At 46.5% G+C, this 57,671-nt stretch carries 42 protein-coding genes, 1 pseudogene and 2 riboswitches (2 of these 45 only partly in view); of the genes and pseudogenes, 37 read left to right on the forward strand and 6 right to left on the reverse strand.

Features of this window, described 5'->3' with window-relative positions:
• From V8Q34_RS07670 to V8Q34_RS07710, 9 genes and pseudogenes are all read left to right on the forward strand, one after another.
• On the forward strand, nt 1–6,454 hold the 3' portion of the coding sequence (locus V8Q34_RS07670) for an Ig-like domain-containing protein (protein WP_335835177.1). The gene continues 440 nt to the left of window position 1, outside the view; the window shows 6,454 of its 6,894 coding nt (coding positions 441–6,894); the start codon falls outside the window, past its left edge; the stop codon is at nt 6,452–6,454.
• A gap of 210 nt (nt 6,455–6,664) precedes the next feature.
• On the forward strand, nt 6,665–7,597 hold the full coding sequence (locus V8Q34_RS07675; protein ID WP_033142894.1) for an ABC transporter permease: 933 nt from the start codon (nt 6,665–6,667) through the stop codon (nt 7,595–7,597).
• A 12-nt stretch (nt 7,598–7,609) separates the two neighbouring features.
• Nucleotides 7,610–8,533, forward strand: a complete 924-nt coding sequence (locus V8Q34_RS07680; protein ID WP_225305254.1) for a carbohydrate ABC transporter permease — start codon at nt 7,610–7,612, stop codon at nt 8,531–8,533.
• 34 nt (nt 8,534–8,567) lie between these two features.
• Nucleotides 8,568–10,139 carry an ABC transporter substrate-binding protein gene (locus tag V8Q34_RS07685; RefSeq protein WP_335835178.1) on the forward strand — a complete coding sequence of 524 codons (1,572 nt, stop codon included), beginning with the start codon at nt 8,568–8,570 and terminating at the stop codon, nt 10,137–10,139.
• Nucleotides 10,140–10,257: 118 nt separating this feature from the next.
• Entirely contained in the window at nt 10,258–12,324 is a 2,067-nt protein-coding gene (locus V8Q34_RS07690) for a beta-galactosidase (protein WP_335835179.1), read from the forward strand.
• Nucleotides 12,325–12,398: 74 nt separating this feature from the next.
• A complete protein-coding gene (locus tag V8Q34_RS07695) occupies nt 12,399–13,571 on the forward strand; it encodes a sensor histidine kinase (RefSeq protein ID WP_335835180.1) in 1,173 nt (390 codons plus the stop codon).
• A gap of 12 nt (nt 13,572–13,583) precedes the next feature.
• A pseudogene (locus tag V8Q34_RS07700) lies at nt 13,584–14,168 on the forward strand (sensor histidine kinase); the annotation flags it as partial.
• A 4-nt stretch (nt 14,169–14,172) separates the two neighbouring features.
• Entirely contained in the window at nt 14,173–15,828 is a 1,656-nt protein-coding gene (locus V8Q34_RS07705) for a response regulator (RefSeq protein WP_335835181.1), read from the forward strand.
• Complete coding sequence (locus V8Q34_RS07710; RefSeq protein ID WP_335835182.1) at nt 15,825–17,543, forward strand: extracellular solute-binding protein; 1,719 nt, start codon at nt 15,825–15,827, stop codon at nt 17,541–17,543. The genes V8Q34_RS07705 and V8Q34_RS07710 overlap by 4 nt, the downstream gene beginning before the upstream one ends.
• Nucleotides 17,544–17,720: 177 nt before the next feature.
• Here the strand turns inward: V8Q34_RS07710 and V8Q34_RS07715 are convergent, their stop codons facing one another.
• Nucleotides 17,721–18,263: a Uma2 family endonuclease gene (locus tag V8Q34_RS07715; protein ID WP_054350761.1), complete on the reverse strand. Its 543-nt coding sequence runs from the start codon at nt 18,261–18,263 to the stop codon at nt 17,721–17,723.
• 493 nt (nt 18,264–18,756) lie between these two features.
• Nucleotides 18,757–18,875: riboswitch (FMN riboswitch) on the forward strand.
• A 127-nt stretch (nt 18,876–19,002) separates the two neighbouring features.
• On the opposite strand from V8Q34_RS07715, the gene V8Q34_RS07720 reads away from it, so the two are divergent.
• The 8 genes from V8Q34_RS07720 to V8Q34_RS07755 all read left to right on the forward strand — a co-directional run bounded on the left by V8Q34_RS07720 (nt 19,003) and on the right by V8Q34_RS07755 (nt 27,321).
• On the forward strand, nt 19,003–19,641 hold the full coding sequence (locus tag V8Q34_RS07720) for an ECF transporter S component (protein WP_335835183.1): 639 nt from the start codon (nt 19,003–19,005) through the stop codon (nt 19,639–19,641).
• A 2-nt stretch (nt 19,642–19,643) separates the two neighbouring features.
• A complete protein-coding gene (locus V8Q34_RS07725) occupies nt 19,644–20,255 on the forward strand; it encodes an NUDIX hydrolase (protein WP_033142882.1) in 612 nt (203 codons plus the stop codon).
• 186 nt (nt 20,256–20,441) lie between these two features.
• A complete protein-coding gene (gene ytvI, locus V8Q34_RS07730) occupies nt 20,442–21,599 on the forward strand; it encodes a sporulation integral membrane protein YtvI (RefSeq protein WP_033142881.1) in 1,158 nt (385 codons plus the stop codon).
• Between the two features lie 147 nt (nt 21,600–21,746).
• Entirely contained in the window at nt 21,747–23,093 is a 1,347-nt protein-coding gene (locus tag V8Q34_RS07735; RefSeq protein ID WP_335835184.1) for a TrkH family potassium uptake protein, read from the forward strand.
• Nucleotides 23,094–23,113: 20 nt separating this feature from the next.
• The gene (locus tag V8Q34_RS07740; RefSeq protein ID WP_054350752.1) at nt 23,114–23,764 is read left to right on the forward strand and encodes a potassium channel family protein; all 651 of its coding nucleotides are present in this window, start codon (nt 23,114–23,116) and stop codon (nt 23,762–23,764) included.
• Nucleotides 23,765–23,856: 92 nt separating this feature from the next.
• Entirely contained in the window at nt 23,857–26,436 is a 2,580-nt protein-coding gene (locus V8Q34_RS07745; RefSeq protein WP_335835185.1) for a sensor histidine kinase KdpD, read from the forward strand.
• Nucleotides 26,429–27,130 carry a response regulator gene (locus V8Q34_RS07750; protein ID WP_103732523.1) on the forward strand — a complete coding sequence of 234 codons (702 nt, stop codon included), beginning with the start codon at nt 26,429–26,431 and terminating at the stop codon, nt 27,128–27,130. The genes V8Q34_RS07745 and V8Q34_RS07750 overlap by 8 nt, the downstream gene beginning before the upstream one ends.
• Nucleotides 27,131–27,135: 5 nt before the next feature.
• A complete protein-coding gene (locus tag V8Q34_RS07755) occupies nt 27,136–27,321 on the forward strand; it encodes a hypothetical protein (protein ID WP_033144195.1) in 186 nt (61 codons plus the stop codon).
• A gap of 74 nt (nt 27,322–27,395) precedes the next feature.
• On the opposite strand, the gene dltD is transcribed toward V8Q34_RS07755, so the two are convergent.
• From dltD to dltA, 4 genes are read right to left on the reverse strand one after another with little or no spacing between them, the layout of a single operon-like run.
• Nucleotides 27,396–28,550: a D-alanyl-lipoteichoic acid biosynthesis protein DltD gene (gene dltD, locus V8Q34_RS07760; RefSeq protein ID WP_335835186.1), complete on the reverse strand. Its 1,155-nt coding sequence runs from the start codon at nt 28,548–28,550 to the stop codon at nt 27,396–27,398.
• A 25-nt stretch (nt 28,551–28,575) separates the two neighbouring features.
• Nucleotides 28,576–28,806 carry a D-alanine--poly(phosphoribitol) ligase subunit DltC gene (gene dltC / locus V8Q34_RS07765; RefSeq protein WP_033144197.1) on the reverse strand — a complete coding sequence of 77 codons (231 nt, stop codon included), beginning with the start codon at nt 28,804–28,806 and terminating at the stop codon, nt 28,576–28,578.
• Between the two features lie 39 nt (nt 28,807–28,845).
• Nucleotides 28,846–30,018, reverse strand: a complete 1,173-nt coding sequence (gene dltB, locus V8Q34_RS07770) for a D-alanyl-lipoteichoic acid biosynthesis protein DltB (protein ID WP_033144198.1) — start codon at nt 30,016–30,018, stop codon at nt 28,846–28,848.
• Nucleotides 30,015–31,559 (reverse strand): D-alanine--poly(phosphoribitol) ligase subunit DltA, encoded by a 1,545-nt coding sequence (gene dltA, locus V8Q34_RS07775; RefSeq protein ID WP_335835187.1) that lies wholly within the window; start codon nt 31,557–31,559, stop codon nt 30,015–30,017. The genes dltB and dltA overlap by 4 nt, the downstream gene beginning before the upstream one ends.
• A 370-nt stretch (nt 31,560–31,929) precedes the next feature.
• Here dltA and V8Q34_RS07780 point away from each other — a divergent pair, with 370 nt between their 5' ends.
• The 8 genes from V8Q34_RS07780 (at nt 31,930) to V8Q34_RS07815 (ending at nt 42,092) form a co-directional block, all read left to right on the forward strand.
• The gene (locus tag V8Q34_RS07780; RefSeq protein WP_033144233.1) at nt 31,930–32,898 is read left to right on the forward strand and encodes a carbohydrate kinase family protein; all 969 of its coding nucleotides are present in this window, start codon (nt 31,930–31,932) and stop codon (nt 32,896–32,898) included.
• A gap of 92 nt (nt 32,899–32,990) precedes the next feature.
• Nucleotides 32,991–33,077: riboswitch (ZMP/ZTP riboswitch) on the forward strand.
• A 112-nt stretch (nt 33,078–33,189) separates the two neighbouring features.
• On the forward strand, nt 33,190–34,875 hold the full coding sequence (locus V8Q34_RS07785; protein WP_103732397.1) for a formate--tetrahydrofolate ligase: 1,686 nt from the start codon (nt 33,190–33,192) through the stop codon (nt 34,873–34,875).
• A gap of 102 nt (nt 34,876–34,977) precedes the next feature.
• Nucleotides 34,978–35,757, forward strand: a complete 780-nt coding sequence (locus V8Q34_RS07790; protein WP_033141881.1) for a formate/nitrite transporter family protein — start codon at nt 34,978–34,980, stop codon at nt 35,755–35,757.
• Nucleotides 35,758–35,887: 130 nt separating this feature from the next.
• A complete protein-coding gene (locus V8Q34_RS07795) occupies nt 35,888–37,630 on the forward strand; it encodes a S8 family peptidase (protein WP_335835188.1) in 1,743 nt (580 codons plus the stop codon).
• A 104-nt stretch (nt 37,631–37,734) separates the two neighbouring features.
• Nucleotides 37,735–39,468, forward strand: coding sequence for an ABC transporter ATP-binding protein (locus V8Q34_RS07800; protein WP_033141879.1), 1,734 nt, complete (start codon nt 37,735–37,737; stop codon nt 39,466–39,468).
• A 291-nt stretch (nt 39,469–39,759) separates the two neighbouring features.
• Nucleotides 39,760–40,950 carry a pyridoxal phosphate-dependent aminotransferase gene (locus V8Q34_RS07805; RefSeq protein WP_103732396.1) on the forward strand — a complete coding sequence of 397 codons (1,191 nt, stop codon included), beginning with the start codon at nt 39,760–39,762 and terminating at the stop codon, nt 40,948–40,950.
• Nucleotides 40,951–40,962: 12 nt separating this feature from the next.
• Nucleotides 40,963–41,463 (forward strand): COG2426 family protein, encoded by a 501-nt coding sequence (locus tag V8Q34_RS07810; protein WP_033141877.1) that lies wholly within the window; start codon nt 40,963–40,965, stop codon nt 41,461–41,463.
• 143 nt (nt 41,464–41,606) lie between these two features.
• Entirely contained in the window at nt 41,607–42,092 is a 486-nt protein-coding gene (locus V8Q34_RS07815) for a DUF1700 domain-containing protein (protein ID WP_033141876.1), read from the forward strand.
• An 80-nt stretch (nt 42,093–42,172) separates the two neighbouring features.
• Here V8Q34_RS07815 and V8Q34_RS07820 read toward each other — a convergent pair whose 3' ends face one another.
• Nucleotides 42,173–43,402 carry an ROK family transcriptional regulator gene (locus V8Q34_RS07820; protein WP_335835189.1) on the reverse strand — a complete coding sequence of 410 codons (1,230 nt, stop codon included), beginning with the start codon at nt 43,400–43,402 and terminating at the stop codon, nt 42,173–42,175.
• 309 nt (nt 43,403–43,711) lie between these two features.
• On the opposite strand from V8Q34_RS07820, the gene V8Q34_RS07825 reads away from it, so the two are divergent.
• The 12 genes from V8Q34_RS07825 to V8Q34_RS07880 all read left to right on the forward strand — a co-directional run.
• The gene (locus V8Q34_RS07825) at nt 43,712–45,103 is read left to right on the forward strand and encodes an extracellular solute-binding protein (RefSeq protein ID WP_052099525.1); all 1,392 of its coding nucleotides are present in this window, start codon (nt 43,712–43,714) and stop codon (nt 45,101–45,103) included.
• A 60-nt stretch (nt 45,104–45,163) separates the two neighbouring features.
• Nucleotides 45,164–46,057 carry a carbohydrate ABC transporter permease gene (locus V8Q34_RS07830; protein WP_033141874.1) on the forward strand — a complete coding sequence of 298 codons (894 nt, stop codon included), beginning with the start codon at nt 45,164–45,166 and terminating at the stop codon, nt 46,055–46,057.
• Nucleotides 46,058–46,069: 12 nt separating this feature from the next.
• Nucleotides 46,070–46,900, forward strand: a complete 831-nt coding sequence (locus V8Q34_RS07835) for a carbohydrate ABC transporter permease (RefSeq protein ID WP_033141873.1) — start codon at nt 46,070–46,072, stop codon at nt 46,898–46,900.
• 40 nt (nt 46,901–46,940) lie between these two features.
• On the forward strand, nt 46,941–49,373 hold the full coding sequence (locus tag V8Q34_RS07840; RefSeq protein WP_335835190.1) for an alpha-mannosidase: 2,433 nt from the start codon (nt 46,941–46,943) through the stop codon (nt 49,371–49,373).
• A gap of 32 nt (nt 49,374–49,405) precedes the next feature.
• Nucleotides 49,406–50,416 carry an ROK family protein gene (locus V8Q34_RS07845; RefSeq protein WP_033141871.1) on the forward strand — a complete coding sequence of 337 codons (1,011 nt, stop codon included), beginning with the start codon at nt 49,406–49,408 and terminating at the stop codon, nt 50,414–50,416.
• On the forward strand, nt 50,391–51,020 hold the full coding sequence (locus V8Q34_RS07850) for a D-sedoheptulose-7-phosphate isomerase (protein WP_033141870.1): 630 nt from the start codon (nt 50,391–50,393) through the stop codon (nt 51,018–51,020). The genes V8Q34_RS07845 and V8Q34_RS07850 overlap by 26 nt, the downstream gene beginning before the upstream one ends.
• 229 nt (nt 51,021–51,249) lie before the next feature.
• Complete coding sequence (locus V8Q34_RS07855; RefSeq protein ID WP_227211412.1) at nt 51,250–52,311, forward strand: Gfo/Idh/MocA family protein; 1,062 nt, start codon at nt 51,250–51,252, stop codon at nt 52,309–52,311.
• A 162-nt stretch (nt 52,312–52,473) separates the two neighbouring features.
• Entirely contained in the window at nt 52,474–53,259 is a 786-nt protein-coding gene (locus V8Q34_RS07860) for a MurR/RpiR family transcriptional regulator (RefSeq protein ID WP_227211410.1), read from the forward strand.
• Complete coding sequence (locus V8Q34_RS07865) at nt 53,246–55,054, forward strand: cache domain-containing sensor histidine kinase (protein ID WP_256129919.1); 1,809 nt, start codon at nt 53,246–53,248, stop codon at nt 55,052–55,054. The genes V8Q34_RS07860 and V8Q34_RS07865 overlap by 14 nt, the downstream gene beginning before the upstream one ends.
• 91 nt (nt 55,055–55,145) lie before the next feature.
• The gene (locus V8Q34_RS07870; protein ID WP_227211407.1) at nt 55,146–56,504 is read left to right on the forward strand and encodes an ABC transporter substrate-binding protein; all 1,359 of its coding nucleotides are present in this window, start codon (nt 55,146–55,148) and stop codon (nt 56,502–56,504) included.
• Between the two features lie 11 nt (nt 56,505–56,515).
• Nucleotides 56,516–57,421 (forward strand): carbohydrate ABC transporter permease, encoded by a 906-nt coding sequence (locus V8Q34_RS07875; RefSeq protein WP_335835191.1) that lies wholly within the window; start codon nt 56,516–56,518, stop codon nt 57,419–57,421.
• A gap of 15 nt (nt 57,422–57,436) precedes the next feature.
• Nucleotides 57,437–57,671 carry the 5' portion of a carbohydrate ABC transporter permease gene (locus V8Q34_RS07880; protein ID WP_227211403.1) on the forward strand. 599 nt of this gene lie beyond the right edge of the window, so the window shows 235 of its 834 coding nt (coding positions 1–235); it begins with the start codon at nt 57,437–57,439; its stop codon lies beyond the right edge, outside the window.

Raw genomic sequence — 57,671 nt, forward strand, 5'->3', positions numbered from 1 at the left:
TTTTGCAACTACAAAATATACGGATGAGATGGAACGTCCAATCGGTGAACTTGTGGATCGTACCTCACTTGGGGACAGGCTGAATCTGGGTGTAAAAGCTGCAGACGGCACGGTGCTCCGCCAGGTGCCGTCAGGGACAGAGGACTATTCACTTGTGACTCTGACTTTCACAACAGGAGCGAATGACAGTGAGGTGACAGTTTATGCGAATACCATCTGTGATGAGGCTTATAAGGAATCTGTTACAGTGTGGTCAGATTATGAGACACATTTGGCAGACGACTGGCAGGGAAACGGAGAGGATTTTGCCTATGTGGACAATTTTGATTTGTTTGCGTTCAAAGACCAGAATTACATACGGGGAGCAGATGTCTCTTTTCTGCCCCTGATTGAGGACAACGGAGGAAAATATTTTGCCAATGGAGTCCAGCAGGATTGTCTGAGAATCCTTTCCAATCATGGTGTCAATTCACTCATCAGCATGGTATTTGTACATGCAGGAAATAAAATCTATAACCCGGATGATGGGCTGAAGCAGATCTTCCAGGATTATAACATTGGACCTGACGGACAGCCATACCCGTACTTTATGCAGGAGGGTTACTTCGACAAAGAACATCTCGTGGCTGTGGGAAAACGAGGGGCGGATCTGGGGCTTAGCTATATGCCGGGCTTCCAGTACAGCGATGCGTGGATCAGCGCCGGAAAGGCAAATACGCCTCTGGAATGGCTGAATGTAGATTATGAGGGCAACTTAAGCAACTCTGATTTGGATCATATGAAAACCAATGTATACAATTATGTATATGACACACTGACAGCCATGAGAGACGGCGGTGTGGACATTATCGGTGTAAAACACGGAAATGAGCAGAACCAGGGAATCATCTGGCCGGTTGGAAAAGGCTCCAAGAGTAAAGGGCACGCAGAGCTTGTTGCAGCTTCCTATGAAGCTGCGGAGGATGTGCTGGGAGGAGTGCCCGGATTCATCCATACGAATAATGGATACAGCCCGGCAGATGCAAACAGTTTTTTCGGAAATCTGCTGGATATGGGAGCAAAGATGGATGGTGCGGCATTTTCTCTGTACGGCGGACGGGGAATAGATAATATCCTCAATATGGCATCTAACTCACTGACCAATGAGCGTTTGAAATACAGAGATTATGTGAATGTGGAGACAGGATTTTCCTTTACCAGGTACAGACCTACATGGAACGCGGAGGGGTCAGCCATGGGCCAATCCTCTTACTACAGGACAAGCGGAAATGGTCAGTATAACTGGCTGCTTGACTATATGCAGGCTCCCTTTGATATTCCCAATCCTCATAATCAGCTCAGAGGATTTTATTACTGGGAAACTGACTGGACACCCACGCCAGGGGCTGGAAGCAGTTATCATGAATCTGTCAGCGTAAGCGGCAGGACCATGTTCAACAACGGAGATACGGGCATCGTGGAGATGGGAAGCAGCCAGCCGGGAAAAGCCGGAGATATGATGGACAGCATGTATGCCTATCTGATGAGAGGCTGTGTGAAAGAAAAGGCGGCGTCAACCCTTTCTCCCCTGAGAGGATACGGAGAGTATACAGTGGAGGCTGGTCAGGTATCTGAAATCAGTCTGGAGCAAAGTGAGATTGATCTGATGCCGGGAGATACCCAGAGACTGAAAGTAAATCTGGCTCCTGCGGACAAGGTTCTGACAGACGGAGCGGTCAGCTATTCTACGTCTGACGCCTCGGTGGCTGAGGTCACAGAGAAGGGATTTGTCCGGGGCGTGGCGGCAGGCACAGCTACAGTTACCGCGGAGGTAAATGGACTGGCAGCATCTGTAAATGTGACAGTGGGAGAGCCAAAAGAAGCAGCCAAAGACGATCTGACTCTTAAATTGGGCAGAGATTCGACAATTGACAAAACGCCTGTAAGTGATGGAGAGGAGATAACTGTACAGGTCCTCTCTAAACTCCAGCTTGCCGCAAAACTGCCGGATGAGGTCACAGATAAAGTGGTCATCTACACATCATCAGACCCTGAAGTGGCATCCTTCTTCGGTGAGACATGGCAGACACCCAGGGGATATATGCGCCAGCAGTCAGATAAGACCGAGAATGTACAGCTAAATGTGAAGAAAAAAGGTACCACCACGATTACAGCAGCCACTCAGGACGGAAAGTCTTCCCTGAGTTTTACATTGAAAGCAGAGAAGGTGGATGCCGGCAAGATTACCCTGGATCAGACAGAAGTGACAATGAGCAATGGCAGAAAGCTGCAGCTTAAAGCGGCTCTGGAACCTGAAGATACCACACTTTCCAAAATTCTATGGGAGTCAGACAACCCGGAGACAGCAGCGGTGGATAAGAACGGCCTGGTGACTGCTGTAAGTGTAGGCGATGCAGAAATCAGGGCAGTATCTGATGACAACCCGGATGTTTCTGCTGTCTGCAAAGTACATGTGGTGCCGGTAATGGCAGAGGGAGTAGTGCTGGACAAAGAGACAGCCACACTTCAGATTGGGCATTCCAAGACACTGAAGGCACTTGTTATGCCTGAAGACACCTTTAACAAAAAGCTTACCTGGACTTCAGAAAACGAGTCTGTTGTGTCCGTAGATGAAAATGGTGTTATTACAGGTGAGCAGATTGGCGGTCCGGTCAAGGTTACAGTTACTACAGAAGACGGTGGATTCACTGCAGAGTGCCAGGTCACGGTACAGGAGGAAGCAGTCCCTGTTACAGGTGTCAGCCTGAATCAGGGGAGCTACCGTTTTGCATCTGATTATTTTTCGGACACCAAACCCTTAGAGGAGATTCCAACTGTCAGATTCAGCGCCTCCGTAGAGCCGGATATGGCTACAGAGGAAGATGTTGTCTGGAGCTCTGACACGCCAGAGGTGGCTGTGGTCAATGAATATGGAATCGTTACACCTGTGAGCAGCGGGGTGGCATCTATAACGGCAACAACTGTGGATGGAAACCATACTGCTTCTGCAATGGTCTATGTACCGGCAGTCAGCGAAAGCTTTGACAACAGGGAGACAGGCTCAGGCTGGGATATGACAGTTGGTTCTGTAGGCGGAGGCGCACTGGGTTCCGGTGTCAATGAGACGGATGACGGCAAGGTGCTTCAGATTGCCGGAGGCGGTTCTGGTGGAAGGAGTACACAGCACAGGTTCTCACCGGAGATCACAAGTGACAAGATAATCCTTGATTTTGAGTACAACGTAGGTACAAGCACAGCTTCCAACGGCAATTACCTGGCTGTCACAGACAGCAGCAATCATGTATATCTGGCGATTCAGACAAATAAGAATACAGAACTGGTTTACAGCGCCGGTGAAGAGCTTGTGAATAACCAGCCTTTAGTGAACGGCACTGTAATAGGACAGGGATTTGACAAAGAGAATACATGGTATCATATGGATATTGAACTTGATATGAAGGCAAACATGTCCCGGTTTACGGTCACAAGTCTGGATGATCCGTCTGTTACAGCTACACAGGAAGCTGCTTTCGGGGAGGGAATCCAGTACAACAATGATCTGGGGAGTATTCAGTTCATGGGAACCAGGAACAGGGATGCGGGAAATCCGGACTGGAATCCGGCTCTTGATAATTTCAATGTTTATGCTGCCGGAATATCTCCCAGGAGTGTGGTGGTGGATACAAAGTCTGTACGCCTGCTTCCTGTGAAAGACACACTGAAAATACAGCATCAGCTAAATGCCAAAGTGCTGCCGGAATCTGCAGACCAGGGAATCGTGTGGTCATCTTCTGACGAGACAGTGGCAACTGTGGACGAAAATGGATTGGTGAAAGCAGCTAAGATTTGCGATAACCTGAGTGACATTAAAAACGGAACCTGCGTCATCACGGCAGCCTCCACTGCAGATAAATCTATTCTGGCGGAAGTAGAGGTAGAAGTTACCAATACCCCGAACGCAGTTGAGCGTTGGAGTATCAGTGATGAAAAAGGAAATGAAATTCCCTTTGGCGATGAGGCCGATGCCATAAAACTTCAGACAGGAGATAAGAAAAAGCTGAATGTGATTGTCAGCGGCGGAGATGGCGAATCAGATATTGCCGGGATCAGCTGGACATCAGATGATGCAGATGTGGTCGCAGTAGATGCGGCAACGGGTGAGCTTCGTGCCAAAAAGGCGGGTACAGCAGCTCTGACTGTGGAAGTATCTTTCTATAGCGGAACTCCGCTGACACTGAAAGTAAACTGTCAGGTTGATGGTGAAGAACTAGCAGATACAGGAGCTCTGGAAGAGGCAGTCAAAGCAGGTGAAATGGCAATGGAGTATCCGGAGGACTGTTATACCGAGGAGAGCCTGAAAGCATACAAAGATGCCCTGAGTAAAGCAAGAGAGACTCTGGAGACTGCCCGGAGCGAGAGATGGCAGGCGGAGAAGCAGGGTGAGATAGACAAGATTACAGAGGATTTGGATCAGGCAGTTCAGGGGCTTGCCATAAGAGATAACATACCTGCAGAGAGTATTATACTTGGCGGAGGAGACAACCCGCTGTCCATTAACAAGAAAACAACCCTGAAAGCGGAACTTAAACCGGCTTATGCCACAGAGACGCTGACATGGACTTCGTCAGATCCCGAAGTTGCAGCGGTAGATGAAAGTGGTGTGGTCACCCCTCTCAGCGAAGGAACAGCAACAATCCGTGCAGAGGCATCAAGCGGTGCGTCGGCTGAAAAGAAAATTACAGTTACAAAAGACCTGACATCCTGGTTCCAGGATAACGGTGTCACCATAAGCAGTGTGGGAACCGGCAGTAAATATAAAGATACAACGCCGTTTATTAATGCACGGACTTCGTCAATTGTCGATGCATGGTCAACGGGCTCAAATACTAACATGGGAAGTCTGACTGTTGATTTCAAAACAAGGACATCCCTGGAGAGCCTCACCACGTCATTCTGGCAGCAGATGAAATATAAAGTAGAGACTTCTGATGACGGTATTACATGGAATATGACTATGGACCATTCCGGTGAGTTTGCCGGAGCCATAGGGAATGAGGTGTTTACCGAGGCATTTCCGGAAAACACCAGTGCGCGGTTTGTGCGTGTTACTACCCTTGGAGTAAAGACCAGTACTGATTGGGTCGGAATTTCAATCATGAGAGTGGACGGCGCCTTTGAGCCGGAAGCACAGCGTACCCTGGATTCTCTGGAGCTGACAAGCGGCCCGGATAAGACGGTCTATGATCACGGTGAAGAACTGGATCTGACAGGTCTGACTTTGACAGCAGGATATGATAACGGAGATTCAAGAGTGCTGGAGGCACAGGAGTACCGGATTGAGGGCTATGACAGCAGTCTTTTGGGCAGCCAGACTGTGACTGTGGCTTACACGGAGGGTGATGTCACTCTGAAATGTGAATTTGAGGTTACAGTGAGGATGCCTGTTACCACCACAAGACTTGAGAAGGCAATTGCCTTTGCGGAAGGTCTGAAAGCACAGCAGGAGGCAGAACAGGGCTTTACTGAGGCTAGCTGGGCAGACGTGGAGGCAGCACTTGCTGAAGCGTCAGCCGTACTTGCGGATGAGAATGCCAGCCAGGAAGAAATTGACGGGGCTGCATTGACTCTTATCGGCGTGTGCAGTGCACTGGTGGAAAAGATTCCTAAGGTTGGTCTGAAGACTGCTATAGATGAGGCGGAAAAAGTGCTTGCAGATGAAGAAACCCTTGCCGGCTATACAGAAGAGAGCGTGGAAAATGTCCGTCTGGCGCTTACCAATGCGCAGACCGTATACGAAGATGAAACAGCAGAACAGGAAGCTGTGAATACAGCGCTGAAATCTCTGATGGATGCAGTAACTTCCCTTCTGAGGATAGACAACAGCAGGCTGGATGCATTGATCCAGAAGGCAGAAGAGATTTTGACAGATGCCGATAGTTATACTTCCGGCAGCGTGGATGCACTTCAGAAAGCACTGGAAGAGGCAAAGGCAGTGGCCGGAAACAAAAATGCCACAGAAGAAGAAATCAATGCTGCATATGATAAGTTATTCGATGCCCTGATTTCCATGGCAAAACGTGGAAATAAGGCGGAACTGGAAGTGGCTTTGGCAAAAGCAAATGAAATTCTGGCTCAGCGAAACCGCTATGTGGCGTCCACAGTGTCAGATCTGGAGGCGGCGACAGCTGAAGCACAGACAGTCTATGATAACATTGACGCAACCCAGAAGGAAATCAATGGAGCTGTGGAAACTCTGGTTCCTGTTATCATGAAAGCACGTCTGCTTGGAGACGTGAACATGAATGGTATCGTCGAGTCTGATGATGCGGCGGAGATACTGAAGTATACTGCAGAGCTGCAGGAGCTTACAGAGGAGCAGGTAGAAACCGGAGATGTGAACAGAGACGGTGAGGCAGATGCAACAGATTCAGCAGTGATTCTCCAGTATACCGCGGAGAAGATCAGCGAATTTTGAGACAGACGCCCTGCAGAGGTTATTCCTCTGCAGGGCGTTTGTCGTGAAGATGGTGCAGAAGTGCGGGAATTGAAAAACAGCAAATAAGTAATTTCAGGTTACCGATGTAAAAACATGCACATAGAAAAAGAAAGCATCAGAACTTATAATAAAATCATACAAAGCAAGAAGATAACAGATAACACAAACAGGGGAGGAGAGAAAAGAAAGATGCAAAAAAAACAAGGAGTAAAAGGTTTTTTCAGTAAACTCTACAGATACCGGATTTTTCTGCTGATGCTTTTACCGGCAGTGGTCTATACGCTGATCTTCAGCTATTATCCTATGACCGGAATTGTGATGGCATTCAAAAAGTATAACTACGCGGACGGTATTCTGGGAAGTCCCTGGTGCGGACTGGATAATTTCAAGTTCTTTTTCAAGTCCGGCCAGGCAGGTCTGGTTACCAGGAACACGGTTTTATACAATCTGGTTTTTATTGCTTTTAACACGATTTTCCAGATTGCAGTGGCCATCTTCCTGACAGAGATCAATAACAAACATTTTCGTAAAACAGCCCAGTCACTGATGTTTCTTCCGTATTTTATCTCATGGGTAATCGTCGGTGTCATGGCCTTCAACATCTTCAGTTCCGATTACGGATTTCTGAATACACTGATCACCGGCCTGGGCGGGAAGAAGATTCCATTCTACACAAACCCGAAGGCATGGCCGTTTATCCTGATATTCTTCAATATATGGAAGAACATCGGGTATGGCTCGGTCATGTATTTGGCGGCAATCATGGGAATAGATACTTCAGTGTATGAAGCGGCGGCCATAGACGGGGCAAATGTATTCCAGAGAATCAGAAAAGTTACGATTCCCATGATTATGCCGACAACTATCATCCTGCTTTTGCTGGCAGTGGGAGGTATCTTTAAAGGCAACTTCGATATGTTCTACAACCTGGTGGGAAATAACGGTCTGCTGTTCAACTATACAGACGTAATTGACACACTGACATTCAGGGCATTGATCAGAAGTAATGACTTTGGAATGGCAGCGGCCATAGGTCTGTTCCAGTCGGTGCTCTGCTTTATAACCGTCATTGTGGTCAATAAACTGGTGGGCAAATATGACAAAGATTATACATTGTTCTAGGAGGGGATTAAGGTGAGAGATAACGCACGAGCGACAAAGAAAAAAATGAGTTCGGATGTGAGGAAGCTGAATATAATTGCTTACACATTCTGTATTGCAGTAGCGCTGATTTGTCTGATTCCCTTTCTGATGATAATATCAGGTTCTTTCTCATCAGAGGCTGCAATCACCAAAAACGGTTTCAGCCTTCTGCCCCAGGACTTCAGTCTTCAGGCATACAAGACGGTATTCAAAGAACCGATTGTGGTATTCCGTGCCTACGCGGTCACGATTTGCCTGACCATAGGCGGGACTATGATAGGCCTTCTGCTGCAGACTATGACAGCCTATGTGTTGTCCAGAAAAGATTTTGAGTGGAGAAATAAGTTTTCATTCTTTTTCTACTTCACCACATTGTTCAATGGAGGCCTGGTACCGTACTATGTACTGATGACACGGACGCTGAATTTAAAAGACAGCTATCTGGCGCTTTTATTGCCGCTGTTATTCAATGTGTATAACCTTCTGATTATGAAGAGTTATATCACTGCTTTGCCGGATTCCCTTATAGATGCAGCGAAGATAGACGGATGCGGGGAGGTAAGGACACTGTTCCAGATCGTTATGCCTCTTATCAAGCCGGCGCTGGCTACAGTGGGACTGTTCATTGCACTGGCATACTGGAATGACTGGTACAATGCCATGCTGTACATAAACACAGAGGACAAATACCCGCTTCAGTATTTTCTCTATCAGCAGGTCAATAACATCGAAGCTTATAAGAAACTGATAGCCAACAGCGCAGTCAGCAGTGCGGTGGTAACTGCGGTATCGCTGCCTACGCAGACTTTAAAAATGGCGCTGACGATTGTAGTAACCGGCCCTATCATTCTTGCCTATCCCATGGTACAGAAGTATTTTGTCCAGGGTATCACTATTGGAGCAGTGAAGGGCTGAGATGAAAAATATATTTCAAGGAGGACTTATTATCATGAAGAAGAAAACAAAACAGGTGTGTGCGCTGACACTCAGCGCAGCAATGGCGGCAGGAATGCTTGCAGGATGCGGTTCTGATTCTGACAAGGGAGGTTCTGACAGCAAAGAGAGCGCAAAAAATGTGGAAGGAAAGACCTATAACGGCGTTGATGTATCGGAGCATGTGGATCTGAAGATGTACCTTTTGGGAGAGCGTACCCCGGATTTCGATGCAGTCTATGATGAGATCAACAAAATCCTGGAGGACAAGTTAAACTGTTCTGTCAGTGTGGATTTCCTTTCCTGGGGTGAACATGAGAAAAAATATTCTCTCTTGTTTTCCTCACAGGAAGATTTCGATCTGATTTTCACAGCTACAAGCTGGGGACATTATGAGCAGACTGTAGCGCTGGGTGGATTCTATCCCATGGCGGAGGATTTTATACAGAAGTATGCCCCACAGACCTGGGAGACTGTTCCTGAGGTTGCCTGGGAGCAGGCAAAGATCAATGGGGAAATCTATATGGTTCCCAACAACCAGACAGAATTTGGGCAGGATGTGCTGGCAGTCCGCGGGGATCTCATGGAAGAGTACAATGTGAAGAGTATCAGCAACTGGAATGAGATGACAGAGTTCTTCAAGAGATGTGCTGAAAACGGAATCTATGCAGTACAGAACGGCCCCTGGTACCAGTATTTCCAGAGCCAGGGAATGGGTCTGGTAGGCGGAACGCCGAAAAGCGGCGAGCTGATCCTGTACAATGCAGAAGACCCGGAAGACCTGGATTTCAGATGTATTATTGACTGGGATGGATTTACTGATTACTGTAAGCAGGCAAAAGAGATGGCCGATGCAGGCTGCTGGTCTCCCGATGTCCTGAGCAATGAAGAGGACAGGCAGACGGGACTGCTCACTGGAAAAACAGCGGCAATGGTATGGAATATGGGCACTTGCCTTACTTACGCACGACAGGCTAATACTGAGAATCCGGACTGGAATACAACACTTGTTGACCCGGTATCTGACCATCCCAAGCATGCTAATCCCTACATCAACAATGGCGTTGCCATCAACAAAAACAGTAAGAATCCGGAACGTGCCATGATGGCCTTAAATGAGTTCTACACCAACCCTGAGATTCAGGATCTGACTATGCTGGGAATCGAAGGAAAACACTGGGAAGCAGTGGGAGAAGATCAGTATAAACTGCTTGACGAGAGTGGATATGGTCTGGATAATAACTGTAACTGGGGATGGAAAAATGAGAAAATCTACAGAACAGAATATGTAGAGAACAGAACAGCTCTGGATGATACCTATGATGCTGTGAAAGAAAGCTTCACCAATAATCAGAGAGAAGACCACCCCTATGACGGATTTAACTTTAACACAGAAAATGTAACCTCACAGGTTGCAGCAGTGGAAGCAGCAGTTGATACATACTATAAACCGCTGATCAATGGTCTGGTTGATGATGTGGATCAATCTGTTAAAGATATGAAATCGGCATTGGAGAGCGCAGGAATCCGTGATATACTGACTGAATTAGACAAACAGGCAGCAGATTACGTAGCTGGAAAACAGTAACATATTGAGTCGGAAGGGCTGCCACATTTTTGCGGCAGCCCTTTTAAGATACAGAGATAAGAATCAGAAGGCAGGTAAAGCACCATTAGGTGAAGGGACTGACAGGAGGAAGACAGAGATGAGACAATACGGTTACACAGAAAAATATCTTACCATGGACGGACAGCCGTGGTTTCCTGTGATGGGAGAGATGCATTACAGCAGATACAGGGAGGACTTGTGGGAGGAATCTTTACGAAAGATGAAAGCAGGAGGAGTTACTGTCCTGTCCACATATGTGATATGGATACATCATGAGGAAGAGAAGGATAGCTTTGATTTCACAGGCTGCCGTGACCTGGGAAGGTTTATCAGGATTTGTAAAAAAGTAGGACTTTCCATGTTTCTGCGCTTAGGACCCTGGATACATGGCGAGGTGAGAAACGGAGGCTTTCCCGACTGGCTGCAGCAAAAGGAGCGGGAGGGAGTCATATTGAGAAGCAATGATGAGAGATATCTGAGATATGTCCGGCGTTTCTGGGAGAAGGTGTATGAGCAGGCAGAGGGATATTTCCATAAAGATGGCGGCCCGATTATGGGAGTCCAGATAGAAAATGAGTATGGGCATGTTGGAGGACTGAAAGGAGAGGCGGGGGAAACACATATGCGTACACTGACATCGCTGGCAAAGGAACTGGGTTTTATTGTGCCTTATTACACAGCGACAGGATGGGGCGGGGCCTGTATCGGAGATTTACTTCCAGTCATGGGCGGATACTGCGAGGCTCCCTGGGACCAGAGGACTACAGAGCTGGAGGCCAATGCCAATTATGTGTTCAGCAGTGAACGAAATGACGCACTGATTGCCTGTGATCATCATGTAGGAGACCAGGTTACTTTTGACCAGACCAGGTTTCCGTTTCTGACAGCAGAGCTGGGAGGCGGCCTTCAGGTTACAAAACACAGAAGGCCGGTAGCTCACGGAAAAGATATCGGAGCTATGTCCCTGACGAAACTTGGAAGCGGGGTGGCGCTGCTGGGATATTATATGTATCACGGGGGAAGCAACCCGAAGGGAAAGCTTTCCACCCTGCAGGAGAGCCGTGAGACAGGGTATTTAAATGACCTTCCGGAGGTCAATTATGATTTTAATGCACCTGTTCGGCAGTATGGAGCAATTTCAGACAGTTATCGTGAAATTAAGCTGCTGGCTTATTTCCTGAAAGACTTCGGAGATGACATGGCTGCTCTGGAGACGGATATCCTTACCAGAGGGGTAAAACCGGAAGATACCAAGACCTTGCGTCTTTCCAGCAGGCATGACGATGAACATGGATATGTATTTTACAACAATTATCAGCGCCGTAGAGTGATGGACGCCCATCAAAGGACCATGCTGATTGGAAAGTGCCGTCAGCCTGTAAATTTTCCGCCTGTAGATATTGGAGAAGGTGCTTTCGGCTTTTTTCCGTACCGGATGAGGCTGGGAAATGCGGTGCTCAGGTCAGCGCTGGCTACCCCTCTGTGCTGCCTGCATACAAAGAAAGAAGATATCTTTGTATTTTACGGTGAACAGGAGCCAGAGTATCAGTGGGAGGGAGAGGAACAGGCCCGGGTGCTGTCTCTTAGCAGAGAGCAGGCTCTGAATGCCTGGAAGGTTACACTTGACCAGGACTATTTAATCCTTTCAGAGAACTATGTCTGGGAAGAGGATGGCGTGCTGAAGATAACAGGGGCAGAAGAGACAGAGATCCGTTGTTTTCCGGAGGCAGAAGAGGGAATTCCAGGATTTGTAAAATACCGGCAGGAAGCAGAATTTACTGTCTATAGACGGAAAGCGGAGTATATAAGTCCAAAAATAGAAGTGAATTTGACAGCAGAAGACCGGGAGAACAGAGTCTATGACATACAGATTGTTTACGGGGAAAGGGAGGACCGACGGAAAGGGCGCGATACGATCCTGTATCTGGAATATGCGGGCGAGAGTCTGGAGATATATGCAGATGGGGAGAAGCTCAATGATCATTTCTATACCGGACAGAAAGTACCTCTCAGCCTTGGGTATTTTGATTTTCCAAAACAGCTCAGAGTGATTGTACATTCCCTCTTCGCAGAGGATGATATTTTTCTTGAAAAATGTCCTGTATTCATAGAAGACAGGGCCTGCAGTCTTATTTCTGTGAAGACGGCAGAAGAATTCCGTTAAAAAAATCATACTTGTCTGTTATAATAAAGAGTATAAAAATACGGTGAAATATTTCCGAAAGAAGGAGCCGGAATATGGACAAAGAACAGCGCAAAAGGTGGAAGCGGTCCTCTCTGCAGACAAAGCAGATACTGGCATTTACGACGATTATTGTCAGTTTTATGGCAATTATGTTTTTCCTGCATATCAGGACTTTGAAGACTGTGCGTGAGATGACATATGATAAAATGCGCGCTCAGGCAGAATATTATCTGGAAAGTTTTGAGATGGAAGTAAGCCATGCTATCAATCTGCAGATTGAAATATTTAACGACAGAAAGCTGGCATTCCTGGCACAGCCGGAAGCAGGTTTGGATGATTTCGAGAAGAGGGATGCGCTGCTGTCTGTGAAGGAAAAACTCAGCAGTATAGCGGGAGTCAGCAACCTTGTGGAAAGTTGTACGATCTATATGCCGAAAAGTGAATATAAGATTACTGACAGCGCTGTCAGGAGAATGAACGCAGATGATTTTGAAGAGATGTGGAGCTTTGTGGATTATGAAAATGGTTCTATCAGCTATGATGGTGAAAAATTTTATTCTGTTGAGATGGGGCAGACCAGAGGAGATGAAGATGAGGCGTTTAATTTTATGTTTGTCCTTACATTTTCCGGCGGGCAGATTGAAAACAAATTATCCCTGCTGAATACCACAGCGAACAGCGGAGCCTTTATCTACAGCGACAAATATCATGCAATGGTACAGAGCAGCACAGCCCACTGTTCCAGCGCCAGAATCCTCAGTGAACTGAAGAAGGATGAACAGGGGGAGTATGTGAAGGTGCAGGAAGTGAAGGCAGGTGGGGAAAATTATCTGGTGTTTGTGGGGGGAAACGGCAGTATGGGTACATTTGTCCAATATACGGAAGAAGGGGCTGTCATGGGATATATCAAACAGTCCTGGATCTACCTGTCTATTGGCCTGTTGATTTTGCTGGGAATATCTATATTCTTTGTTATATATACCAACAGAACCATACATAAACCTATCGGTTTGCTTTTGGAGGCATTTGGAAGAGTGAAGGAGGGAAATCTGAATCAGCATATATACAGAAATACAGAGGATGAATTTTCTTATCTATATAGTGGTTTTAATGACATGGAGGACCGGTTGAAACATCTGATTGACGAAGTCTATATTCAGACTAATCTGGCGCAGAGAGCACAGCTAAAGCAGCTTCAGGCTCAGATAAATCCTCATTTTCTGTAGAACAGCTTTTTTACACTGAGCCGCAGGATCAAGAGGCAGGATTACGAGAATGCGGAGGAGTTTGCAAAGCATTTGGGAAATTATTTCAGATATCTGACCAGAAGCGGTTCAGACTATATTACCCTGGATCAGGAGGTCAGCCATGCAAAAAGCTATGCCGCTATACAGGGAGTACGGTTTGCCGGACGTCTCAGTATTGAATTTGAAGAACTGCCAAAACGGTTCGCGCCTGTGATAGTCCCCCGTCTTATCCTTCAGCCACTGCTTGAAAACGCCTTTGAACATGGGCTTGAGAACCGGGTGAAAGACGGTCTGCTGCGTATATCGTTTACGGAGACTCCTTCAGAAATACACATTACAGTAGAGGACAATGGAGAGGAGGCAGAGGATTCTGATATTGAGCAGATGCAGAGAAGTATAGAGGAGATGGAGTCAGATGAGGTGACAGGAATCATTAATATCCATAAGCGGCTGCAGTTTTACTTTGATAAAAAAGCAGGTATTTTTGTAAGGCGAAGTGAGCTTGGGGGAGTGTCTGTCACAATCTGGATTCTGACGGAGGCAGCCTTTAGAAGAGAGGACGGGAAGGAGGGGTGAAGATATGAATCAGAATTTACTGATAGTTGATGATGAATATGAAATTCTGCTGGGGCTGGAAGAAATGTTTCGGTATGAGTTTGACCTGGAGGTGGACGTATATACAGCCAATTCTGCTTATGAGGCGCTGGAACTTCTCGACCGTGTGAGATTTGATGTGGTGTTGACAGATATTAAAATGCCAGGGATGGATGGAATTACCCTGTTTGAACGGATTAAAGAAAACTGGCCCAGATGTAAAACAGTGTTTCTCACAGGGTACAGGAACTTTGACGATATGTACCGGGTGATCAATGACAGGGATGTGAGGTATGTTCTGAAAAGTGAGGAAGACGAAGCCATCATGGGGGCTGTGAAGGAACTGCTTGAACAAGGACAAAAAGAACTGGAGCAGGAGAAACTTCAGGAAAAGCAGAAGCAGCTTCTGGAAAAAGCAGAATTCTGGATCCGAAAATCCCTGCTGGACCAAATCGCGTCGGGAAATATACTGGAACCGGATATAGGGAAAAGTATGAATGAACTTGGAATCGGATTTCTGGCAAAGTCCCCGTCACTGCTGTTCTGGATCAGGATTGAAGGCGCCGGGGAGGACGAGCCGCTGCGTGACGGTTATTATATGGCAGAGTGCCTGTCACAGATATTTGAAGAAAATATGCCGAGTAAACTGAGATTTTATCTTCACATGACAGATATCCGTCAGGGGGTGCTTTTTCTCCAGCCTGCCAGCTTAGATGAGGTGAACTGGGAACAAGTCTTTGTCGTTGCCAGAGGTGCGGTGGAATACAGCCAGGAGATATTCGGCAATGCATGCGGCGGTTCATTCTCAGCGGTTTTGTGGAATGTTCCGGCGGTTCTTATGGAGTATCCGGAACGGATCCGCATTCTGCGTCAGCATATGATACAGTATTTGGGTGAAGACCAGGGGGCCTTGATCTATCTGGAAAAGCAGGAAGATGCGGACAGAGAGAGCGCTGTGCATAGTGTTATGGCCAGAATACCATCTCTGAAATCACTGTTGGAGCTTCGAAAGAAAAAGGAATATTTTGCTTGCCTTTGTGTCTGTCTGGAACAGATGACGAAAAAATGCAGTCTTCACGACGGAAGGGCACTAGAAATATATTACAGTGTTGCAGTCCTGTTGCTTCAGTTTATAAATGAAAACCATTTAAGCGGGCAGATGGCCTTCAAAACAGCACTGTACAAACTGACCAAGGCAGATGCCCATGACAACTGGAATGACGCGGCCAGGTATCTGTGGGATGTCTCGGAAGCTGTATTTTCCGTGATGGATATCAATGAAAATACTCTTACAGAGAGAGCGCTTAAGCGGGTCGTGACGTATATTGATGAACATCTTGCAGAGGAACTGTCACTTACTGCACTGGCGGAAGTGGGTGGATTTAATGCAAGCTATCTGTCACGCCTGTTTAAACAGGTGAAGAAAGAGACGCTCAGCGATTATATCCTGAATAAAAGGATGAATCTGGCAAAATACCTGCTGGCCCAAACCAATGAGAAGATACAGAATATCTCGGCAAAAACCGGATATATTTCCCCCCATTCTTTTACAAGGGCTTTTCGGAAGGAGACCGGGGTTTCACCGAAAGAATACAGGGAAATGAGGATGAATGAAACTGACCGGGGAGGAGAGAGTCCATGAAGAGGAAGATTATGGCAGCTGCTGTGTTTCTGATATCGGCTGCAGTTGCAGGAGGCTGCGGGAATAGTGGAGAAGAGCGGGAAACGGACAGCAGGGGGATGGCAAAAGAGGATGCGCCATCTACAGAAGACAGGGATCTGTATGGATTTGAATCGCCTGTCAGGGTTAAGGCAGGGGTGGTTTATGCCGGAGATTTTGAATGGGTGGGGAAAGAAAGCCTTACAGATAATTCCTGGATGGATTTATATAAAGAACATAATATATATCTGGAAATCATGTACAATGTGGACACATCACAGGCAGACAGTAAGCTCTCCTCAGCAATCATATCAGGGAACTATCCTGATATATTCCAGACCAGTACTCTTAATTATATGAATTACGTAAATGAGGGTGTACTGGCTGATATAACAGAAGCATATGAAACTTATGCCAGTGATGAACTGAAAGAATACTTGATGTCTGACGGTGGCGAGGCCCTGGATATGCTGACAGTTAATGGAAGGCTATACGGGCTGCCGAGGCTTGGAAATCCCTATGAAGAATATTCTATGATGTTTATACGCCAGGACTGGCTGGATCATCTGGGACTGAAAGTGCCGGAGACGACAGAAGAACTGAAGAGGACCGCACATGCTTTTACCTATGATGACCCGGATGGGAATGGTGTGGATGACACTTGCGGGCTGGTTCTGGATGGTGTTGAGCTATTCACTGATACGATCGGTAATGGCGACCCGATATTTAATGCGTTTGGGGCTTATTTTGGTTCGGATGGAATGGCTATGGTCGAGAATCAAGAGGGAGAGGTTGTGTGGGGAGGTTCTTACGCGGAAGGTATGAAAGCCGCCCTCTCATTTCTGCAGGAGCTTTACGCGGATGGTTCTCTGTGTAAAGATTTTCTGACAATGGATGGTGATGCCATTTTCGAGGCAGCAGGTTCAGGGAGGTGTGGTATTTGGTTTGGACCAAGGTGGGCTGGTATGGTTCCTGCTATTGATGCAGCCAGGAAGGATACCAATGCACATATTGTGGCAGCGCCCATACCGACAGCTCCGAACCAGGCCAGGGGAAAGGCGTATCTTCCGCCGTCTATACTGGAGGTACATTGCATCAGCAGTCAGTGTGAACGACCGGAAACTCTGATTAAGATGATGAATTTGAGTGTACAGAAAATATGTAATCCCCAGAATACGGAGGAGTTCCTGAAATATAGCGGGGACGGAACGAATTATTCAGGCTGGAAAGCATCTCTTCTTAGATTGCAGCCTGTAAACAGAGGATATGATGATTGGAAAGCAGAGAGTTATGCGTTGAAGACCGGTAAGACAGAGAGACTTACATACTCCCAGATAGACGATGTGGATTCTATGACATCCTATCTCCACGCAGTAGAAGAGGACAGATTTGATCCCTGGGATCAGAAGCAGGCAAGAGGAATATCCTTCTATACAGTGTACGGAGATCCGCAGTGTGCCTGGGTTACCATTGATAATATGATGAAGGCAAATGCTTTTGTAAAATCGGCCTATTCCTCTCTGCCATCCAGGGAGGTTACCAAAACTGCGGGAATCTTAAAAAACCTTACAGTGGAAAGCATCATAAAAATCATTACAGGAGATGCAGTGGAAGAGTGGGATACACTACTTGAAAACTGGTATGCACTAGGTGGACAGCATGCGGTTGATGAGGTGAAGGTATTGAATAAAAGTTAATTATAAGAGAGCTCTGAGAGAGCCTGTAGTTCAGCCGGATAGGCATGGATTACAGGCTTTTTTATAGTGCATTGTACGAAAAATAATAGAGAACCTTTTGGCACCCGATATTGTATAGTTGCCACCGAGTGCCAGAAGATAGAGGTTTCGGGAGAGTGCTCATATAATATGAAAGTATTATATCCTGAAGTGCGAAAAATCTATGGACAGGTCATCATAAATCTTGGCGCTGATTATATTTGAGAAGGAGTATTCATCGATATCTTCATTCTCTAAATCGTGAACCATTACCCTCTGTTTTTCTGGGTCTACAATCCAGTATTCCCGTACGCCGGAAGAACGGTATTTGAATAGTTTGACAGAGTAATCCATCCGTCTGCTACTGGGAGAGACGATTTCAATAATCCAGTCAGGAGAACCATTGCAGCCTTTATCATCCAGTTTATTTTTGTCACAGATAACAGAAATATCCGGTTCTACGTAGGTATGTGTGCTTTTGTCCAGGTATACGGCAAAGGGAGCAATATAAATTTCACATGGACCGCCCTTTCGGTCAATGTAATCTGCGATTTGTCTGCTTATGGAAAGCAAAAGTTGTTGGTGTGCCCGGGTAGAGGGAGTCATATAATAAATCTGACCGTCGATAAGCTCAGCCCTTGTGCCTTCGGGAAGGGCGTTAATATCGTTGATAGTATATATTTTTTCCTGTGCTGATGCCATAATGAACACTCCTTTCATTATATATTATAGGGAACATTTCGGGTGGTTATTCTGTTCTACGCTTAGACAAAAGGAGAATATGACTATGCATAAAGTATACTATATTTTTATTATCCTGTATTGCTGATTATGGTAAATTTTCAGAAAATGATTCATTCCGTTTTGGGACTTGCTGTGGAAGACCATGTCATAAACGTGAATCCATCAGACGGATGCTGCAGGGATTATCCGGAAGGTAAAAGCTCTAAGCGGGCTATGATTACAAGATGATATCCAGGATTTATGACGATGTGACCCAGGAAAGAGTAAGGGAATAACTGAAAAAGCTTGATTCTAATAGGTTCAGAGCTGGTTGAATTCACCAATTATTTACCAGAAATCTGTTGGTAAATACGGAAAGTTATGCGAATTTATGAAGAAAACAATTTTAAAAATCTTCAAAAACCCATTGAAATCAAGCCTTTAAAGGTTTATAATAATTCTCAGATAAAAGAAAATTCTTCGGGGCAGGGTGCAACTCCCTACCGGCGGTATAGTCCGCGACCCATGTAAATGGCTGAACCGGTGTGATTCCGGTACCGACAGTTAAAGTCTGGATGAGAGAAGAAAATGTATTTCATAATGCAGATTTCATCAATGCCCTGATTTTCAGGGCGTTTTTTCGTTTCAGCCGCGGAAGCGGCAGCGGAAAAAGAAGAATTTCCTTTTATGAAACCATCATAAAAAGGAGAGAATAAAAATGAGTAATGAAGCAATTGTAAACAAAAGACCTGCAGGTGCACAGAATCGTTCTAAAATCAGGACATTGGCACAGGTAGCCATGCTTGGAGCCGTGGCTACGGTATTGATGATGATTGAGTTTCCCATCCCGGTGATCGCACCGCCTTTCTATCAGATGGATTTCTCAGAAGTACCCGTGCTGGTTGGCGCGTTTGCTATGGGACCGGTGGCAGGTATTATGATCGAGCTTCTGAAGGTACTGCTGTATGCAGTCATCCACGGCTCCGCCACAGCGGGTGTGGGTGAAATCGCCAATTTCCTGATGGGATGCTCTTTTATCGTTCCGGCAGCATTTTTCTATAAATACCGCAGGAACAAAAAATTTGCAGTGATCGGAATGGTGATCGGAACCATTTGTATGGCTGTTGTGGGTTGTGTTGTGAATGCATTTATCCTGCTCCCCGCATACGGGGCAGCTTTCGGGATGCCGGTGAGCGCCTTTATTCAGATGGGCACATCTATCAATGCAGGAATCAATAACCTGTTTACCTTTGTGGTGCTGGCAGTGGCGCCGTTTAACCTGGTGAAGGGATGTATCATCTCTGTTGTAACACTGCTTATTTATAAGAGAATCAGAGTATTACTGCGAGGAGAATAAAAATGCCGGATATAAAAAAGGTGACGCCGCTCACAGAGAATCCCCATGTAAATCTCTACCACCTGGATGTGGAGAGTAAGACAGGAAGAAAGGGACATTACTATGTGGCGTCACGGGCAAAGACTGAGAATGAACTGAAGATCAAAACAAGGAAAAACACCCCGGATGGAGTTATTATCTACAGCCTCTATGGGGAGAAGAAAGACAGGGTCGTGCTGGTACGTCAGTACCGCTATGCTATTGACAGCTATATCTATGAGTTCCCGGCAGGCCTGGTAGAGCCCGGTGAGGACTACAGAGAAGCCGCGATCAGAGAGATGAAAGAGGAAACCGGCCTGACGCTTACTCCTCTTGATGTGGACCCGGCATATGAGAAACCGTATTTTACTACCATTGGCATGACCGATGAATCCTGCGCCAGTGTATACGGTTATGCTTCCGGCCAGGTGTCCGGGGATGGACTGGAGGATTCCGAGGAGCTGGAGATTGTGCTGGCTGACAGGGAAGAGGTCAGAAGAATCCTGAGGGAAGAGAAAGCGGCGATCATGACGGCTTATATGCTGATGCATTTTCTGCATGATGATGAGCCGTTTGCTTTTCTGAAGGAAATCTAAGACACAGAATCAATTATAGATCAGAAACCGTTCGCAAATTTTTCATAAAAAATTAACGGGATAGGCATTGTATCCCGGGCGGATGAGAGTATACTTAAGGTAGCCGGTGCAGGCAAAATCTGCCCCGGCTACTGTCAGATTGCGCAGACAGCAGTCAAAACAGGCAGGCATGGGAGATATTTATATATGAAGTGGAAGAAGTATGTAAAAGGTATTCTGGCGGCATTGTTTACAGTTTTAGGCGTTATACTGGTCATTGTTTTGGGACTTAAATTCCTCAGGTTTTTTATGCCTTTTGTCATCGGATGGATCATCGCCATGATCGCCAGCCCTCTGGTGCGCATGGTGGAAAAGAGGATGAAAATAGCCAGAAAGCACACATCCATGCTGATCATTATAGCAGTTTTAGCCGCCATAATCGGAGCAGGGTATTTTATAGGAACAAAAGCGGTGGAGGAGGCCAGTGACCTGATCAATCAGGCACCGGATATTTACAGTGGATTCCGGGAGGATTTTCGGGAGGTGGAGCACAATCTCAATAAATTCATGAAACAGCTTCCGGAAAATGTACAGACTTCCATCAATAATGTGCAGGACGATCTGGGAGAACGGATCGGGAAACTGGTGGGAAATATCAGCGAGTGGACCGTTGGCTACGCAGGTGATATGGCCAAGCATCTTCCGAGTGTGCTGATATCTATTATATTTACCATATTGTCCGCCTATTTTTTCATCGCGGACCGGGATGGAATCCTGGAGTTTGGGCGGAACAACACACCGCAGATCATCCAGGAAAAATGGAGACTGCTGGCAGACAGCTTTAAAAAGGTCTTCGGCGGTTATTTCAAAGCACAGTTTAAGATCATGGCTGTTATCTGGGCAATACTCTGTGTAGGGCTGCTGTTTCTGGAGGTGAGCTTTGCCGTGCTGGTGGCATTCCTCATTTCTTTTCTGGATATGCTTCCGTTCTTCGGAACAGGGACAGCCCTTATACCATGGGCTGTATTCAAGCTGTTGTCCGGTGATACAAAGTTTGCGGTTGGTCTGATCATCCTTTACCTGGTGACGCAGTTGGTGCGGAGGGTCATAGAGCCCAAGATGGTGGGGGATTCCATTGGCATGGACCCGCTCCTTACACTAATCTTTATGTATACAGGATACCGGGTCAGCAGTGTCATTGGCATGATACTTGCAGTGCCCATAGGGGCAGTTGTGATCAATTTCTATAAATCAGGTATGTTTGACAGACCGCTCCAGTCAGCAAAGGAAGCCATGGAGGATCTTTTGGAGTGGATCTGCCGCAACAATGGGGACGAAGAGCACATAGAGAATAAAGAATCATAGAACAGGACAAGATAGCATAAAGAGTAAAATCTTTATGCTATCTTAATGCGTCCTTAACATAGCTTTATGCCGTTTTAATATAAAAGAATTTAGAATATGTAGTTACAGGATAACACAGAAAGAGAATAAAAAGGGTGGAAGACTCTTATGTCAGGAATAAAAAAACATCACTGGACCACAACGAAACTTATTGTATTCGGTTATCTGGCAGTGATTACCACAGGTACGCTCCTGCTGATGCTGCCTGTGTCCAACCGGCAGATGACAGCAGCTCCGTTTATGGATGCCTGGTTTACCGCCACATCAGCAACGTGTGTCACCGGACTGGTGCTGCATGACACCTATACATTCTGGTCTGAATTTGGCCAGGGTGTCATCTTATTATTAATACAGATAGGCGGCATTGGATTTATGACGATCGCCATTTCCGCGCTCGCTATCACCAAGAGAAAGATTGGTTTGTCGCAGAGGCTTCTGATGCAGGAATCCGTGGCTGCACCCCAGGTGGGCGGAATTGTGCGCATGGCAAAGTTTGTGTTCGGCGGAACGGTATTATTCGAGGGGATCGGAGCCATTTTGCTGAGCTTTTATTTTGTTCCGAGACTGGGTACGGGAAAAGGTATATATTTTTCCGTATTTCACTCCATTTCTGCCTTTTGTAATGCGGGAATAGATCTGATGGGCTATTTTGATCCGGGAACTTCCCTCATGACCGCTTCAGACAGCCCTCTGGTGAGTATCACCATTATGCTGCTGATCATAGTGGGCGGCCTGGGATTTCTTGTATGGGCAGATGTCAGGAACCATAAATGGCATTATAAAAATTATAAGCTCCACACAAAGGTCGTGCTCATGGCAACAGCGATACTTATTCTCGGAGGGGCTGTCCTCATGTTTTTCTTTGAGCTGGGGAAACCTTCCATGGAGGGAAGAAGCTTTGGGGAACAGGTACTCTGCGCGTTCTTTCAGGCCGTAACGCCCAGAACAGCGGGGTTCAATACCGTGGATCTGACAACGCTATCGGGCTGCAGTAAAATCCTCATAGTAGGGCTTATGTTTATCGGCGGTTCTCCCGGTTCCACTGCGGGAGGTATTAAGACAACCACCATGTCCATCATGATTCTGAGTATATGGTCTGAATTCAGAAAACGGAAGGATATCGAGTGTTTCCGCAGAAGAATGGAGGAGAATGCCCTGCGCCACGCAAGCTGTGTAACCATGCTCTATGGGCTTCTGATCCTGGTGGGAACTGTGCTGATCGCCTCTGCAGATGGAACTGCGATCCAGGACGCTCTGTTTGAAGCGGCCTCCGCGATCGGAACCGTAGGACTGTCTCTGGGGATCACTGCGCAGCTTGGAACCGTTTCACATATTGTTCTGATACTGCTCATGTTTATCGGAAGGGTCGGAGGCATTACCATACTCATTGCTTTCGGCAACCGGATTGCCAACATACCATCAAAACTGCCTATGGAAAAGGTATCTGTAGGCTGATCAAGGAGGAAAAGTAGAAAATGAAATCGGTTCTTGTAGTGGGACTGGGCCGCTTTGGCCGCCATATGGCAGCGAAATTAATAGAGGAGGGCAATGAAGTCCTCGCAGTTGATATAAATGAGGAGCGTGTCAATGACGCGCTGGACCTAGTGACAAATGCGCAGATTGGAGATACCACCAATGAGCATTTCATTGCCTCTCTGGGAGTGGGTAATTTTGATCTCTGCGTTGTGGCCATCGGGGATAATTTTCAGAGCTCCCTGGAGACCACAGCGCTTCTCAAGGATTACGGGGCGCCTTTTGTCCTCTCAAGGGCAAACAGGGATGTGCACGCAAAGTTTCTTCTCAGAAACGGAGCGGACAAGATAGTCTACCCGGAACGGGAGATGGCAGAACGTCTGGCTGTCAAATTCGGCACAGATAATATTTTCGATTACATTGAATTAACCCCTGACTACTCCATTTATGAGATTCCGGTCCCGGCACCGTGGGTGGGCAAGTCCATTGTGGAAAAGGGGGTGCGGAATAAATATCATATCAGTATTCTGGCAGTCAAGGAACAGGAGGAAATCTATCCTCTTCCCCGCCCGGAGTATATCTTTCGGGGAAGTGAGACCCTGATCATCATGGGACATTACAAAGATGTAAGAGCGCTGGCAAAGGCGAGATAGCCGGCGCTCTTTGCCTTTCCCCGCATAATTTATTTGATTCCCGCGGGAAATAGGCTATAATAAACCAAACAGCGCAGAAAGGGGGAGCCGGGATGGAGACGGATAAAAGCGGCAGGCTGAAGATCTTTTTCAGCTATGCGGAAGGAACAGGAAAGATAGGACAGATGCTGCGGGATGCAGCGGAGATGAAAAAAGAGGGCTGCGATGTAGTGGTCGGATGTGTTCCCCTGGAGCTGGATTTGGGGGAGAAAATGGAAAAGCTTGCCCCCGTTTTTCATAATTATCAGGGGAATCTGTCCCCGGAGTTTGATCTGGACAGCGCGATCAGAAGAAGGCCCGGGCTTTTGGTCATAGACAGGCTGGCCCACGGGAATGCTCCGGGTTCCAGGCACAGAAAGCGTTATCAGGACATAGAGGAGCTTCTTCGGGCCGGGATTGATGTGTATACGACCCTGAATGTACAGCAGATAGAGAGTCTTTCGGATGTGATTTCCTCCCTGACCGGCAGACCGGCAGGGGAGCGCGTTCCGGATAAAGTATTCGATCAGGCAGACCAGGTGGAATTTGTGGACGCGGAACCGGAAAAGGTACGGGAGTGCCTTGGAAATAATGCTGCGGATACAGGTGTCCTCACTGCCCTGCGGGAGATGGCCCTCAGAAGAATGGCGGACAGGATCAATAAGATCGCGGAAAAGGGGGAGGATGTACAGGAGACCTCCTATCCGGGAGAACATATCCTGACCGGAATCTCCGCATCTCCCTCCAACGGCAGGGTGATCAGGACCGCGGCACGTATGGCGGATGCGTTCCACGGGGCGTTTACCGCTCTGTATGTGCAGACGTCCCACGATAAAAATCTGCCGGATGCAGATAAAAGGATATTAAAAGAGAATATGGAACTGGCGGAAAAACTGGGAGCCAGGGTCATCACCATGTACGGGGATGATGTGGTCCAGCAGATCGCAGAGTATGCCAGAATGGCAGGTGTATCAAAAATTGTGCTGGGCCGTACCAAATGGATCGGAGGCCTCTCTTTTTCCAGAGTCAGCTTTGCCGACAAACTGACAGCACTTGGCTCCAATCCTGATATTTATATTATCCCATCCATGGAGCAGAATACCGGTACTGCGGGATTTCGCATAAGGCACAGCAGAACCGGCTTCACCTTCAAGGATACCCTGAAGACAGTGGGCGTGCTGCTGGCCTCCACGGGGATTGGCGGATGGATGTACAGCCATGGGATTTCAGAGGTCAATATTATCATGCTGTATATTCTGGGGGTAGTTCTCACCGCCATGTGGACAGAGAGCAAGGCATACAGTCTGGTGAGCTCCTTTATCAGTGTATTTACCTTTAATTTTTTCTTTACACTCCCCAGATATTCGTTTAAAGCCTACGGGCCGGAATATCCTGTTACCTTTATCATTATGTTCCTGGTGGCATTCCTCATTTCCACCCTGACGACCAGAGTGAAGGAGCAGGCGCACCAGGCAGCGGAAAAGGCATACCGCACGGAAATCCTGCTGGAGACCAGCCAGAAGCTGCAGAAGGCCAGGGATGTGTCCCAGATCATCCGGGAGATCATGGTGCAGATGGAGAAAATGCTGGGCCGAACGGTTATCTTCTATATGCCCGATGAGAAGGGAAATCTGGTTCCCAGAATGGAAAAACAGGATATGTCGGATGCCGGGCAGTATCTCAATGAGAAGGAACAGGAAGTGGTATCCTGGGTGTATCAGAATAATAAGCATGCGGGTGCCACAACAGATACGCTGCCCGATGCAAAATGTCTGTACCTGGCTGTGAGAGGCAGGAAGGAAGCTCTGGCAGTGGCAGGTATTGTTATGGGGGCTGAGGAACTCACTGCTTTTGAGAGAAGCCTGCTGCTTGCCATGTTGAATGAATGTGCCCTGGCACTTGAAAAGCAGAAGCTGGATGAGGAGAAAAAGGAAGTGGAGATGAACGCCAGACAGGAGCGGCTGCGGGCTAATCTGCTGCGGGCCATTTCCCATGACCTGCGCACTCCGCTGACCGGTATTTCCGGAAATGCCAGTGTGCTTTTAAACGGCAGCGCCCAGATGGAGGAGAGCCAGAGGCATAAGATTTACGGGGATATTTATGACGATGCCATCTGGCTCATCAACCTGGTGGAGAATCTGCTCTCTGTCACAAGGATTGAGAATGGGACCATGAACCTGAAGCGGCAGACAGAACTTCTGGACGATGTGATCAACGAGGCCATGCACCACCTGGACAGAAAGAGCGGAGAACACAAGATCACAGTGAAGCAGGAGGACGAATTCCTGATGGCCAGGATGGATACCAGGCTGATCGTGCAGGTGTTTATCAATATCATAGACAATGCCATCAAATATACACCGGCCGGGTCAGAGATTAAGGTTCATGTGTTCCAGAAGGATGGATTTGTGTGGACGGAAATTGCGGACAACGGAAACGGGGTGGCGGATGCGGATAAAAATAAGCTGTTTCAGATGTTTTATACGGCAGAGAATCAGAAAGGGGATGGCAGGCGCGGGCTGGGACTTGGCCTTGCACTCTGTAAAGCCATTATAAATGCACACGGCGGAGAAATCGGGGTAAGGGACAACAGCCCCCGGGGAAGCGTTTTCTATTTCACATTGCCGGCAGAGGAGGTAGTGATACATGAATAAACCATTGATACTTATTGTGGAAGATGACAAGGCTGTCAGAAATCTGATGGGAACCACACTGGATATGCAGGAATACCGATACCATATGGCTAAAAACGGGGCACAGGCCCTGATGGAGGCGGTATCCCAGAGGCCGGATGTGATCATACTGGACCTGGGGCTGCCGGATATGGACGGTGTGGACCTGATAAAAAAAGTGCGGTCCTGGTCAAATGTACCGATCATCGTGGTAAGTGCCAGGAGCGAGGACGCGGATAAGGTAAGCGCACTGGATGCGGGGGCAGATGATTATCTGACGAAACCTTTCAGTGTGGAGGAGCTGCTGGCAAGGCTGCGGGCAAGCCTTCGCAGGGCTATGTATCAGAGCAGCGGGGGCGTGGAGGACAACGCGGTCTTCGTGAACGGGGATTTGAAGATCGATTATGCATCCGGTTGTGTGTTTATCAGGGATGAGGAGGTCCATCTGACGCCGATTGAGTATAAGCTGCTGTGTCTTCTGGCTAAAAATGTGGGGAGGGTGCTGACGCATAACTTTATACTGAATGAGGTATGGGGGAATGTGATGCAGAGTGATGTGCCTTCGCTGCGGGTGTTTATGGCGACGCTGAGGAAGAAGATTGAGGAGGAGCCATCGGAGCCCAAGTATATACAGACGCATATTGGGATTGGGTATCGGATGATTAAAAGGGAGTAGTGAGCATGAAAAACACCGCGGCCGGCAGTCCGGAGAGAAGACTGCCGGCCGCGGTGTTTTTCATGGGATTCAGGTTGTGGGGGAAAGAGGCTAGGGATGGCGTTGGAGAAAAAAGAAAAAAGAAGCCGCCCCGCGGCTTCAAAATTGGGAATATAGGAAGGGTGGGGCGGTGGAGAGGTTGGCGGTCATGAAATAGAGGTAGAGGAGCATGAGGAGGATGTAGAAGGAGAGCACCTGGAGGAGGAAACGGACTTTGCGGTTGGTTTTAAGGTTTTTTATAAAAGTTGTAAAGGCTTTCATTGATCAGAACCCATCCTTTCCGTCCTATGTGGACTTGATCTTCAAAGAAGTATTTGGTGTATTCATCTGTTGAGAAATCGGCAAGTTCGGCGTTGTAGGCGGAGGCAAGACTGCGGATGTTGGAGTAGTAGGTTTCCCGGGCAGTACGGGGAAAACCGGTGTAGTCGTAGTAATAGCCGTTAACAGGGAGAATGACCAGAAGAGGTTCGATGTCCATGTCGCGGCATACATCCAGGAAGCAGCGGAGGTCGTCGTATTCGGGGGAGGAGCCGTAGCCGTGTATCGCTTTTTTGTTGCGGCCTTTCTTTTTGGCCAGGTGGGGTTTCAGCTTTTTGTAGTTTTTGTCGTCTATGTAGAATTGGTTCTCCTGGTGGCGGGAGCCGTCTTCCTCGGCCTTGGCCAGCCATTTGGTCCAGTTTATGGATATGTCAGTGGCCGGCGGCGCTTTCTTTTTTGCGGTGAGGTCAAAGAGAAGAGGGACGGTGATCTTTTCTTTCTCGTTCAGAAAGTGCTGCCAGGCGCCGGCTATGAGGGTGTCCTCTGTGGTTGCGGTTTTGGTGACCCATACGCGCTCATATGTGCTTAAACGGTCTTTGGTTTTGGGGTCATCTTTCAGAAGCGTATGGGTGCGGTCTATGATGTATTGTTTTGTTTTCGGTGAGAGGTTTTCGTTCTGCAGCATGCCCAGATAGTTGTTCTCAGAGAAGCGGGAGGCAAAGGCCTGGGGCAGGATGCCGGGTTTTCTGAACCACTGGGGGGATAGGAAAAGGACGGCCTTTTTCTGGCCCTCCCCTACGGCGCTTAAAGCAATGGCATGGCTCAGGGACTGGTAATAGCCGGCACCTATGAGCATGGGCTCAAAGTCACTGTCCGCGAACATAGAGGAAGGATGGTACGGGGTGTCCTGCCCGTGCATAAACTCGGAGGAGCCGAATACCAGAAGGCTGTCAGGGCCAAGATTTTGTTTTATGGTTTCACGGGAACGTGTCTTTGTCTCGTTGGCCCAGGTGGAAAATGTCCGGGAGTCCGGAATCTTCCTGTCACGGACAGCCAGGTGGATGCCTGCCGCGGTGACAAGGAACAGCACGAAGGCCGTGAAAAATGCAGTCAGTCTCTTCATGTTTCTTACGCCTGCCTTTCTCTGGTCAGCATTTGGATTTTACAAGATTGAGGATTTTTTCCGGGGTATCCATTTCTTCCCTGGTGACCTCTGAGGGGGCTATGACGATGCTGCATTCCTCCTCAAGGCCGGCCAGAAATTCGGCAAATCCCAGGGAATCCAGAAGACCGGACTGGAAAAGCTCGGTTTTTAAGTCTTCTTTCACAATATCATCCTCACAGATCTCTGCTAATAAATCTAAAATTTTTTCTTCCATTTTGTTTTCTCCTTTTTCTGTTAAAGTTTATTGAGGATATCAGGCGGTTAAAAGCTCCAGGAATTTTCCGGAGAAGATAAAGAAGCCGAATATCACCAGGTTTATGGTAAGCAGCCAGGAGACTGCCTTGTATAGTTTCCGGTTTTTATATTTTTTGTAGAAGCCTGATTTTTTCTGGTAAACTTCTGTGGCCGACAGCAGAATGCCGTGGTAGAGTCCGTATAGTATGTAGGATGGCGTGACGCCGTGCCACAGTCCCATAACGCCCATGTTGACAATAAATCCGGCACAGGCTCTGTTTAAACGGGTGGAGAACCATTTCTTCTTAGAGCATTTCATAATGAAACGGGTAAAGAGGAAATCGCGGAACCAGTGGGACAGGGTAATGTGCCAGCGGTCCCAGAACTCTTTTATATCCAGGCTCCGAAATGGAGCGCGGAAGTTGTCCGGCAGCCTGACACCCAGAATATAGGCGGTTCCCACTGCCATGAGGGAATAGCCTGCAAAATCAAAGAACAGGTAGAAGCCGTACAGCCAGGCGTAGCCTGCGGCGAAATACCAGGGGGCGTCCCGGCGTCCCATGGACTGCTCACATATAGTGAGAAGGGTGTAGAGCTGGGTGCCCAGCGCCAGCTTGTAGACCAGGCCCAGCAGTAGTTTGAAGATACCTTCTGCCAGCATATCCAGATATTCTGCCCTTGGCAGGATGCGCATCCAGTCATCGTGAAACCGGCGGCTTCTGTCAATGGGACCGGAGCTGATGGAGGGAAAGAAAAGGAGGAATCCTGAAAATTCCAGGAGTGGGACCTCCAAAATGATTCCGTCGTAAATCTCTATGACCATCTGGATGCTGCGGAAGCTCATATAGGAAATGCCGGTGAATCCGAATATGTTCATATGGAACAGCGGCGATAGTTTACATAATATAAGGGGCAGCAGCATGGCTGCCAGGAACAGGTAGTATTGTTTTTCATTCCTGCCGTTTTTGGCGCGGACAGCAGCGTAGCCGCGCACCACCAGATAGGACCATCCGTAAAAGAGAAGCAGATAGAGGAACTGTCCGGGGCTGTGGCCGAAGACCAGTACTATGAAGACCAGGGATACGGCCAGGGTATAATGCCCCATCTTTTTTTCCATGATGCCCAGAATGACGGCAGGAATCAGGAATAAAAAGAGGCAGATAAAGAAGGAAAGCCCTTCATAAAAACTCAAAGAACTGCGCTCCCGAGGGCCTTTCTGTCAACCTTGCCATTTCCGGTCATGGGAAGCCTGTCCATGAAGATGAGTTTTTTCGGTATCATGTATTCCGGAAGGAAGGTGCGCAGACTCTCTTTCAGCATTTCCGCGTAAGTACGCTCCGGCGCCGTCATGCCGGGGCAGACCAGATAGGCACTGATGCTTTTGACACGCCCGTCTTTTATGTTGGGGAGTACGGCAGCTTTTTCTATCTGGGGGAGACGGAGAAGATTGTTTTCAATATCCTCCAGCTCGATTCTGTATCCGTGCAGCTTGATCTGCAGGTCTATGCGTCCGCAGTAATAGAGCATGCCGTCTTTCAGATATCCTTTGTCCCCTGTGCGGTATCCCTGTGCGGGGATTCCCTCTTCTGTGTATGTAAAAAAGTGCTTTTCTGTCTGCAGTGTGTTCTGATAATAGCCGGGGCTTACGGTATTGCCCAGTATGATGATCTCCCCTTTTTCTTCCTCAGGAAGTACGCGCCCGTCGGGACCGCAGATCTGCAGCGTGGTGCCGGGTTTTAGCCTGCCTACAGGCAGAGGGGAAGTGCCGGCAGCCAGCTCTGGCGTTATTTCCACCTGGGTGACTGCCACGGTGGACTCTGTGGGACCGTAGGTGTTCATGACTTTTGCAGAGGGGAAACGCTCCAGAAGCCTGCGGGCTGTCCGGTTGGTAAGGGTTTCCCCGCAGAACAGAAATAGTCCGAGGTTTGGCAGAGCCGTCTGTGCAAAAGCCGGGTCTGACAGGCACACATCGGCAAAGGATGGTGTGGAAACCATAATTGCGGCATCCGATCGTTTCAGGGATTCCAGCAGTTTCTGGTAATCCTTCTGCACATCCTTTGTCAGACACCAGAGAGTTCCGCCCACCGCAAGGCATGTATACAGATCCATTACGGACAGATCAAAGGAAAAGGGGGCCTGATTCAGGAATACCTTTCCCTTTTTGGCATTGGTGGAGGTTCCCAGGGTGATGGACCAGTCCAGGAAATTGCTGAGATTCCTTTCCGTGATCGTGACGCCCTTTGGGGTTCCTGTGCTTCCGGAAGTAAATATGATATAAAAGATATCATCCCCGGAAACCGGTTCGGGTACGGTATCGCCCATGCTGTTATCCATGCGGGACAAATCTGTATGTACGATGACATCAATATCCTGCAGGGAAAGGATTCGTTTATCCCTGCAGTCCGCATGGAGAGGAGAGAGGGAGAGAAGAATCGGGGAATCCAGGGCATCCAGAATCATTTCCACCCGGGAGTCCGGCACTGAGGTGTCAATGGGGCAGTAAGCCCTGCCTGATTTGACACAGGCCAGAAATGCCGCAGGCATCAGGGGATGTTTGTGGCCGTATACAGCTATGGGGGCATAGTTCTGTCCGCATTGCTGCTCAATATGACGGGCCAGACGCTCAGAATATAACTCCAGCTCTCCGTAAGTAACAGACTGTCCGTCGCAGCAGATGGCTGTTCTTTCCGGGCAGATGGAGGCATATTCCCATATTTGGTTCAATATATTCATAAAATTCACCTCAATTTCGACGTTTTTCTTACCTTCTTAATTACACCATAGAATTTAAAAGAATTAGCAGGCTCAATTTTAAAGAAATTCTAAAGAAAACCTTTCGATTCATTAAGAATAATTCGTAACTATTCAGCCAGCTGAATCGTTACGGGTATTCGCCCATTAAAAATCGCTTTGCGATGGGGCGAATACCTGCCGCCACTACTCTTTTGCACGGTCAGCGCAGTAAATGCGCAGACCTGACTGAACAGTTACAATAATTCTACATACAATGTATTTTTTATGAATAATTGTGCCGCGGTACTTGCGTAAAGCAGGCAAAACGAATATAATTCACAGTAGAATAAAACGGACAAGGAGAACATATATGAACAAGAATTTTGACGTTATCGCGCTTGGTGAGCTTTTGATCGACTTTACGGAAAACGGAGTGAGCGGACAGGGCAACCCCATTTTTGAGGCAAATCCCGGCGGAGCGCCGTGTAATGTGCTGGCTATGCTCAATAATCTTGGAAAAAAGACATCTTTTCTGGGAGTTGTGGGTAAAGACCAGTTCGGTACATCCCTGAGAAATACGCTGAACAGCCTGGGAATCGATACCAGTCATTTGTATGAGGATCAGGAAGTCCACACAACACTGGCGTTTGTCCATACTTTTGAGGATGGAGACAGGGACTTTGCGTTTTACAGAAATCCCGGTGCGGACATGATGCTGAGCGTTGACCAGATAGACGAAGAATACATAAAATCAGCCAGAGCCTTTCATTTCGGCACCCTGTCCATGACCCATGAGGGTGTGCGCCGGGCGACTGCAAAGGCTATTGATATTGCTAGAGAAGCGGGACTTCTCATCTCTTTTGACCCGAACCTGCGCCCTCCGCTGTGGAGCAGCATGGAGCTTGCAAAAGAACAGATCGCATACGGTCTTTCAAAATGTGACCTCCTGAAGATTTCCGAGGAAGAGCTGGAATTCATGACCGGGACGAAAGATGTGAAGGAAGGCGCCCATATGCTGCTGTCCCGGTATCCGAATCTGAAGCTGATGAACGTGACCATGGGAAAAGAGGGAAGCACAGCGTTCCATGAGGGCAGGGAAGTATTCCACGCACCGTTCCTGCAGGAGAATACTATTGAGACAACAGGAGCAGGCGATACCTTCGGTGCATGCGCACTGAATTATGTGCTGGAGCACGGAATTGAGGGTCTTACAGAGGACCAGCTCTATGAAATGCTGGAATTCTCCAACGGAGCTTCCTCTCTTATCACTACAAAGAAAGGGGCACTCCGTGTTATGCCCAAAAAAGAAGAAGTATTAACGTTTATCGCCGGAAAATAGAGTAAAATTGTCGAAATGTTGTTGTGAATTTTTAATATAATACAGCATTGACAGTAATCGGAAATTGTGATAAATTATAGACATAACAAAATAATAGTTTTGATTTCTGACGGATTACAATGTGGAGCACCACAGTGAAATCAAAATGTAAGTGAGAGCCGACCGTCTGGGCAACGTTTGTAATTGTGTAATTGACAAATGTTGCCCTTTTTTTTCAAAAGCATTCATATGCAGACAGCGGCGGAATCATGCAGAAAACAAGACTATTGCCATGAAAAGGAGGGTATTAACATGGGATTCAAAACAGACATCGAAATCGCACAGGAGTGCACAATGGAGCCAATTACCAAGATTGCAGAAAAAGCAGGTATTGATGATAAATATCTGGAGCAGTACGGTAAGTACAAAGCTAAAATTGACTACAATCTGTTAAAAGAATCTGATAAACCGAACGGAAAACTGGTTCTGGTTACAGCTATCAACCCGACACCTGCCGGAGAAGGAAAGACAACCACAACCGTAGGTCTGGCTGATGGCCTTCAGAAATTAGGTAAAAATGTAATGGTAGCGCTCCGTGAGCCATCCCTGGGACCGGTATTCGGTGTAAAGGGCGGTGCTGCAGGCGGCGGTTATGCACAGGTAGTTCCAATGGAAGATATCAACCTGCATTTTACAGGTGACTTCCACGCAATCGGTGCGGCAAACAATCTGCTGGCAGCAATGCTGGATAATCATATTTATCAGGGCAACGACCTGAACATTGACCCAAGAAAGATTACCTGGAGAAGATGTGTTGACATGAATGACCGCCAGCTTCGTTTCGTAGTTGATGGTCTGGGCGGAAAGACAAACGGCTGTCCGAGAGAAGACGGATACGATATCACAGTTGCTTCCGAGATCATGGCTGTTCTGTGTCTGGCAAAAGACATTACAGACCTGAAGGAAAGACTGGGAAGAATCATCGTTGGTTATACATATGGTAAGGTTTCCGAGCAGAAACCTGTTACAGCTCATGACTTACATGCAGAAGGTGCTATGTGCGCACTGCTGAAAGACGCTCTGAAACCGAACCTGGTTCAGACTCTGGAGCATGTACCAGCAATCGTTCACGGCGGACCATTCGCTAATATCGCTCACGGATGTAACTCTGTGATCGCTACCAAGATGGCACTGAAATTAGGCGATTATGCTATCACAGAAGCAGGATTCGGTGCTGACTTAGGCGCAGAGAAATTCCTGGATATCAAATGCCGTATGGCTGGCCTGACACCGAGCGCAGTTGTTATCGTAGCTACTGTACGTGCCCTGAAATACAACGGCGGCGTGCCGAAAGCAGAACTGAACAACGAGAACCTGGAAGCACTGGAAAAAGGTCTCCCGAACTTACTGAAACATGTAAGCAATATCACAAACGTTTACAAACTGCCGTGTGTTGTTGCAATCAACGCATTCCCCACAGATACCAAGGCAGAGCTTGACCTGGTAGAAGCAAAATGTAAAGAACTGGGCGTTAATGTTGCACTTTCCGAAGTTTGGGCAAAAGGCGGCGAAGGCGGCGTTGCACTGGCTAAAGAAGTGGTACGTCTTGTGGAAGAACCGAATGACTTTACTTTCTCCTATGAACTGGAAGGAAGCATTGAGGACAAGTTAAACCAGATCGTTCAGAAGATCTACGGCGGCAAGAAAGCTGTTCTGACTGCAAATGCGCAGAAACAGGCTGCTCAGTTAGAAGCTCTTGGATATGGAAACTGCCCGATCTGTGTGGCTAAGACACAGTACAGCCTGACAGATGACCAGACAAAACTGGGCGCACCGAAAGACTTTGAAGTAACAGTTCGTAACCTGAAGATTTCCGCAGGTGCCGGCTTCATTGTTGCTCTTACCGGAGAGATCATGACCATGCCCGGTCTGCCGAAAGTTCCGGCTGCAGAGAGAATCGATGTTGACGAGACAGGAAAGATTTCCGGTCTGTTCTAAGCAAAATTCATATTGAAAACTAAATATAGGACAATTCAGGTACGGTTAAGCCGTACCTGAATTTTGTATACATAATTTAGCTAAAGAAGCGGGGGAAAATGTATGTATTTTGATGAATTCAATGCAGTCTGCAACGCGGCAAAAGGAAAGATAAACTTCATGGAGAACAATACCTTCGGATATATGGTATCTTCCATCACCGCAGGGCTTTTCATTGCCTTTGGAAGTTTTGTGACATTTACGCTGGGAACACCTCTGAATGCAGCAGGGTCACCAATGCTGAAAGCAGTGCAGGCTTTTGCATTTGCCGCAGCTTTGAGCCTTGTTATCATGGCGGGTGCCGAGCTGTTTACAGGCAACAATATGGTTCTCGGAAGTGCATCTTTCAATGGATGTATTCCCTGGGGCAAGACGGTCAAAGCATGGATATTGTGTTATGTGGGGAATATTCTCGGCTCTTTGCTGGGTGTAGCAGGATTCCAGCTCACCGGAGTGCCGAAAGGTGATATAGGTGCTTATTTCGCACAGGTAGCAGCTGCAAAGATGTCACTGACACCGGTACAGCTTCTGGTAAGGGGTATTTTCTGTAATATCCTGGTTTGTCTGGCTGTATGGTGTGCATTAAAGATGAAATCTGAATCAGGAAAGCTGATCATGGTATTCTGGTGTATCTTCGTATTTATGATCTGCGGATTTGAGCACAGCGTTGCCAATATGAGTATTCTGGCAGTTGGGCTTTTGAACGCAGGTGATGCGGCAGTCAGCATAGGAGGTTATTTCTACAACCTGTTATTCGTGACGATCGGAAATATGATAGGCGGTGTGTTCTTTGTGGCAGGCCCGTATCATGTTATGACCAAGACGAAATCACTTCAGGGTTAAATGTGATTCGGTCAGCGTAAGCCTGTTTGACCAAATATATGACAGCAGCCGAAATCTGTTTTATAAAAGACAGATTTCGGCTGCTTTTTTTGCATATAATGGAGAGATACAGCAAAAATCAGGAGTTGCCATGCAGGATCAGAAGCTGGAAAATCTTCTGAATCTGGCTCTGGATGCCACACCCCGGGAGAGGGAGAGATCTCTTGTGCTGGATGTGGGATTTGAGCCGGAGGAGCGGAGATGGGATTTGATCGTAAAATATTCAGGAAGTCTGCAGGGGGCACTGAATCCGGAGATTCGGGCAGTGGAACTGCTGGGTGGTTTTGCCATTCTCTCCGTGCCGGAAAGCCAGATTCAGGGTCTTACGGATTATCCTCAGATAGAGTTCATAGAAATGCCCAAAAGATTGTTTATCGCAGTGGAGCAGGGGCGCGCTGCTTCCTGCATCAATCCGGTGCAGAGCGGATTTTCACCTCTCGGACAGCCGCTTTTCGGTGCAGGCGTGCTTGTGGGCTGTGTGGATTCAGGGGTGGATTATGCACACCCGGATTTCCGCAATGAGGACGGAAGCAGCCGTATTCTGAGGCTGTGGGATCAGACTGTGCCCGGCAGCCCGCCCCAGGGCTATATCATCGGAACCGAGTATACCAAAGAGCAGATCGATGAAGCGCTTCGCAGACCCGCGTCATCGGAGCGGTATTCTGTGGTCCCAAGCCGTGATCTGAGCGGACACGGCACCGGTGTTCTCGGTATCGCGGCCGGCAGCGGAAGGGCTTCCGGAGGACTTCACAGGGGTGTGGCTTCAGAGAGTCAGATCATTGTTGTAAAGCTGGGAACACCGCAGGAAGAGGGATTTCCCAGGACGACAGAGCTGATGCAGGGGGTTGACTACTGTATCCGTCAGTCCATTGCCATGGGGATGCCCCTTGCTCTGAATTTAAGCTTCGGAAACAATTACGGTTCCCACAGCGGTGAATCACTTATTGAGGCGTATCTGGACAATGTATCCAGTCTGGGACGGACCGTGATCTGCGTGGGAACGGGAAATGAGGGAAATAAGGCTGTGCACACCTCAGGAATCCTGGCACAGGGAGAGAGTCAGGTGGTTCCGCTTCAGATCGGCGGTTATGAGACGGGAATGAATCTGCAGATATGGAAGCAGTATGTGGACCGGATGGATATCTCCCTGCAGCATCCAAACGGACAGGTGGCAGGCCCGTTTCAGGAGATATTGGGGCCTCAGCGATTTAATCTGGGGACTACGCAGATTCTCATATACTACGGAAAACCAAGTCCTTTCAGCCTGTCGCAGGAGATTTTCATCGATTTTATCCCCCAGAACACCTATGTGGACAGCGGCGTGTGGAAAGTCAATCTGATTCCGGGAAGAATTGTGGATGGAAGGTACAATCTGTGGATGCCCGGGGGTGCTGCTCTGAACGAGGGGACACGTTTTCTGTTTCCTGTGCCGGAAATCACCCTTACCATTCCCTCCACGGCAGGGCGGGTAATCTCTGTGGGGGCCTATAATTCCAGATATCAGGCCTACGCGGATTTTTCCGGACGGGGGTTTACCAGAGTTACCAATATGGTAAAGCCGGACATAGCGGCTCCGGGCGTGGATATTACAACTGCTTCTCCAAACGGCGGATATACATCCAGAACGGGAACTTCCTTTGCCACGCCTTTTGTTACAGGCTCGGCAGCCCTTTTGATGGAGTGGGGAATCGTGAGAGGGAATGATCCCTTTCTCTATGGGGAGAAAGTAAAGGCGTATTTCCGCAGGGGTGCGCGTCATCTGCTGGGAGGGCCTTATCCAAATAACCAGACCGGGTATGGGGCGCTGTGCGTGCGGGACAGCTTTCCCATATAAAAGTTTGTTAAACAGGACATTGCCAAAAGCAGTGTCCTGTTTTATACTGGGATTATGATGCTAACCCACAACGACAAGAAGAAGAAAAGGAGAGACAAAAAGAGATGGGAAAAACACTGAAAAGACTGGTCAGCTATTATAAGCCCTATAAGGGTTTGTTTTTTTCTGACTTGTTTTTTGCTATTTTAGGAGCGGGGATCACCCTTGTGATACCGCTGATCGTACGCTATATTACCAGCACGGTGGTGAATCAGCCTGTGCAGGAAGCCACCGATCTGATCGTAAAGCTGGGAATCTTCATGGTGGCGCTGGTGCTGGTTGAGGCGTTCTGTAATTTTTATATTGCCTATTACGGGCATATCATGGGAGCAAGGATTGAGCGGGATATGAGGAATGAGATTTTCGGACATTACCAGAAGCTGTCTTTTGCCTTCTATGACAACCAGAAGGTGGGGCATCTGTTGTCCAGAATCACCTCTGACCTGTTTGATATCAGTGAACTGCTTCACCACGGGCCGGAGGATCTGGTGATCTCTATTATTAAATTTATCGGCGCGTTTATCATTCTCATGTTTATCAATACAAAGCTTGCGCTGTCAGCGTTTCTGTTTGTGCCGTTTCTTCTGGTCTATGCGTTTATTTACAACAGGAAAATGAAGTCAGCATTCAGAGAGAACAGAGCCAGGATCGCAGATATCAATACACAGATCGAGGACAGCCTTTCCGGAATCCGTGTGGTGAAATCCTTTGCCAACGAAAAGGAAGAAATGAAAAAATTCCAGAGAGGCAATGAGCGCTTTGTGGATTCCAAGAAGCGCAGCTATAAGTACATGGGTACCTACAATTCCGGTATGGGCGCATTTACAACCCTGATCACTATAACAGTGCTGCTGGTCGGTGCATTTTTTATGACCAGGGGGAAAATGCCTGTGGAGGATCTGGTGACAGTGCTTCTCTACATCAATAACTTTACAGACCCGGTGAAAAAGCTAATCACCTTTACAGAACAGTTCCAGAACGGATACAGCGGATATTCCCGGTTTCTGGAGATCATGGCGATCGCGCCGGATATCAAGGATGTGCCGGACGCGGTGGAGCTTGGAGATGTGAAGGGAGAAATTGCTTTTCGCGATGTTTCCTTCCGCTATGAGGAGAGCCAGGAGGAAGTGTTAAGCCATGTGGACCTGACCGTGAAGGCCGGGGAATATGTGGCCCTTGTGGGAAGCTCAGGTGCGGGTAAGACAACCCTTTGCAGCCTCATTCCCAGATTCTATGATGTGAGCAGCGGAAGCGTATGCCTGGACGGCACGGATGTGAGAAAGATCAAGCTGCAGAGTCTCAGGAACCATATAGGCATTGTACAGCAGGACGTGTATCTGTTTGCCGGGACAGTGATGGAGAACATCCGGTATGGAAAGCCGGACGCTACGGACGAAGAAGTGCTTCGCGCTGCCAAAGCAGCCAATGCCCATGAATTTATAATGGGACTGGAGGATGGCTATGACACGGATATTGGACAGAGGGGCGTAAAACTCTCAGGGGGTCAGAAACAGAGGCTGTCTATTGCCAGGGTGTTCCTGAAGAACCCGCCCATATTGATCTTCGATGAGGCCACATCCGCCCTTGACAATGAGAGCGAGAAGATCGTGCAGCAGTCCCTGGAGAGCCTGGCAAAGGACAGGACTACATTTGTCATTGCCCACAGACTGTCCACCATCCGCAAAGCCCAGAGAATCCTTGTACTAACAGATGACGGAATCGCAGAGGAGGGGACTCATGAGGAGCTGATGCAGAGGGATGGTCTCTACAGCAGCCTTTATAAACTGTCCTTTGTATAGAAAAAGAAATATTTTTTTGGTTTAATGTGTTAAAACGTTGATTTTGTCTGGTGGAAAATGGTATAATCTTAAGTATCCGAAATTGAGTATGACTGTGAAGCGCAGTCTGAAATATGTTCAGGAGAGCTGACTGTCCGGCCGGGACTGCGCATTTACTGCGCCGGCCGTACATAAGAGCAGCGGCATCAGGTATCACCCTGTTACAGAGCGGTCTTAAAGAGTGGATGCCGGTAACGCTTCGCCGGCTGAATAGCTGCCGGGAAAGATTACATAGAAAGGAAGAGTAGTAATATGATAGCAGATAAAATGGTGAATTTGGTAAAAAACAGTTCAGCTATACGTGCCATGTTTGAGGAAGGCAAGATTATGGCTGCAAAGTACGGAGCAGAGAATGTATATGATTTCAGTCTTGGAAATCCCAATGTTCCGGCACCGGCTGAGGTGAAGAAGGCAGTTTTTGAGGAATTGGAGAAGGAAGACCCGGTTGTACTGCACGGTTATATGAACAACAGCGGATATGAGGACGTAAGGGCAGCAATCGCGGATTCCATTAACAGAAAGTTCCAGACTTCCTTTGGTGAGAAGAATATTATTATGACCGTTGGCGCAGCGGGAGGACTGAATGTGATCCTGAAAACGCTGCTGAATCCGGGAGATGAAGTGATTGTCATTGCCCCGTATTTCGGCGAGTACAACAGCTATGTGTCCAATTATGACGGGAAAATTGTGGTAGTAAGCCCGAATACAGAGACTTTCCAGCCGAATCTGGAAGAGCTGGAGCAGAAGATCACTGCCAGGACTAAAGCTGTGATCATCAACTCTCCCAACAACCCTACAGGTGTTGTCTATTCTGAGGATACCATCAAGAAGATGGCAGATATCCTCCGCAGCAGGGAAAAAGAGCTGGGTACAGACATCTACCTTATTTCAGATGAGCCTTACAGAGAGCTGGTTTACGATGGAATTGAGGTCCCCTATTTGACAAAATACTATGAAAATGCTATCATTGGTTATTCCTACAGCAAATCCCTATCCCTTCCGGGTGAGCGTATCGGTTATCTGGTGATTCCGGACGAAGTGAGTGATGCTGAGGATGTCATTGCAGCAGCGAACGTGGCCACCCGTATTCTGGGCTATGTCAATGCCCCGTCCCTGATGCAGAAAGTTGTCGCAAAATGTCTGGATGCCAAAGTAGACGTACCGTTTTACAACCGCAACCGTGAGGCTTTATATAACGGACTGAAAGAACTGGGATTTGAGTGCATTAAGCCGGAAGGCGCGTTCTATCTGTTTGTAAAATCTCCGGTGGAGGACGAGAAAGTCTTCTGTGCGGCAGCAAAGAAATATCATATCCTGATCGTTCCGGGATCTTCCTTTGCCTGCCCGGGTTATGTGCGGATTGCCTACTGCGTATCCTACGAAACAATCATGAATTCTATGCCTGGCTTTAAAGCCCTTGCTGAGGAGTTTCAGGTGAAGTAACAGGAGGTTTTAATGGAATCCGTAGTACATTGGTTTGCTGAAAATATGCCGTCCTTTCTGACACCGGAGGCAGCGGTCTTCCTGATTTCCATGGTTCCCATTCTGGAACTGAGGGGCGGACTTTTACTGGCAACCGTATTGAAGATTCCCATGCTTCAGGCTGTCATTGCCTGCGTCATCGGGAATATCATCCCTATCCCGTTTATTCTGCTCTTTATCAGGCAGATATTTAAATGGCTGAAGAAGACAAAACTGTTCCGCCCTCTGATCGAGAAGCTGGAAAACAGAGCTATGGGAAAGAGTGACAAGATTAAAAAATATGAGTTCTGGGGACTTGTTCTCTTTGTGGGAATCCCGCTGCCGGGTACCGGCGCGTGGACAGGGGCTTTAATCGCGTCCCTTCTTGAAGTGGATTTGAAAAAATCCGTTCCTGCCATTCTGCTGGGACTCTGTATGGCCACGATCATCATGTGCTTTTTGGGATATGGAGCGCTTGGTTCCGTATTAAGTTAAAAGGAAGAATGCCCTGCCGGATGCTGTACATGCAGCGAAGGCAGGGTGTTTTTATTTTTTTAAGAAAAATTTTAATGAATTATCATTACTTTTTGGGAAAGATATGATAAGATGGCGATATAACAGGAAAGGATTTTAAGGCCATGAGCAAACGAGAATTTTTAGAGGTACTGCGGGAAACACTCTCAGAGGAGCTTTCTCAAAATGTTGTGAACGGACATATACAATATTACGACCAGTATATCAGTGACGAGATAAGAAAAGGTGCATCTGAGACAGAGGTGACAGGGCGTCTAGGAGATCCACGTCTGATTGCCCGCACGATTCTGGAAACTTCCGGTGCATCCGGCTCTTCCAGCCAGGACGGATATGGCAGCCAGTCTTCTTACAGTCAATCTTCCTATAGCCAGTCATCCTACAGCCAGGATGGTACAGGAAGTACAGGCGGCGGATTTCAACATGTGCAGGAAAAAATGCATAATAATCCCACGGTCCGTCTGGTTCTGGGAATCCTGATCGTGATGGGCGTGATTGCTCTCATTATCAGTATTGTCAGCGCACTTCTGCCGGTGGTACTGCCCATTGCTGCGGTTTTGATTCTGCTTTCTTTTCTGCGCAGGAAGATGTAGCAGAAAAGTGAAGATAGAAAGGCTCTGTATATTATGGAATAAGCGTTTATTATTTCATAATATACAGAGCCTTTTATGCGTTACAGAGTTTCCAGCTCCAGAAGCGTGAGGTGGCCGCTGAATATCTTGTCTGCAGCAAGGGCGACAGAGCCGATGAGAGGTGCATTTCCGCCGAAAGTGGAGTGGATGATGGACAGCGGGTTGAATTTTGCCGTAAGGGTTATTTTGGACAGCTTGTGATACAAGAGGTCCTCAATTATGGTATTGGTGCCATCAGAATCGTATCCCACGATTATGGTGGAGAGATTCAGAAGATTCAGGGTATTGGTCAGCGAATAAGCGATGTATGAGCAGAATTCCTCCAAAACGGTGATCGCCAGCGGGTCCTGCTGATTACCTGCTGAAATAATATCCAGCCAGCTTGGTGTCTTAGGCGCAGATAAGGGGGAATTGGAGTAAAATGGAGCAAGCTCCTTTATCCGCTGCTGCAGGTTATCCAGATTCGCATACAGATCAAGGCATCCCCGGCTGCCGCAGGCACAGAGAGGGCCGTCGAAATTGATGGAAGTATGTCCGATCTCACCGCTCTGCCCGGAATCACCATCATACAGGGCATGATTCAGGATAAATCCGGCTCCGATTCCATTCATAATATGAAGATAAGCAAAATTGGATATGGAGGTGCCGGAGCCAAATAATTTTTCCGAAAACGCGCCTGCCGTTGCGTCATTGACCAGAAATACAGGCAGTCCTGTATTTTTACTGATGATAGAGACAATGGGCAGATTTTCGATACCGTAGAAATAGGGCGGATTTAAAATAATCCCCCGTGAGGAATCCAGCGGTCCGAGGGAGGCTATTCCAATTGCTGTGATACGCCGTTCTGTGCTCCCGGCACATTCGTTATAAGCCTTGAGGAGAATCTGCAGCAGATCCTCTGAACTGTCAAGGGTGTTATAGGGGGAATCCACCTGTTTAAATATCCTGCCCCCCAAATCAGAGAGAACGACCTGGCATAGTTTTCTTTTGATCAGCATACCGCAGATACAGGGAGAATTTTGGGCAAGTGTCAGCAAAATAGGTCTGCGCCCATAATTGGCGGAAGTGTTGTTGGAGGCATTTGTAGTTTCTTCCGCAAGGCCGGAACTGAGAAGCTCCGTCACTATGTTGCCCACCGTCATTTTTGACAGCCCGGTGCTCCGGGCAATATCAACTCTTGAAATTCCACTGCCTGTTGCAATATGTTTTAGAACAAGCATTCTGTTTTTTGATTTCACATCCTGAATGTTGGAACCAGTTTTTTCCTGCATAAAATACCGCCTTTATATAATAAAATCGTGATTGTGCATCCTTAATACAAAGTAACTTTATTCGTTTAAATTCATTATAGTATAGATGTCAATAAAAGGCAATAGTACGGATGGTTTACTTTATAGTTGCACGAAGTGGAACTATAAGTGAAATATGCACAAAAAAAATAGAATAAAAATGTGAAAAAAGTCGAATTGCACACTATATAGTAAAATGAATTGACTTTATAGTAAATTAATGTTACTATGTACTCATCAAAAAGAAAGAACCAGTAAACTGGTTTTCAGTACAAAGGAGGAGGTATTTTTATGTTTAAGAAGAAAATTGCAGGACTGCTGGCAGCTATGATGTGTGTATCACTGATCGGATGCGGAGGCGGAGGTGACAAACCGGCAGACGAGACAAAAAAGGCGGAAACAGAAGAAACCGGCAGTACTTCCGCTGACTCTGACGTGATCAAAATGGCTGTGGGGGCAGACCGTGTTGATTTCTACAGAGGGCTGGCAGATGAATTTGAGAAACAGAATCCGGGAAAGAAAGTGGAGATCATTGAGATCGTCAACGGCTCTGATATGTACACCAAGATTACCATGATGATGCAGTCGAAAGAGACATCCCCGGACCTGATCACAGAGGACGGCTTCATGATCATGTCTGACGCCGAGGCGGGCTATCTGGAACCGCTGGATGAATTCATGAAGAACTGGGAGGATGCAGGCCAGTTTGAGCAGGCTATTCTGGACGGTGCCAAGGGAGCTGACGGAGTGCAGTACGGTGTTCCGTTCTCTACAGATACACAGTGTCTCTGGTATGATAAGAAACTGATGGAAGAAGCAGGCGTTTCTGTTCCTTTCCAGCCCAAGAATTGGGATGAGATCATTGAGGCCGGCAAGAAGCTGAAAGAAGTGGGAGGTGACGGATTCATTCCATTCTTCCTGTATGCGTCCAAGACCTCACCTGAGGAGACTTCCATGAGGACATTCCAGGAACTTTACTCAGGAACCGGCGGAACTCTCTATGATTTTGATACAAAGAAATGGGTTGTTGATAAAGAGAATTTACTGAAGGTCTACAATTTTGTAAATGACGTTTACAATGTGGAAAAAATCGGTGCGCCACTCAGCATCGTGTCACAGCAGAAAGTAGAAGACCTTTTTGTAAGTGATTATATGAAGAATGGCAAACTGGGTATGATCTTCACAGGAAGCTGGGTACCAGGCAACTGGGGCGAAGGCAGAACCTATGAATGGCCGGAAGGTCTGGATACCTGGGCAGTTGCGAAGATACCTACATATGATGGCAGCGGAGATGGTTTCAGCACCATGTCAGGCGGCTGGACCTGGGCAATTCCAAAGAATGCCAACAATAAAGCCGGCGGCGAAGAGCTTCTGAAATTTATTGCAGGAAAAGACTGTCAGCTTAAATATGCCATGTTCTCAGGAGACCTGGCAGTGCGTAAAGACGTAATGGAGGATGAGACTTACTTATCACAGAAGATGTCTGTAGTAAAAGAGGCCGGTGAAATGCTTCCCTACGCACATTTCAGACCTTCTGTAGAGGGATATTCCACCCTTACAACTATGTTCACAGAGGTAGTGGAGAGTATTGCTATGGGCAGCGCAAGTCCGGATGATGCGGCAGCTACCTTTGAGTCAGAGATGAAACGAATTGTGGGCGAGGAAAATGTGACTGTGAAATAAGGGATCTGCATTCAGCTTGGAGCATTGCTCCAAGCTGAATCTTTAAAGGAGAGACTGAGGATGGTTGGAACAAGAAATCAACAAAAACGAAAGATATGGAAAACGGCACTTTTTTTCTCCCCATCAATTTTACTGCTGGGCGTTTTCTTCATTGGCCCCATGATCATGACTGTCTTTTTTTCTTTTACAGACATTTCACTGACGGGGAGTTCTGCACAGGCAATGAAATTCGTAGGTTTCAGGAATTTTATTGAGATTTTCAAAGACCCTAAACTGCTTACCGTATTAAAGAATACAATGGTATTTCTGGTGTTTTCAGGTATTATCGGGCAGCAATGCCTGGGATTTCTGCTTGCGTCCCTCATGAGGGGGAAAAACAGGCTGGTTCGTAAATTTGTCGGCTTTACAGTAGTGGCAGGCTGGATCACTCCGGAGGTGATCGCAGCGTTTATGTTCAGCTCCTTTTTTGCCGATGCCGGTACATTGAATAAAATCATAGGCATTTTCGGGGCATCACCGGTTTCATGGCTTTTTACATTTCCGATGGCCTGTGTTGTCATAGCAAATATATGGAAGGGATCCGCATATTCCATGATGATGTTCCAGGCTTCCCTGGACAATATATCAGATGATATTGTGGAGGCTGCCAGGATAGACGGCGCAGGCGGACTCCAGATACTGCTCAGGATCACACTGCCCATGATAAAGAGCACCATGGCAACTACGTTTGTGATCGTTACACTGTCCACCTTGGGCGCTTTCGGCCTTGTGTTCGCCATGACAGGAGGCGGGCCGGCTATTATGACTACAACACTTTCTATTTTCATGTATCAGAAGGCCTTCATTGCATATCAGATAGGATACGGAATGGCAATTGCCCTCTTTATTCTGGCAATCGGTATTCTGCTGAGCCTTGTATATATCAGGCTGATACGTGCAAATGACGGCAATTAGGAGGGGATCATCATGAAGAAAAAAAAGAAAAACCTACAGAAAGTCATTCCCTATATGGTATTGCTCATCATTGCGGGAGCATTTTTACTTCCTCTTCTGTGGCTGGTGTTTGCGGCTTTTAATCCGGAAGCCAGCCAGGCCTTCGCAGTGCCAAAGCATATGAGTGTTGAGAATTTCAGGGTTATTCTCACAGATGCCAAAAACCAGAGAGGATTCCTGAACAGCCTGTTCATCTCCGTGGTACAGACAGGCATAGTGCTGGTATGTTCCCTGCTGGCAGCGTATCCTCTGTCAAGATATGAGCTGAAGACGGGGCAGAAGATCACTATGGGAATGCTGTTTCTGACCTCTATTCCCATAACGGCGGTTATGGTGCCGGTCTATCAGATGTTTATCATGATGAAGCTGGTGGACTCTATAGGCGGAACCATTATTTTTCTTTCAGCTTCCGGTCTTCCTTACGGAATCTGGATGATGAAAAACTTTCTGGATGGAGTATCCGTGGATCTGGAGGAGGCGGCGTGGATAGACGGTGCGTCTGCCGTCAAGAGTGTGGTTCATGTGGTGCTTCCGCTGATGCTCCCCGGATTATTTACAGTTGCCATGTTCACCTTTGTGGGAAGCTGGGGAAACTTTTTTGTACCGCTCATTTTACTGCAGTCCACAGAGAAGATACCGGCTGCCGTAAATATTTACCGCTTCTTTGGGGAGCGCGGACAGGTCATCTACGGACAACTGGCGGCTTATTCCATTGTCTATATGCTTCCTGTGTTTGTTTTATATTTCTTCTCACAAAACTATATGTCAAAAGGATTTGCAATGACCGGAGCGTCAAAGGGCTGATTGCAAATGCACATCTTACTGAAATTGGGAGGTTACGTTTATGAAGAAAATGTATATGATCGGAAATGCACATCTTGACCCTGTATGGCTCTGGCCGTGGCAGGAGGGATTCCAGGAGAATAAAGCTACCTGTAAATCTGCGCTGGAGCGTTTGGGTGAATACGAAGATGTAATATTTACCTCAAGCTCCGCACAGTTTTATGAATGGATTGAAAAAAATGATCCGGAAATGTTTTCAGAGATCGAAAAGAGGATAAGAGAAGGGCGCTGGGTGATCTGCGGAGGCTGGTGGGTGCAGCCTGACTGTAATATCCCCTGCGGAGAATCTTTTGCCCGTCATGCCTTGATAGCCCAGAATTATTTTATGGAAAAATTCGGTGTAACAGCCAAAACAGGATACAATGTGGACAGCTTTGGTCACCAGGGAATGATGCCGCAGATCCTGCAGTTGTCCGGCATGGAGAATTATGTATTCATGCGGCCGGGTCCTCATGAAAAAGGCCTGCCGGCCAGGAATTTTATCTGGGAATCAGATGACGGTTCCAGGGTACATGCTTTTCGGCTGCCGTTTTCCTACTGCACATTCGGCAGACTGGAGAATCACATGAGAGCCTGCAGAGAGGAATTTGACGCCGGTGTGGATGAGCTGATGTGTTTCTACGGTGTGGGCAACCACGGTGGAGGTCCTACGATCGAAAATATTGAAACTGTGAAAAAGCTGCAGAGAGAATGGGATGACGTGGAGATTATTTTTGCGGATCCTGACTTTTACTTCGAGAAACTTAAGGAGAGGGAATATGACCTGCCGGTAGTGCATGGGGATCTGCAGCATCATTCCAGCGGCTGTTACAGTGCGGAATCACAGGTGAAACGCTATAACCGCAAGGCGGAGAATGCGCTTCTGAGGGCAGAGAAGTTTTCTGTTCTGTCAGAGCTTGTGTCAGGGCATGGCTATACAGAGGGACTGACAGAGGGGTGGAAACGTGTTCTGTTTAACCAGTTCCATGACATCCTGGCAGGCTCCAGTATTCAGAAGGCATATGAGGATACCAGGAATGAATTGGGGGAAGCGCTGTCCATTGCGGCGAGAAATGAGAATAACAGTCTTCAGGCAGTTTCCTTCCATATCGGGATCGATCAGGAGGAGAATATGCTCCCCGCAGTGGTTTTCAATCCCCATGGCTGGGACGTAGAGGAATATGTAGAAGTGGAGACCGGGATGTTCGGTAATTCCTGCAGAGGGGAGTCTTATATCGTAAAGGACAGCAGCGGAAATGTGGTACCGTCCCAGAAAATATCTTCGGACGCGAAGGTAAACGGCAGAAACAGGATCGTCTTCAAGGCAGGCGTGCCGTCACTTGGTTACGCTGTATTCCGCATCTACGCAGTGGATCAGGAGCAGGAGGCAGAACACACATCGCAGGCCCTGGTATTAGAAAACGCTCTGGTCCGTGTGCAGTTTGAAGAGAAGACAGGAGCTGTTATTTCCATATGGGATAAGGAAAACAAGATTGAATACTGTGACGGAGCCTTTGGACGAGTTGTGGTGGTAAAGGATAACTCCGATACATGGAGCCACGGAGTCACGAGATTTCATGAGACAGAGGGATACTTTGAACCGAAATCCGTGAAAAAGACAGAGGATGGACCGGTAAGGAGCAGTATCCGTGTGATCAGCAAGTACAAAAGCTCTACCCTGGTCCAGATATATACATTATATAAGGAAGATAAATCCGTCAGAGTGTCTGCAAAGATCAACTGGCAGGAAAAATTCCGGTGTGTAAAAATCCAGTTCCCGGTTGCTCTGGATCAGTACAGAGGAATCTATGAAATTCCTTTTGGCTGTATAGAAAAAGCATGCAATGGGGAGGAAGAAACGGTTCAGCGCTGGATGGACCTGTCAGGTATGCAGGAGGCCAATAATAAAATAATCTGTGGTATTGGTATATTAAATGACTGCAAATACAGTGCCTGCATGGAAGGAAACTGTATGGAGCTGACAGTTCTTAGAAGTCCTGTATACGCCCACCACAATCCGTATATTCTGGATGAGGAGGAAGACGACTATCAGTTTACAGACCAGGGAATACAGAACTTCTCTTATACCATCGTACCACACCTGGGCAGCGGCAGAGAGGCGCATCTGGTGCAGCGTGCAGAAGAACTCAATCAGCCCTGTGTTACAGTGATCGAGACATACCATAAGGGCGAATATCCGCAGAAGGCGGAACTTTTGACGGTGAGCAGGAACAATGTGGTGCTGTCTGCCCTTAAAAAGGCAGAGAAGCAGGATGGATATATCCTCAGGCTTTATGAGACAGAGGGAAAGGAGTGTCAGGCAGATATCTGCATCCATTTCCTTGAAAAAAACATTCGCGCGGAATTTAAGCCGTTTGAGATTAAGACATTTTTCGTCAGCCGTTCCGTGGATTCTGAACCTGCAGAGGTGAATTTCATGGAATGGGAGAAGTGACGCGCTAAAAATGCCTGCGAGGAGATTGGGATATGAAAGACTATGTGATTGGTATTGATATAGGCGGCACAAAATGCGCAGTAGTGCTGGGTGAGGCAGGGGAAGCAGATGAGGACTGCCGAATATTTGACAGAGTATGCTTTGCTACAGAGGCCAGGAGAGGACCGGATTGCGTGATCCATGATCTGTTTGGAGCAGTCCGGGCACTTCTCGGGCGTAATGATATACAGACGGAAAGACTGCAGGCCATAGGGATAAGCTGCGGAGGGCCTTTGGACCATATAAAGGGAGTGGTTAAAAATCCGCCTAATTTATATGGCTGGGACAATATTCCCATTGTGGATATTATGGAAAAAGAATTCCGGGTGCCCACATACATACAGAATGACGCCAATGCCTGTGCACTGGCAGAATGGAAATTCGGAGCAGCCAGAGGCTGCCGGCATGTGATATTTCTCACCTACGGCACAGGGATGGGAGCCGGTCTTATATTGGACGGAAAGCTTTACAATGGTGCCAACAATATGGCAGGAGAAGTAGGTCATGTGAGAATGACGGAAAGCGGTCCTGTGGGATTCGGCAAGTCCGGCTCCTTTGAAGGATTCTGCAGCGGCGGAGGCATTGCCCAGATTGCCAGGATGAAGGTGTTGGAGAAGCTGCAGATCGGTGAACGTCCTTCTTTCTGCCAGAGCTTTGAACAGATAGAGGAGCTGTCAGCAAAGACCGTAGCTCTTGCCGCAAAAAGCGGGGACCCTCTGGCTCTTGACATCTATGAAACCAGCGGCTACTATCTGGGCCGGGGGCTGGCTATCCTTATAGATATACTGAATCCGGAGATTATTGTACTGGGCAGTGTCTATGAGAGAAGCGAAGAATTATTGTGGCCATGTGCGCAGCGGGTCATCGAGCAGGAAGCACTGGCTATTTCAAGAGAGGGATGCCGGATCGTGCCGGCTGAGCTGGGAAATAAGATCGGTGATTATGCGGCACTTTCCGTTGCGATTCAGGGAGGTAAAAATGGGCAGAGAAAATGCAGTCTATGAAAAATTCCGGAAAGATTATCCGGTTCTTAAGGAACAGCCTGTGTGGGAAGCTTTTGAGCTTCTTCTGAAAAGCTGCAGAAATGGAGGGAAAATCCTGGTCTGCGGCAACGGAGGCAGCGCCTCTGATTCAGAGCATATTGTAGGAGAGCTGATGAAAGGTTTCCTGCTGAAGCGCCAACTGCCGGACGAGGAGAAAGAAAAGTTCAGGAGTCTGGAAGGCGGAGAGGTATTATCCGAGCAGCTGCAGCAGGGGATCCCGGCCATCTCATTGAACAGTTACACTTCCCTCATGACTGCAGTGGGAAATGATACCTCCTTTGACATGATATTTGCCCAGCAGGTGTATGCTTACGGACAGCCGGGAGATGTGCTTATTGCAATGACTACATCGGGCAATTCCGCAAATATTGTGGAGGGAGCAAAGACTGCCAGAGTAAAGGGCATGAAGGTATTGGGGATAACAGGAGAAAAGGAGTCTGCTCTCTTAAAATACTGTGACGTCTGTTTCCGCATGCCGTCCACAGAAACATATCGTGTACAGGAGTATACACTGCCTCTGTACCACACGCTGTGTGCTATGCTGGAGGAGGCAGTTTTTGGATAACCCATAATAAGAAAATCCGCAGGGCTTTGTGAGAGGCCGCTGCGGATTTTTCACGTTTGTATCACAAAGATACTTTTTGATTTAGGCTATAGTTTGGTCCTTTGCCGATATTTGCAGCCATCGGTTTATTTTGTTCATTGGTTTCATATTTTGAAACTTCTTTCATAATGAAAAAGATGAAATGCTCTTTCCAATGTTATAATCAAGAAAAAACATTGGAGGTATTATTATGGCGGATATAAAATTAGGAATTATCGGATATGGGTTTATGGGACATGAGCACGCAAATATGATGGAGACAATAGACGAAATCGATTTAGTAGCTGTTTGTGATACAGTAATGTCCCAAATGGATGATGCTCCCGGAAGCGTAAGGAAGTATGCTTGTATGGATAAATTATTAGAGGATGAGGAAATAAACACAGTTATTATTTCAATCCCCAACCCTTTGCATCTGGAAGCTGTGGTAAAGGCAGCAAAGGCCGGAAAAAATATAATCTGTGAGAAACCGGCAGCAATGTCAGTGGAAGAATTTGATGAAATGTGTAAAATCACAAGAGAATGTAATGTGGGATTTACCATTCATCAGCAGAGAAGATGGGATGCAGATTTTCGTACGATCAAAGAAGTTTATGACAGACACCTGGTAGGAAAAGAATATCTTGTAAAATCCCAATTATATGGATTCAATGGAAATATGCATGATTGGCACATTTATCCGGAGATGGGTGGAGGCATGTTATATGACTGGGGCGTACATTTAATTGACCAGATTCTTTTGATGATTGACAGTAGACTTGTTTCCGTATATGCGGATATGAAGAACGTTATAAATAAAAACGTTGATGACTATTTCAACATACTTTTTACTTTTGAAAATGGGATTACAGCAGAAATTGAGCTTGGAACATACTATCTTACACCGAAAAGAGCCTGGTTTTTAGGTGGGACGACAGGGAGCGCAGTCATTGATGGACCTTTTCAGGCACAAGGGAATGTTGACGGAATGATAGTAAGAACAAAACATCTGCTGGAAAATGTACCTGGAAAAATCACGATGACAGCAGCCGGGCCAACAAGGAGCTTTGGAGAACCGGAACCAGGCCTCATATATAATGAAGACTTGCCGAAAGTGGATTGCTGCCATAAGGATTTCTTTATGAATTATATAAATGCATTTTACGGAAAGGAGGAAAGTGCAGTCAAGCTGACAGAAGTTAGGAAGGTGCTTTGTGTCATGGATGCGGTGAGAGAATCTGCAAAAAGACATCAGGCAGTATTATTTGAATAAAGAAACGGCTTCAAATAACTATGGATTTTTCAGCTTTCTGTTCATTGAAAAGCCAGATGGGATATGCTATATTTAAAATAATGTAGCATATTTTGTCTGCGCGGACTGTATAGTTGTCATACTGCAAAAGAGTTCCGCGGTAGCTTGGAAAGAGGAAAGGACATGACAAGTATAGAAAACATTCTTGCCGTTTATAATGCATCTGCATGTGACAGTTTGCAGAAACAGGTTTTGAGTCGGATACTTAAACATTTAAGAGAACTGAATCATATGACAATCTATCAATTGGCTGATGAGTGCTATACTTCACCAGCAACAATCAGCAGAATGGTAAAAAAATTGGGATATAAAAATTATTCGTACTTTCAGAAAGCCATTGCGGACGATGTCGTACAATATGAGCACCATAACAGACCTATTCCAATCGATCAGGTGCCAAAGGGAAAGTCGCTTTCCGACGCATTTCTGGACACACTGGACAGATTGCTGAAGTCCATGAGGGAACATCTGGATCAGAGAGGAATCCAGACACTTGTGGAGACGATCCATAAGAGTAAAAGGATAGATATCTATTCCTATGCGGGTTATTTTGCGGAAATGTTTCTTCAGTCAGACGTTTTTCTGAGTGGTAAAGTATGTGACATATATCAGCAGGAGCAGGATATGATAGAGCATGCAAAAATGCTTACGGAAAATGATCTTGTGATCTATCTTGCACCGAAGTGCATTGAAGGTACAAAAAGCGATAATATTGTAGATCATATCCAGAAGAATAAGGCAAAGGTCTGCATCATCACAGATTCCAGATATTCTGCAGGATTAAAAAAAGCAGACATAAAGTTTATATTTGATGGGGTAATGCATTCCGTAGATATGCTGGTGCTGCAAGCGTTTTTATGTATTATAGTTATAGAATACAGAAGGGTGTATATCGATGAAATTGAATAGACAGAATACCAGAACCAACCGTAAAATGTATCAGCAGATATTATTTATGGTTGGTTTTGTTGTGGGTATAACGATTTTTGTACTGACGATCGTCAACAGCGTTGTCCTTCGTTATGTGTCTCAAAAAAATGCAATAAACAGTTATCAGAAAATGAATGAACTTACTATCAAATATGTAGAAAAGGCTATTGATAATATTGAGACAGGGGTGAACAGGACGGTTTTTGACAGCGATTTTCAAATTGCATTGAGAGAATATGTAAAAGACCCTACAGATAAAAATCAAGAGATGGTCCAGCAGAAATTGGCGAGCTCCCTTGTGATTTCTGATTTATACAATGGAGTAGTTTCAAACGTTATAATATTTGACAAAGAGGGGAACTATGTTGCCAGTATGCGGGGATATAATGAGAAATCAACAATCATAGATGAAAACTGGAAGTATGATGCCGATAAGTTGTGCGGAAGATCATTGTGGTTAGGATTACATAGTGATGCAGATGATGTATCGTTAAAGAATAAAAAGATATTGTCCATTGTCAAAGCTCTTTATTCCAGTGAATTATCCGGGTCAAATGAGTATTATGGTAAACAGATTGGTTATGTCCTGACTAATATAAATGAGACAGATTTTGCCGGTGCCTATAAAAATATGAGTTTTGGAGAGACAGGCAGTATTTTATTTGTTGATGAGGAGAATCGGATTGTTTCTGCAAAAGATAAAGAGCTGATAGGACAGGAAGCTGATAAAAGGATACTCATTGACAATGGAAAGATTGAGGTCCGACAGATAGACGGAGAACAAACGGTTTTATCTGCATTCTACAATGAGGATACCAATTGGAAGATAATAGTAAGTGTCTTATCGAGGGAGCTTGTACCAGTCATATATAGCCAGATTGTAAATCTGGTCATCATTTCTATATCTGTTTTTATCATGGTATATATCCTGATCTGGTATCTGACAAAAGGTATCACACAGCCGCTTACAAAACTGCAGGAACAAATGAAGAAAGTGGAAGAGGGGAATTTTGAAGTCAGTCTGGAAAATGAGGAGAAGATTGAAGAAATTAATGATTTAAACAATGGCTTCAATATTATGGTGCGGAAACTTGAGGATTTAATGGAACGTGTGTATGAATCAGGTAAAAGAGAACAGCAGCTGAAACTGTCAATTACGGAAGCCAGACTTAGCATACTGCAGAACCAGATGAATCCGCACTTTCTATATAATACGCTGGATTCCATTGGATGGATGGCGCTAATAAATGGGAATATGAAAGTTTCTCAGATGGTCAGCAATCTTGGTGATATTTTCAGGGCCTCAGTAAAGATGGACACTTTTGTATCTACGGTTTCAGAAGAAGTGAGTCTGTTAAACAAATATATATATATTCAGAAAATCAGACATGATACAAAGTTAGAGGTATCCGTTGATGTTGAAGATGGTGTTCAGGAGTGCGGAATCTTGAAGTTTATGCTTCAGCCGTTTGTGGAAAATGCGATTGTTCATGGAATAAAGGGAGACGGTACGGTCCTGAATATAGTTGTAGCTATTAAATCAGAAGAGAATTATTTAGTAACAGAGGTGGAAGATAATGGCAATGGAATGGATGAAGTCATAAAGGATAGAATGTTCCGGGAAAAGGAAAGCTGGGGAAAAACAACGGGAACGGGGTGCTATAATGTGTACCGGAGATTGGAATTGGTTTATAAAGACAGCTTTCAATGTAATGTTGAAAGTGAGGTTGATAAAGGAACCAGGATTACGATTAAATTGCCATTAAACCATTAATATCATAAAAAAGTGGAATATTTCATAAACTACCCACCTTGTTTATAAAGCCGAAAATGTTAGTATTAATATATAAAAAGGAGGCATATTTATGAAATTAAAGAGAGTATCAGCAGTTTTGATGGTAATGACAATGGCAGCCGGGTGTTTGTCAGCCTGCGGCAGTTCTGCGGAAGGAAATAATAAAACATCCAAATCAGACAATGCCGAAGATCCTTCCAAAGAAACAGTCACAATCAAATATGTGACATGGGAGTCTTCAGAAAAGAACAATCCTCTGATCGCACAGTTTGAAGAGGAGAACCCTAATATCAAGGTAGATATAACCGTAGTACCAGACAGCAATAATACAGCAGAGTCTTTGGATATTATTGCTATGGGTGGTGGTGAAATGGATGTATGGCCGTTCCAGAGCGGCGGACAGTTTACCAGAATGCAGCAGGGACTTCTGCTGGATATCAGCGATTATATTGAAAGAGATGGAATCGATATGGAAGACTGGTTTGGTTCATACATGGAATGGGGTCAGTACAATGGGACATATTATGGCCTTCCAAGTACAGCATCCGTTGGTATGGTCTTTTATAACAAGGATATGTTCGATGCGGCAGGTCTGGATTATCCGTCAGATGACTGGACGATTGATGAATACTCTGAGTTGGCTGAAAAACTTACCAAGAGTGATGGAGGCAATACGGTTTATGGGACCTTCCAAAATACTTTTCCTGAAGATTGGGGGATTTATGGAGCTCAGACAACCTCTTTATACGGGGAGGATGGCCTCTCCAGTTTCAGCATGGACAACAAGGATTTTATCAAAAGCCTTGAATTAAGAAAGAAATTAGACGATGAAGGCTGTGAAATTTCATATGCTCAGAATGTGGCAAATTTTTCATACTCCAGTGCTGAATTTCTGGGTGGGAAATGTGCGATGACACCAGGATACAGCTGGGTATTGCGTGACATGAAGGATAAAGAGAACTTCCCATTTGATTTCAATGTGGGTATCTGCTATTTCCCGCGTATTAGTGAGGATGCTCCAAAAAAACCATCTCAGGTTAGTGTCAATATGCTTGGAATTCCTTCATCAGCAGCGCATCCGGATGAGGCATGGGAGTTTATAAAATTCATGACTCAGAATGGAACTGCACAGACAGTATCTGACGGCAATATCCCTACATATCAGGGGGTTGATATGGAGGGGTTGGTTGATAAACTCATCGAAGGAACACCGCTTACAAAAGAACAGGGCGAGATGTTTTTTGCAGATGATATGCATATGTTTACAGCAGTGCCGACTGGAATAGCAGCAGGAGAGTATTCTACAATCATCAATGAGGAAACAGGTTTGTATTTCTCGGGAGAACAGACGATTGAAGATACTGTCGGAAATATTAAGATACGCGCAGATGAGGCTATCCAGAAAACACTAAGCGAATCAGATAAATAGGGGGGAAACAGTTGGTTAAGAGGAAAAACTCCGGATACAAATTAGGGCATTCAGAGGCGGTAGCAGCATATACCATGGTTCTCCCAAGCGTAATAGGTGTAATCGTATTCCTTGGAATACCGTTGTTTTTCGTTATATATTTAAGTTTTACAAAATGGAATTTCGCTCAGGGTATCAACGGAATAGAATTTATAGGGCTTGATAATTACATAAGGATGTTTCAGGATGACAGGGTACATGTATCACTGGTTAACAATCTGGTTTATCTCTTAAGTGTTCCAATCACCATATTTCTGGCAATATTCCTGGCCACAGCACTGAACAAACATGTATTTTTAAAAAATGGTATCAGAGTTCTATATTACCTGCCATTTATCAGCTCTATGGTAGCAGTTGCAATGGTTTTCAGAAATCTTTTTTCTGAGTATGGAATAGTGAATGAAATTCTTAGCAGTGTATTCCACATAAGTGATCCGCCCGGTTGGTTCCTAAGTTCTGCCTGGGTCATGCCTTGTATCATTATCGTACAGGTGTGGCATGATCTTGGTAATTCAACCATGATTCTGATTGCCGGGATGCAGGGGATTTCAGGAGATTTGTACGAAGCCGCCAAAGTAGACGGCGCTACGGGATGGGACAGGCTTACAAAAATTACAATCCCGTTATTGACACCATATATATTCTTTTTAGTCATCATCGGCGTCATGAATTCTTTTAAGGTTTACGATATTGTAAAAATCTTAACAGAAGGCGGACCTGGAAAGGCATCTAATGTGCTTGTCTATGCAGTATACCATTACGGATTTAAACTGTATGATATGGGATATGCATCAGCTATATCTGTGCTGGTATTTGTGATTATTATGATTGTGACAGCTGTCCAATTTACCGGTCAAAAGAAATGGGTCAATTATTAGGAGGGAAGAAAGAGAATGTCAGGTAAAAATAAAAAGTTTTTAATCAAGCTTGTAGTGACAGTCATCATTCTGCTTTTGGCAATTGTCTTTGTCTTTCCTTTTTTATGGATGATTTCCACATCATTTAAAATGGAGATGAATGTTTTTGACTTTCCATTTAAGGTGATTCCGGAAGTGTGGAATTTTGAAAACTACAAAAAGGTATTTGCCAGTTCGCAGTTTTTTACATTTTATAAAAATTCAATTTTTA

This window comes from Blautia sp. JLR.GB0024, from assembly GCF_037000545.1.
GTDB lineage: Bacteria > Bacillota > Clostridia > Lachnospirales > Lachnospiraceae > Blautia > Blautia celeris.

What these genes read in the sequence shown, in the direction of transcription:
- V8Q34_RS07675 (WP_033142894.1), top strand. Translation starts at nt 6,665, where the DNA reads ATGCAAAAAAAACAAGGAGTAAAAGGTTTTTTCAGTAAACTCTACAGA.
- V8Q34_RS07685 (WP_335835178.1), top strand. Translation starts at nt 8,568, where the DNA reads ATGAAGAAGAAAACAAAACAGGTGTGTGCGCTGACACTCAGCGCAGCA.
- V8Q34_RS07690 (WP_335835179.1), top strand. Translation starts at nt 10,258, where the DNA reads ATGAGACAATACGGTTACACAGAAAAATATCTTACCATGGACGGACAG.
- V8Q34_RS07695 (WP_335835180.1), top strand. Translation starts at nt 12,399, where the DNA reads ATGGACAAAGAACAGCGCAAAAGGTGGAAGCGGTCCTCTCTGCAGACA.
- V8Q34_RS07705 (WP_335835181.1), top strand. Translation starts at nt 14,173, where the DNA reads ATGAATCAGAATTTACTGATAGTTGATGATGAATATGAAATTCTGCTG.
- V8Q34_RS07710 (WP_335835182.1), top strand. Translation starts at nt 15,825, where the DNA reads ATGAAGAGGAAGATTATGGCAGCTGCTGTGTTTCTGATATCGGCTGCA.
- V8Q34_RS07715 (WP_054350761.1), bottom strand. Translation starts at nt 18,263, where the DNA reads ATGGCATCAGCACAGGAAAAAATATATACTATCAACGATATTAACGCC.
- V8Q34_RS07720 (WP_335835183.1), top strand. Translation starts at nt 19,003, where the DNA reads ATGAGTAATGAAGCAATTGTAAACAAAAGACCTGCAGGTGCACAGAAT.
- V8Q34_RS07725 (WP_033142882.1), top strand. Translation starts at nt 19,644, where the DNA reads ATGCCGGATATAAAAAAGGTGACGCCGCTCACAGAGAATCCCCATGTA.
- ytvI (WP_033142881.1), top strand. Translation starts at nt 20,442, where the DNA reads ATGAAGTGGAAGAAGTATGTAAAAGGTATTCTGGCGGCATTGTTTACA.
- V8Q34_RS07735 (WP_335835184.1), top strand. Translation starts at nt 21,747, where the DNA reads ATGTCAGGAATAAAAAAACATCACTGGACCACAACGAAACTTATTGTA.
- V8Q34_RS07740 (WP_054350752.1), top strand. Translation starts at nt 23,114, where the DNA reads ATGAAATCGGTTCTTGTAGTGGGACTGGGCCGCTTTGGCCGCCATATG.
- V8Q34_RS07745 (WP_335835185.1), top strand. Translation starts at nt 23,857, where the DNA reads ATGGAGACGGATAAAAGCGGCAGGCTGAAGATCTTTTTCAGCTATGCG.
- V8Q34_RS07750 (WP_103732523.1), top strand. Translation starts at nt 26,429, where the DNA reads ATGAATAAACCATTGATACTTATTGTGGAAGATGACAAGGCTGTCAGA.
- V8Q34_RS07755 (WP_033144195.1), top strand. Translation starts at nt 27,136, where the DNA reads ATGAAAAACACCGCGGCCGGCAGTCCGGAGAGAAGACTGCCGGCCGCG.
- dltD (WP_335835186.1), bottom strand. Translation starts at nt 28,550, where the DNA reads ATGAAGAGACTGACTGCATTTTTCACGGCCTTCGTGCTGTTCCTTGTC.
- dltC (WP_033144197.1), bottom strand. Translation starts at nt 28,806, where the DNA reads ATGGAAGAAAAAATTTTAGATTTATTAGCAGAGATCTGTGAGGATGAT.
- dltA (WP_335835187.1), bottom strand. Translation starts at nt 31,559, where the DNA reads ATGAATATATTGAACCAAATATGGGAATATGCCTCCATCTGCCCGGAA.
- V8Q34_RS07780 (WP_033144233.1), top strand. Translation starts at nt 31,930, where the DNA reads ATGAACAAGAATTTTGACGTTATCGCGCTTGGTGAGCTTTTGATCGAC.
- V8Q34_RS07785 (WP_103732397.1), top strand. Translation starts at nt 33,190, where the DNA reads ATGGGATTCAAAACAGACATCGAAATCGCACAGGAGTGCACAATGGAG.
- V8Q34_RS07790 (WP_033141881.1), top strand. Translation starts at nt 34,978, where the DNA reads ATGTATTTTGATGAATTCAATGCAGTCTGCAACGCGGCAAAAGGAAAG.
- V8Q34_RS07795 (WP_335835188.1), top strand. Translation starts at nt 35,888, where the DNA reads ATGCAGGATCAGAAGCTGGAAAATCTTCTGAATCTGGCTCTGGATGCC.
- V8Q34_RS07800 (WP_033141879.1), top strand. Translation starts at nt 37,735, where the DNA reads ATGGGAAAAACACTGAAAAGACTGGTCAGCTATTATAAGCCCTATAAG.
- V8Q34_RS07805 (WP_103732396.1), top strand. Translation starts at nt 39,760, where the DNA reads ATGATAGCAGATAAAATGGTGAATTTGGTAAAAAACAGTTCAGCTATA.
- V8Q34_RS07810 (WP_033141877.1), top strand. Translation starts at nt 40,963, where the DNA reads ATGGAATCCGTAGTACATTGGTTTGCTGAAAATATGCCGTCCTTTCTG.
- V8Q34_RS07815 (WP_033141876.1), top strand. Translation starts at nt 41,607, where the DNA reads ATGAGCAAACGAGAATTTTTAGAGGTACTGCGGGAAACACTCTCAGAG.
- V8Q34_RS07820 (WP_335835189.1), bottom strand. Translation starts at nt 43,402, where the DNA reads ATGCAGGAAAAAACTGGTTCCAACATTCAGGATGTGAAATCAAAAAAC.
- V8Q34_RS07825 (WP_052099525.1), top strand. Translation starts at nt 43,712, where the DNA reads ATGTTTAAGAAGAAAATTGCAGGACTGCTGGCAGCTATGATGTGTGTA.
- V8Q34_RS07830 (WP_033141874.1), top strand. Translation starts at nt 45,164, where the DNA reads ATGGTTGGAACAAGAAATCAACAAAAACGAAAGATATGGAAAACGGCA.
- V8Q34_RS07835 (WP_033141873.1), top strand. Translation starts at nt 46,070, where the DNA reads ATGAAGAAAAAAAAGAAAAACCTACAGAAAGTCATTCCCTATATGGTA.
- V8Q34_RS07840 (WP_335835190.1), top strand. Translation starts at nt 46,941, where the DNA reads ATGAAGAAAATGTATATGATCGGAAATGCACATCTTGACCCTGTATGG.
- V8Q34_RS07845 (WP_033141871.1), top strand. Translation starts at nt 49,406, where the DNA reads ATGAAAGACTATGTGATTGGTATTGATATAGGCGGCACAAAATGCGCA.
- V8Q34_RS07850 (WP_033141870.1), top strand. Translation starts at nt 50,391, where the DNA reads ATGGGCAGAGAAAATGCAGTCTATGAAAAATTCCGGAAAGATTATCCG.
- V8Q34_RS07855 (WP_227211412.1), top strand. Translation starts at nt 51,250, where the DNA reads ATGGCGGATATAAAATTAGGAATTATCGGATATGGGTTTATGGGACAT.
- V8Q34_RS07860 (WP_227211410.1), top strand. Translation starts at nt 52,474, where the DNA reads ATGACAAGTATAGAAAACATTCTTGCCGTTTATAATGCATCTGCATGT.
- V8Q34_RS07865 (WP_256129919.1), top strand. Translation starts at nt 53,246, where the DNA reads ATGAAATTGAATAGACAGAATACCAGAACCAACCGTAAAATGTATCAG.
- V8Q34_RS07870 (WP_227211407.1), top strand. Translation starts at nt 55,146, where the DNA reads ATGAAATTAAAGAGAGTATCAGCAGTTTTGATGGTAATGACAATGGCA.